This window comes from Streptomyces sp. NPDC091272, assembly GCF_044757485.1.
Taxonomy (GTDB): domain Bacteria; phylum Actinomycetota; class Actinomycetes; order Streptomycetales; family Streptomycetaceae; genus Streptomyces.
On record NZ_JBIVVC010000007.1, the window covers coordinates 34217 to 89735 of the forward strand.

General features: G+C 72.5%; 55 protein-coding genes and 1 riboswitch (1 of these 56 only partly in view). Of the genes, 28 read left to right on the top strand and 27 right to left on the bottom strand.

All coding sequences use genetic code 11. The annotated features are described in order from the left end of the window. Positions 1 to 315 precede the first annotated feature (315 nt). The 4 genes from ACIQM4_RS20380 (at position 316) to ACIQM4_RS20395 (ending at position 6173) form a co-directional block, all read left to right on the top strand. Positions 316 to 1656 (top strand): tannase/feruloyl esterase family alpha/beta hydrolase, encoded by a 1341-nt coding sequence (locus tag ACIQM4_RS20380; RefSeq protein WP_401594127.1) that lies wholly within the window; start codon positions 316 to 318, stop codon positions 1654 to 1656. 99 nt (positions 1657 to 1755) lie between these two features. Further along, a complete protein-coding gene (locus ACIQM4_RS20385; RefSeq protein ID WP_401593293.1) occupies positions 1756 to 2529 on the top strand; it encodes a 3-hydroxybutyrate dehydrogenase in 774 nt (257 codons plus the stop codon). 99 nt (positions 2530 to 2628) lie between these two features. Beyond that, positions 2629 to 4014: an MFS transporter gene (locus tag ACIQM4_RS20390; RefSeq protein ID WP_401593296.1), complete on the top strand. Its 1386-nt coding sequence runs from the start codon at positions 2629 to 2631 to the stop codon at positions 4012 to 4014. Between the two features lie 209 nt (positions 4015 to 4223). Next, positions 4224 to 6173, top strand: a complete 1950-nt coding sequence (locus ACIQM4_RS20395; RefSeq protein WP_401593299.1) for a helix-turn-helix domain-containing protein — start codon at positions 4224 to 4226, stop codon at positions 6171 to 6173. A 152-nt stretch (positions 6174 to 6325) separates the two neighbouring features. Here the strand turns inward: ACIQM4_RS20395 and fabI are convergent, their stop codons facing one another. Continuing rightward, entirely contained in the window at positions 6326 to 7087 is a 762-nt protein-coding gene (gene fabI / locus ACIQM4_RS20400) for an enoyl-ACP reductase FabI (RefSeq protein ID WP_401593302.1), read from the bottom strand. A gap of 5 nt (positions 7088 to 7092) precedes the next feature. Then, positions 7093 to 7809, bottom strand: a complete 717-nt coding sequence (gene fabG, locus ACIQM4_RS20405) for a 3-oxoacyl-[acyl-carrier-protein] reductase (protein WP_401593305.1) — start codon at positions 7807 to 7809, stop codon at positions 7093 to 7095. A 188-nt stretch (positions 7810 to 7997) separates the two neighbouring features. On the opposite strand from fabG, the gene ACIQM4_RS20410 reads away from it, so the two are divergent. The 3 genes from ACIQM4_RS20410 to tyrS are packed head-to-tail and all read left to right on the top strand — an operon-like array spanning position 7998 to position 12243. Next, positions 7998 to 9539, top strand: a complete 1542-nt coding sequence (locus tag ACIQM4_RS20410) for a TldD/PmbA family protein (protein WP_401593307.1) — start codon at positions 7998 to 8000, stop codon at positions 9537 to 9539. Further along, the gene (locus ACIQM4_RS20415; RefSeq protein ID WP_401593310.1) at positions 9536 to 10930 is read left to right on the top strand and encodes a metallopeptidase TldD-related protein; all 1395 of its coding nucleotides are present in this window, start codon (positions 9536 to 9538) and stop codon (positions 10928 to 10930) included. Before ACIQM4_RS20410 ends, ACIQM4_RS20415 begins: the two co-directional genes overlap by 4 nt. Before the next feature lie 44 nt (positions 10931 to 10974). After that, complete coding sequence (tyrS, locus tag ACIQM4_RS20420; RefSeq protein ID WP_401593313.1) at positions 10975 to 12243, top strand: tyrosine--tRNA ligase; 1269 nt, start codon at positions 10975 to 10977, stop codon at positions 12241 to 12243. A gap of 85 nt (positions 12244 to 12328) precedes the next feature. Here tyrS and ACIQM4_RS20425 read toward each other — a convergent pair whose 3' ends face one another. Beyond that, positions 12329 to 12604, bottom strand: coding sequence for a GlsB/YeaQ/YmgE family stress response membrane protein (locus ACIQM4_RS20425; RefSeq protein WP_401593316.1), 276 nt, complete (start codon positions 12602 to 12604; stop codon positions 12329 to 12331). A 213-nt stretch (positions 12605 to 12817) separates the two neighbouring features. Between ACIQM4_RS20425 and ACIQM4_RS20430 the strand changes: the two genes are divergently transcribed. Next, entirely contained in the window at positions 12818 to 13183 is a 366-nt protein-coding gene (locus tag ACIQM4_RS20430; protein WP_401593319.1) for a DUF3099 domain-containing protein, read from the top strand. Between the two features lie 218 nt (positions 13184 to 13401). Beyond that, a complete protein-coding gene (locus ACIQM4_RS20435; protein ID WP_401593322.1) occupies positions 13402 to 13674 on the top strand; it encodes a hypothetical protein in 273 nt (90 codons plus the stop codon). Here ACIQM4_RS20435 and moaA read toward each other — a convergent pair. From moaA to ACIQM4_RS20450, 3 genes are all read right to left on the bottom strand, one after another. After that, entirely contained in the window at positions 13657 to 14646 is a 990-nt protein-coding gene (gene moaA / locus ACIQM4_RS20440) for a GTP 3',8-cyclase MoaA (RefSeq protein WP_401593325.1), read from the bottom strand. The two genes, ACIQM4_RS20435 and moaA, sit on opposite strands and share 18 nt — an antisense overlap. Positions 14647 to 14812: 166 nt before the next feature. Next, positions 14813 to 16477 (bottom strand): cation acetate symporter, encoded by a 1665-nt coding sequence (locus ACIQM4_RS20445; RefSeq protein WP_401593327.1) that lies wholly within the window; start codon positions 16475 to 16477, stop codon positions 14813 to 14815. Then, the gene (locus tag ACIQM4_RS20450) at positions 16474 to 16839 is read right to left on the bottom strand and encodes a DUF485 domain-containing protein (RefSeq protein ID WP_401593329.1); all 366 of its coding nucleotides are present in this window, start codon (positions 16837 to 16839) and stop codon (positions 16474 to 16476) included. The genes ACIQM4_RS20445 and ACIQM4_RS20450 overlap by 4 nt, the downstream gene beginning before the upstream one ends. 256 nt (positions 16840 to 17095) lie before the next feature. Here ACIQM4_RS20450 and ACIQM4_RS20455 point away from each other — a divergent pair, with 256 nt between their 5' ends. Next, positions 17096 to 18628, top strand: a complete 1533-nt coding sequence (locus tag ACIQM4_RS20455; RefSeq protein ID WP_401593332.1) for a S8 family serine peptidase — start codon at positions 17096 to 17098, stop codon at positions 18626 to 18628. Positions 18629 to 18743: 115 nt separating this feature from the next. On the opposite strand, the gene ACIQM4_RS20460 is transcribed toward ACIQM4_RS20455, so the two are convergent. From ACIQM4_RS20460 to ACIQM4_RS20500, 9 genes are all read right to left on the bottom strand, one after another. Further along, positions 18744 to 19787: a zinc-dependent alcohol dehydrogenase family protein gene (locus ACIQM4_RS20460; RefSeq protein WP_401593335.1), complete on the bottom strand. Its 1044-nt coding sequence runs from the start codon at positions 19785 to 19787 to the stop codon at positions 18744 to 18746. Between the two features lie 18 nt (positions 19788 to 19805). Beyond that, on the bottom strand, positions 19806 to 20489 hold the full coding sequence (locus tag ACIQM4_RS20465; RefSeq protein WP_401593337.1) for a lysoplasmalogenase: 684 nt from the start codon (positions 20487 to 20489) through the stop codon (positions 19806 to 19808). Between the two features lie 61 nt (positions 20490 to 20550). Next, complete coding sequence (locus ACIQM4_RS20470) at positions 20551 to 21459, bottom strand: sterol desaturase family protein (protein WP_401593340.1); 909 nt, start codon at positions 21457 to 21459, stop codon at positions 20551 to 20553. Positions 21460 to 21529: 70 nt separating this feature from the next. Beyond that, complete coding sequence (locus ACIQM4_RS20475) at positions 21530 to 21658, bottom strand: hypothetical protein (RefSeq protein WP_401593342.1); 129 nt, start codon at positions 21656 to 21658, stop codon at positions 21530 to 21532. A 105-nt stretch (positions 21659 to 21763) separates the two neighbouring features. Next, positions 21764 to 22477, bottom strand: coding sequence for a VIT family protein (locus tag ACIQM4_RS20480; protein WP_401593345.1), 714 nt, complete (start codon positions 22475 to 22477; stop codon positions 21764 to 21766). 25 nt (positions 22478 to 22502) lie between these two features. Next, on the bottom strand, positions 22503 to 23708 hold the full coding sequence (locus ACIQM4_RS20485; RefSeq protein WP_401594130.1) for an amidohydrolase family protein: 1206 nt from the start codon (positions 23706 to 23708) through the stop codon (positions 22503 to 22505). A 149-nt stretch (positions 23709 to 23857) separates the two neighbouring features. Continuing rightward, positions 23858 to 25138 carry an amidohydrolase family protein gene (locus ACIQM4_RS20490; RefSeq protein ID WP_401593348.1) on the bottom strand — a complete coding sequence of 427 codons (1281 nt, stop codon included), beginning with the start codon at positions 25136 to 25138 and terminating at the stop codon, positions 23858 to 23860. A 5-nt stretch (positions 25139 to 25143) separates the two neighbouring features. Continuing rightward, a complete protein-coding gene (locus tag ACIQM4_RS20495) occupies positions 25144 to 26043 on the bottom strand; it encodes an SDR family NAD(P)-dependent oxidoreductase (protein ID WP_401593350.1) in 900 nt (299 codons plus the stop codon). Next, entirely contained in the window at positions 26043 to 26843 is an 801-nt protein-coding gene (locus tag ACIQM4_RS20500) for an acetoacetate decarboxylase family protein (RefSeq protein WP_401593353.1), read from the bottom strand. Before ACIQM4_RS20500 ends, ACIQM4_RS20495 begins: the two co-directional genes overlap by 1 nt. A 111-nt stretch (positions 26844 to 26954) precedes the next feature. Between ACIQM4_RS20500 and ACIQM4_RS20505 the strand changes: the two genes are divergently transcribed. The 6 genes from ACIQM4_RS20505 (at position 26955) to ACIQM4_RS20530 (ending at position 32688) form a co-directional block, all read left to right on the top strand. Then, positions 26955 to 27632: a TetR/AcrR family transcriptional regulator gene (locus ACIQM4_RS20505; protein WP_401593356.1), complete on the top strand. Its 678-nt coding sequence runs from the start codon at positions 26955 to 26957 to the stop codon at positions 27630 to 27632. Between the two features lie 29 nt (positions 27633 to 27661). Then, positions 27662 to 28654: a DEDDh family exonuclease gene (locus tag ACIQM4_RS20510; protein ID WP_401593359.1), complete on the top strand. Its 993-nt coding sequence runs from the start codon at positions 27662 to 27664 to the stop codon at positions 28652 to 28654. A gap of 106 nt (positions 28655 to 28760) precedes the next feature. Beyond that, positions 28761 to 28994 carry a hypothetical protein gene (locus tag ACIQM4_RS20515; RefSeq protein WP_401593361.1) on the top strand — a complete coding sequence of 78 codons (234 nt, stop codon included), beginning with the start codon at positions 28761 to 28763 and terminating at the stop codon, positions 28992 to 28994. Between the two features lie 187 nt (positions 28995 to 29181). Continuing rightward, positions 29182 to 29982 (top strand): SURF1 family protein, encoded by an 801-nt coding sequence (locus tag ACIQM4_RS20520; protein WP_401593364.1) that lies wholly within the window; start codon positions 29182 to 29184, stop codon positions 29980 to 29982. A gap of 71 nt (positions 29983 to 30053) precedes the next feature. Next, a complete protein-coding gene (locus ACIQM4_RS20525; RefSeq protein ID WP_401593367.1) occupies positions 30054 to 31928 on the top strand; it encodes a glycoside hydrolase family 15 protein in 1875 nt (624 codons plus the stop codon). Positions 31929 to 31932: 4 nt separating this feature from the next. Further along, positions 31933 to 32688 carry an SDR family oxidoreductase gene (locus ACIQM4_RS20530; protein ID WP_401593369.1) on the top strand — a complete coding sequence of 252 codons (756 nt, stop codon included), beginning with the start codon at positions 31933 to 31935 and terminating at the stop codon, positions 32686 to 32688. A 208-nt stretch (positions 32689 to 32896) separates the two neighbouring features. Here ACIQM4_RS20530 and amaP read toward each other — a convergent pair whose 3' ends face one another. The 5 genes from amaP to ACIQM4_RS20555 are packed head-to-tail and all read right to left on the bottom strand — an operon-like array spanning position 32897 to position 35227. Next, positions 32897 to 33478, bottom strand: a complete 582-nt coding sequence (gene amaP / locus ACIQM4_RS20535) for an alkaline shock response membrane anchor protein AmaP (protein WP_401593372.1) — start codon at positions 33476 to 33478, stop codon at positions 32897 to 32899. A gap of 7 nt (positions 33479 to 33485) precedes the next feature. Beyond that, positions 33486 to 34082, bottom strand: a complete 597-nt coding sequence (locus ACIQM4_RS20540; protein WP_401594133.1) for a DUF6286 domain-containing protein — start codon at positions 34080 to 34082, stop codon at positions 33486 to 33488. 23 nt (positions 34083 to 34105) lie between these two features. After that, on the bottom strand, positions 34106 to 34462 hold the full coding sequence (locus ACIQM4_RS20545; protein ID WP_401593375.1) for a hypothetical protein: 357 nt from the start codon (positions 34460 to 34462) through the stop codon (positions 34106 to 34108). Further along, the gene (locus ACIQM4_RS20550; protein ID WP_401593376.1) at positions 34459 to 34680 is read right to left on the bottom strand and encodes a hypothetical protein; all 222 of its coding nucleotides are present in this window, start codon (positions 34678 to 34680) and stop codon (positions 34459 to 34461) included. The genes ACIQM4_RS20545 and ACIQM4_RS20550 overlap by 4 nt, the downstream gene beginning before the upstream one ends. A 40-nt stretch (positions 34681 to 34720) precedes the next feature. Beyond that, on the bottom strand, positions 34721 to 35227 hold the full coding sequence (locus tag ACIQM4_RS20555) for an Asp23/Gls24 family envelope stress response protein (RefSeq protein WP_401593379.1): 507 nt from the start codon (positions 35225 to 35227) through the stop codon (positions 34721 to 34723). A gap of 101 nt (positions 35228 to 35328) precedes the next feature. Here ACIQM4_RS20555 and ACIQM4_RS20560 point away from each other — a divergent pair, with 101 nt between their 5' ends. Continuing rightward, positions 35329 to 36162, top strand: coding sequence for a nucleopolyhedrovirus P10 family protein (locus ACIQM4_RS20560; RefSeq protein WP_401593382.1), 834 nt, complete (start codon positions 35329 to 35331; stop codon positions 36160 to 36162). A 49-nt stretch (positions 36163 to 36211) separates the two neighbouring features. On the opposite strand, the gene ACIQM4_RS20565 is transcribed toward ACIQM4_RS20560, so the two are convergent. From ACIQM4_RS20565 to ACIQM4_RS20575, 3 genes are all read right to left on the bottom strand, one after another. After that, a complete protein-coding gene (locus tag ACIQM4_RS20565) occupies positions 36212 to 37003 on the bottom strand; it encodes an enoyl-CoA hydratase/isomerase family protein (RefSeq protein WP_401593385.1) in 792 nt (263 codons plus the stop codon). Positions 37004 to 37160: 157 nt separating this feature from the next. Then, entirely contained in the window at positions 37161 to 37379 is a 219-nt protein-coding gene (locus ACIQM4_RS20570) for a helix-turn-helix domain-containing protein (protein WP_401593387.1), read from the bottom strand. A gap of 422 nt (positions 37380 to 37801) precedes the next feature. Then, positions 37802 to 39400 (bottom strand): ABC-F family ATP-binding cassette domain-containing protein, encoded by a 1599-nt coding sequence (locus ACIQM4_RS20575; RefSeq protein WP_401593390.1) that lies wholly within the window; start codon positions 39398 to 39400, stop codon positions 37802 to 37804. Between the two features lie 352 nt (positions 39401 to 39752). On the opposite strand from ACIQM4_RS20575, the gene ACIQM4_RS20580 reads away from it, so the two are divergent. After that, on the top strand, positions 39753 to 40643 hold the full coding sequence (locus tag ACIQM4_RS20580) for a neutral zinc metallopeptidase (RefSeq protein ID WP_401593392.1): 891 nt from the start codon (positions 39753 to 39755) through the stop codon (positions 40641 to 40643). Positions 40644 to 40767: 124 nt separating this feature from the next. Then, positions 40768 to 41175, top strand: coding sequence for a VOC family protein (locus tag ACIQM4_RS20585; protein WP_401593394.1), 408 nt, complete (start codon positions 40768 to 40770; stop codon positions 41173 to 41175). 21 nt (positions 41176 to 41196) lie between these two features. Here ACIQM4_RS20585 and ACIQM4_RS20590 read toward each other — a convergent pair whose 3' ends face one another. From ACIQM4_RS20590 to ACIQM4_RS20600, 3 genes are all read right to left on the bottom strand, one after another. Beyond that, the gene (locus tag ACIQM4_RS20590; protein ID WP_401593396.1) at positions 41197 to 42600 is read right to left on the bottom strand and encodes a hypothetical protein; all 1404 of its coding nucleotides are present in this window, start codon (positions 42598 to 42600) and stop codon (positions 41197 to 41199) included. Between the two features lie 142 nt (positions 42601 to 42742). Then, positions 42743 to 43885 (bottom strand): alpha/beta hydrolase, encoded by a 1143-nt coding sequence (locus ACIQM4_RS20595; protein ID WP_401593397.1) that lies wholly within the window; start codon positions 43883 to 43885, stop codon positions 42743 to 42745. 118 nt (positions 43886 to 44003) lie between these two features. Continuing rightward, positions 44004 to 44792: a class II aldolase/adducin family protein gene (locus ACIQM4_RS20600; protein WP_401593400.1), complete on the bottom strand. Its 789-nt coding sequence runs from the start codon at positions 44790 to 44792 to the stop codon at positions 44004 to 44006. Between the two features lie 319 nt (positions 44793 to 45111). On the opposite strand from ACIQM4_RS20600, the gene ACIQM4_RS20605 reads away from it, so the two are divergent. From ACIQM4_RS20605 to ACIQM4_RS20635, 7 genes are all read left to right on the top strand, one after another. Beyond that, on the top strand, positions 45112 to 46365 hold the full coding sequence (locus tag ACIQM4_RS20605; RefSeq protein ID WP_401593402.1) for an anion permease: 1254 nt from the start codon (positions 45112 to 45114) through the stop codon (positions 46363 to 46365). A gap of 13 nt (positions 46366 to 46378) precedes the next feature. Continuing rightward, complete coding sequence (locus ACIQM4_RS20610) at positions 46379 to 46600, top strand: hypothetical protein (protein ID WP_401593405.1); 222 nt, start codon at positions 46379 to 46381, stop codon at positions 46598 to 46600. A 119-nt stretch (positions 46601 to 46719) separates the two neighbouring features. Then, a riboswitch (cobalamin riboswitch) is annotated at positions 46720 to 46858 on the top strand. A gap of 36 nt (positions 46859 to 46894) precedes the next feature. Then, positions 46895 to 47899: a cobalamin biosynthesis protein gene (locus tag ACIQM4_RS20615; RefSeq protein WP_401593407.1), complete on the top strand. Its 1005-nt coding sequence runs from the start codon at positions 46895 to 46897 to the stop codon at positions 47897 to 47899. Then, entirely contained in the window at positions 47896 to 49455 is a 1560-nt protein-coding gene (locus ACIQM4_RS20620; RefSeq protein WP_401593410.1) for a cobyric acid synthase, read from the top strand. Before ACIQM4_RS20615 ends, ACIQM4_RS20620 begins: the two co-directional genes overlap by 4 nt. Positions 49456 to 49522: 67 nt before the next feature. Continuing rightward, positions 49523 to 51595: a putative cobaltochelatase gene (locus ACIQM4_RS20625; protein ID WP_401593412.1), complete on the top strand. Its 2073-nt coding sequence runs from the start codon at positions 49523 to 49525 to the stop codon at positions 51593 to 51595. After that, a complete protein-coding gene (gene cobO, locus ACIQM4_RS20630; RefSeq protein WP_401593415.1) occupies positions 51595 to 52203 on the top strand; it encodes a cob(I)yrinic acid a,c-diamide adenosyltransferase in 609 nt (202 codons plus the stop codon). Before ACIQM4_RS20625 ends, cobO begins: the two co-directional genes overlap by 1 nt. Continuing rightward, the gene (locus ACIQM4_RS20635) at positions 52197 to 53546 is read left to right on the top strand and encodes a cobyrinate a,c-diamide synthase (RefSeq protein WP_401593417.1); all 1350 of its coding nucleotides are present in this window, start codon (positions 52197 to 52199) and stop codon (positions 53544 to 53546) included. The genes cobO and ACIQM4_RS20635 overlap by 7 nt, the downstream gene beginning before the upstream one ends. Positions 53547 to 53554: 8 nt before the next feature. Here the strand turns inward: ACIQM4_RS20635 and ACIQM4_RS20640 are convergent, their stop codons facing one another. Next, positions 53555 to 54283: a ZIP family metal transporter gene (locus tag ACIQM4_RS20640; protein ID WP_401593419.1), complete on the bottom strand. Its 729-nt coding sequence runs from the start codon at positions 54281 to 54283 to the stop codon at positions 53555 to 53557. A 74-nt stretch (positions 54284 to 54357) separates the two neighbouring features. Between ACIQM4_RS20640 and ACIQM4_RS20645 the strand changes: the two genes are divergently transcribed. Further along, positions 54358 to 54771: a cobalamin biosynthesis protein gene (locus ACIQM4_RS20645; RefSeq protein WP_401593422.1), complete on the top strand. Its 414-nt coding sequence runs from the start codon at positions 54358 to 54360 to the stop codon at positions 54769 to 54771. A 12-nt stretch (positions 54772 to 54783) separates the two neighbouring features. After that, positions 54784 to 55519, top strand: partial view of an Rv2231c family pyridoxal phosphate-dependent protein CobC gene (gene cobC, locus ACIQM4_RS20650; RefSeq protein ID WP_401593424.1) — the 5' portion only. Its footprint extends 314 nt past the window's final position; only the first 736 of its 1050 coding nucleotides appear in the window; its start codon is at positions 54784 to 54786; its stop codon lies beyond the right edge, outside the window.

Below are 55519 nucleotides of genomic sequence, written 5' to 3' on the forward strand. Positions count from 1 at the left end.
AGGCCGACAGGCCGACAGGCCGACAGGCCGACAGGCCGACAGGCCGACAGGCCGACAGGCCGACAGGCCGACAGGCCGACAGGCCGACAGGCCGACAGGCCGACAGCAGGACACACCTCCCCCGTCGCCACCTTCCGCCCCCTCGGCATGGTGCGCGCGCACATCCTCCTCGCGTACGCCGGTCGTCTAGCCTCCGCCCTGCCAACTCCTCCCTCCCCGAGCCCTCTTGGAGCCGTCGTGCATCCTCCGTCCCGCGCACGTACCCGGGTCCGTACCGTGACCGCCCTCTGCCTCGTACTCGCGGCGACCGTCGTCGTGCCCGCCTCCGTGGGGGTCGCCGACTCCCCCGGTCACTGTGATCGCGCCGCGCACCTGCGTACCCCCGGCGCCGAGCGGCAGACGACCGCCTGCCTCGGGGAGTTGACGACCGCGGGCACCGTCGGCTCCGGGCACACCGACCCCGCCGACTGGGCCGGGCTCACGCCCAAGGACCTCGTGGTGCCCTCCGGTGTGCCGGGCGTCCAGGTCGACGGCTACTTCCCCGACAGCTCCACCACCAACACCAACCACGGCTGGAACCACGACGCGCAGTTCGTGATCCGCCTGCCCGACCGCTGGAACGGCGGCCTCGTCGTGACGGGCACCCCGGCCAACCGGGAGCAGTACGCCAACGACCGTGCCATCGCCGACTGGGTGCTCGCCCGGGGTTACGCGTACGCCGCCACCGACAAGGGCAACACCGGCCTCACCTTCCACCGCGACGGCCGCCGCCCCGGTGACGCGATCGCCGAGTGGAACTCCCGCCTCACCCAGCTCACCCGCGCCGCCCGCACCGTCGTGACCCAGCGCTACCGCAGGCCCCCGGCCCGTACCCTCGTCACCGGCCTGTCCAACGGCGGCTATCTGGTCCGCTGGCAGTTGGAGAACCACCCCGAGCTGTACGACGGCGGCGTCGACTGGGAGGGCACCCTCTGGCGCCCCGAGGGCCCGAACCTCCTCACCTTCCTGCCGCCGGCCCTGCGCGAGTACCCGGTGTACGAGGCGGGCGGAGCGGACGCCCCGGCGGCGCGGGAGGCCATGCACCGCGCCGGCTACCCGGCCGGTTCGGAGTTCCTGTGGCCCTACCACCACAAGGTGTACTGGGACCTCACCCAGCGCATCTACCGCGAGGAACTCGATCCGGGCTTCGACGGAACCGCGACCGAGGCGGGCACGCCGTACTGCCTGCCGGGCAGCGGTCCTGGCTGCGACGCCGACTACGTGTACGAGGAACGGCCGCGCCAGGTGCGGGAGGCGGTGGGGCGGATCGGGCTCACCGGCAGGATCGGCAAGCCGCTGCTCACCCTGCACGGCGACCTGGACGTCCTGCTGCCCGCCAGCCGGAGCTCGGACGTGTACGCGCGGATGGTGCGCGCACAGGGCCGGGGTGCGTTGTTCCGCTACTACCGGATCGCGGACGGCACCCACGTCGACTCGCTGGTGGACACCTTCCCCGACCGGCTGCGACCGCTGCTGCCCTGCCACCGGTCGGCGTTCGGCGCACTGGAGAAGTGGCTGGCCTCGGGCGTGCGTCCGCCCGCGAGCGGGACGGTCGTCAGGCCCGCGGGACAGGACACCACCGCGTTGCGCGAGCACTGCGACCTGGGCCGGCGGTGAGCACATGGGCGCAGTGGGGCGAACGCCCATGGCGGGAGCGCTCATTGTGGTGTTCCGCCACATGGGAGCAGGCCGGACACCTCCCTACTGTTTCCGGCCATGACGAGTAACTCCGCAGCCCCGGCCCCGCCCTTCCTGCACGGCCGCGTCGCGATGGTGACCGGTGGCGGCAGCGGCATCGGCCGGGCCTGCGCCCTGGCCCTCGCCGGGGCCGGGGCCACCGTTCACGTGGTGGACCGGGACGCAGAGGGCGCCAAGTCCGTCGCGGGCGAGGCCGGCGGGCGGTCCCACGTGGCCGACCTGGCCGACCCGGACGCCGTCGCCTCCCTCCCCGCCGACGTGGACATCCTCATCAACAACGCCGGTCTCCAGCACATCGCCCCGCTCACCGAATTCCCGCCGGAGCGCTTCGAGTTGATTCAGCGGGTGATGGTGACTGCCCCGTTCCTGCTGCTGCGCCGCACTCTCCCGCACATGTACGCGCACCGGTGGGGCCGGGTGGTCAACGTCTCCAGCGTGCACGGGCTGCGCGCCAGCCCGTACAAGAGCGCCTACGTGGCGGCCAAGCACGCACTGGAGGGGCTGAGCAAGGTCGCCGCACTGGAGGGCGCCCCGCACGGAGTGACCAGCAACTGCGTCAGCCCCGGTTATGTGCGCACCCCCCTGGTGGAGGGCCAGGTCCGTGACCAGGCCGACGTACACGGCATCACCCCCGCACAGGTCCTCACCGACGTCCTGCTGGCCCGCTCGCCGGTGAAGCGGCTGCTGGAGCCGGAGGAGGTCGCGGCGGCGGTGCTCTGGCTGTGCGGTCCGCAGTCCGCGTCCGTCACCGGCATCTCCCTTCCTCTGGACGGCGGTTGGACCGCGGGCTGACACTCCCGCCACACGACACACCCTGTACGCCACACGCCGCACCCCGCACGCCAGACGCCAGTCCCTCCTCCCGCCCTCTCCCGGAACCGGTGACCCACCATGACCGACACCCCCACGCAGGCCGCGCCCCCACGCACCGGCATCGCCCGCGTCGTCGGCGCGAGCCTGATCGGCACGACCGTCGAGTGGTACGACTTCTTCCTCTACGGATCGGCCGCCGCACTCGTCTTCAACACGCTCTTCTTCCCGTCGAGCGACCCCCTGGTCGGCACCCTGCTCGCCTTCGTGACCTATGCGATCGGCTTCGCCGCCCGGCCGCTGGGCGGGGTGGTATTCGGGCACTTCGGCGACCGGGTCGGCCGCAAGAAGCTGCTGGTGCTGAGCCTGTTGATGATGGGCGGCGCGACGTTCGCCATGGGACTGCTGCCCACGTACGACTCGATCGGTGTGGGTGCGCCGATCCTGCTGACCCTGCTGCGGCTGATCCAGGGCTTCGCGCTGGGCGGCGAGTGGGGCGGGGCGGTGCTGATCGTCTCCGAGCACGGCGGCGACAGGCACCGCGGTTTCTGGGCCTCCTGGCCGCAGGCGGGCGCGCCCGGCGGAAACCTGCTGGCCACCGGTGTGCTGGCGCTGCTGGCCGCGGTCCAGTCGGAGGAGGCCTTCCTGTCCTGGGGCTGGCGGATCCCGTTCCTGCTGTCCGGCGTACTGGTGATCATCGGGCTGTGGATACGGGTCTCGGTCTCGGAGTCCCCGGTCTTCCTGGCCGCGCAGGCGAAGGCGCGGGCGGACGCGGAGCACGGGGTCAAGGAGCAGGCCCCGGTCGTCGAGGTGTTCCGGCGCAGTTGGCGCGAGGTCCTCACCGCCATCGGCACCCGCTTCGGCGAGAACGTCTCGTACTACCTGCTCACCTCCTTCCTCCTGGTGTACGTCACCGCCCACCTCGGCCTCCCCAAGAGCACCGCCCTGAACGCGGTCCTGATCGGCTCGGCCGTGCACTTCGTGACGATCCCGCTGTGGGGCGCGCTCTCGGACCGGATCGGGCGGCGGCCGGTGACACTGATCGGCTCGGCGGGCATGGCGGTGTGGGCGTTCGTCTTCTTCGCCCTGCTGGACGGGAAGTCGTTCGCGGTGATCACGCTGTCCGTGACGGCGGGGCTGCTGCTGCACGGGGCGATGTACGGGCCGCAGGCGGCGTTCATCTCGGAGATGTTCGACACGAAGGTGCGGTACTCGGGGGCGTCGATGGGCTCCCAGCTCGCGTCGATCGTTGCGGGAGCGCTGGCCCCGATCATCGCGGTGGAGCTCCTGAAGGACTTCGACACGACTCTGCCGCTGAGCCTGTACCTGGGCGGGGCGGCCCTGGTCACCACGGTGACGGTGTTCTTCGCCCGGGAGACGAGGGGCCGGGACCTGGCCCGCAACGAGTCGGCGCCGGCGCGCGCGGCCACGCCTGCCAAGGCCCGCACGACGGCCGACCGGATCTGATCCGCCTGCCCGGCCGGTCCGACCCCGGCCGGCCGCCCCCCGCCGGTCCGACCCCGGCCGGTCCGCCTGCTCACCGGTCCGCGCCCCGGTCTTCCGCGACCGGCCCGCCTGCCCACCGGTCCGCGCCCCGGTCTTCCGCGATCGCCCGGGGCGGGGCAGGCTGGGGCGCCTCACGATTCCCCTCCCGTACGGACGGACCGCCCGCCACCATGACCGACGTACCCGCCCCCGCCGCCGAGACGGCCACCGCGACCGCCTTGCGCGAGCTGCTCGACCTGCTCGCCGCCGGCGCCCCCGCCGAACAGCTCGCGGTCCCGGCCGCGCGGGCACGGGCGGTCGACCCCTCGGGCGCCGCCCGGCTGGCGGAGGCCACCGAGGCGGCCCTCGCGGTGCGGCGCACCCTGGACCAGCACCAGCGGCGCGAGGCCGAACTGGCGGCGCTTTTCGACACGGCGGGCGACCTGGCGGCGCTGCGCGGTCTGGACGCCGTGCTGCGCGCCATCGTCCGGCGGGCGCGCACCCTGCTGGGCGCCGACGTGGCGTACCTGACCCTCAACGACCCGGCGGAACAGGACACGTACATGCGGGTCACCGACGGTTCCGTGTCCGCGGCGTTCCAGCAGTTGCGGCTGCGGATGGGCGACGGGCTCGGCGGTCTGGTGGCGCAGACCGCGCGGCCCTACGCCAGCCGCGACTACCGCACCGACCACCGGTTCCGGCACACCGGCGCCATCGACAGCGGGGTGGGCGAGGAGGGGCTGCGGGGCATTCTGGGGGTGCCGCTGCGGCTCGGGGACCGGGTGATCGGGGTGCTGTACGCCGCCGACCGGGCGCCGCGCGACTTCACGCCGGATGCCATCGCGCTGCTCGGCTCGCTCGCCGACCACGCGGCGGTGGCCATCGACGGGGCCCGGCTGATGGAGGAGACCCGGGCCGCGCTCACCGGGCTTGAGGCGGCCAACGCCACCGCCCGCGCACACAGCGAGGCGTTGCGCCGCGCCTCGGACGCCCACGACCGGCTCACCGAACTCGTCCTGCGCGGGGGCGGGGTGGCCGACGTGGCGGCCGAGATCGCGGCGCTGCTCGCCGGTGGGCTGAGCGTGCACGACGCGGACGGCACCGAGCTGGCCCGGGTCGGCGAGGGTGAACCGGCGCCGCCCGCACGGGGGTTGGCCCTGTCACGGACGAGCGGCCGGGCGGTGTACGCGGAGCACCGGTGGACCTGCGCGGTGGTCGCAGGAACGGAACTCCTGGGCTGTCTGGTGCTCACGGGCCGGTCCGGCCCCGGGCCGGCGCAGCCGGGCAGGCCGGCGCTAGCCGACGCCGACCTGCGTCTCTTCGAGCGGGCCGCACTGGTCACCGCCCTGGTGCTGCTGCTGCGCCGGTCCGTGGCCGAGGCCGAGGACCGGGTACGGGGTGAACTGCTCGACGACCTGCTGAGCACGCCGGCCCGGCACCCTGGCGGCGGAAGTCTGGCGCTGCGGGCCGGACGGCTCGGCGTCGACCTGGCGAAACCGCACGCGGTGGCCGTGCTGGACTGCGCGCCGCGGCTGAGGGCCCGGCTGGCCACGGAGGCGGCCCGGAGGGCCAGGGCCCTGGGGGCGCTGGCCGGGACGCGGGACGGCCACGTCGTCCTGGTGGCTCCCGCGACCGCGGCCGGGGTGGCCCCGCTCGCCCACGACCTCGCCCACGACCTGGGCCGGGTCCTGAACGCCCCGGTCACCGTCGGCGCGGCGGGCCCCGCCGAGGGGCCCGCCGGACTCCCCCGCGCCCACGCCGAGTCGGTGCGCTGCCTGACCGCCCTGCACGCGCTCGGCCGCAGCGGGGAGGGGGCGGACGTCGTCGAGCTGGGATTCCTGGGCGTGCTGCTGGGCGACCGCGCGAACGTCGGCGGATACACGGCACGCGTACTGGGTCCCGTACTGGACTACGACGAGAAGCACGGCACCGAGCTGGTGCGGACCCTGGAGGCGTACTACGCGCACGGGGCCTCGCTGTCGCGGGCCAGAACCGAGCTCCACGTGCACGTGAACACGGTGACGCAACGCCTGGAGCGGGTGGCCCGGCTGCTCGGCCGCGACTGGAACGCCCCGGACCGCGCCCTGGAGATCCAACTGGCCCTGCGCCTGCACAGGCTGGGCGGCCCGGAGAGGCCCTAGGGGCGCGGGAACTGCGCGCGACACCGGCCACGACACCGGCCACGACGCACCCGCACGTCACTCACCGGACCTGGGCCACGCACGGCAAAAGGGCGGGCGGGGCGCCGGACCGCACCGCGGCCCCGCACCCCGCCCGCCCCGGAGGGCCCTGCTCAGGCGCCCATCATGTGCACGCCGCCGTCGACGTGGATGATCTCGCCCGTGGTCTTCGGGAAGAAGTCCGACAGCAGGGCGACGACTCCCTTGCCCGCCGGCTCCGGGTCGCCCATGTCCCAGTTCAGCGGGGAGCGGGTGTTCCAGATGTCCGCGAGCTCGGTGAAGCCCGGGATGGACTTGGCGGCCATCGAGCCGAGCGGACCCGCCGAGATCAGGTTGCAGCGGATGTCCTCCTTGCCCAGGTCGCGGGCGAGGTAGCGGCTGGTGGCTTCGAGCGCCGCCTTGGCCGGGCCCATCCAGTCGTACTTCGGCCAGGCGAACTGCGCGTCGAAGGTGAGGCCCACGACCGAGGCACCGTCGGTGAACAGCGGGCGGCAGGCCAGCGTGAGCGACTTCAGCGAGTACGCGGAGACGTGCATCGCCGTCGCCACGTCGTCGAAGGTGGCTTCGAGGAAGTTGAAGGCGCCGGGCGGGGCGAAGCCGATGGAGTGGACGACGCCGTCCAGGCTGCCGAGCTCCTCGCGGACGAGGCCTTCGAGGCGGTCCAGGTGCTCCTGGTTGGTCACGTCCAGCTCGATGACCTTCGCCGGCTTCGGCAGCTTCTTGGCGATGCGCTCGGTCAGCGTCGGGCGGGGCCAGGCGGTCAGGATGACGTTGGCACCCTGCTCCTGCGCCACCTTGGCCGCGTGAAAGGCGATGGAGGACTCCATCAGGACACCCGTGACGAGGATGTTCTTGCCTTCGAGGATTCCACTCATGGCGATCAGTGACCCATGCCCAATCCGCCGTCAACGGGGATGACGGCTCCAGTGATGTACGACGCGTCGTCGGAGGCGAGGAACTTCACCGTGGCGGCGATCTCCTCCGGCTGCGCGTATCGGCCGAGCGGCACCTGGGCGACGATGCCCTTGCGCTGTTCTTCGTTGAGCACCTGGGTCATGTCGGTGTCGACGAACCCGGGTGCCACGACGTTGAAGGTGATGTTCCGCGAACCCAGCTCGCGGGCGAGCGAGCGGGCGAAACCGACCAGACCGGCCTTCGAGGCGGCGTAGTTCGCCTGCCCGGCGGAGCCCAGCAGGCCGACCACCGAGGAGATCAGCACGACCCGGCCCTTCTTGGCGCGCAGCATGCCGCGGTTGGCACGCTTGACGACCCGGAAGGTGCCGGTCAGGTTGGTGTCGAGGACGGACGTGAAGTCCTCCTCGGACATCCGCATCAGGAGCTGGTCCTTGGTGACGCCGGCGTTGGCCACCAGCACCTCCACCGGACCGTGCTTCTCCTCGATCTCCTTGTAGGCCTGCTCCACCTGCTCGGTGTCGGTGATGTCGCACTTGACGGCGAGGAAGCCCGCCTTTTCGAGGTCCGACGGATCACCCGAGCGGTACGTGATCGCGACCCTGTCGCCGTGGTCGGCGAAGGCGCGGGCGATGGCGAGGCCGATGCCCCGGTTTCCTCCGGTGACGAGAACCGAGCGGCTCAACGGATCACCCTTTCGAATAGCGGTCTGGTCCTGATCGAAACTATCGGTATCAGGGCCCGTACGGAGAATCGGGGCCTGACAGCGCCACCTACCGGCCACTGTCGGGTCCCTACAGAAAAGGGACTGGGCACGAGGACCCCGGACACGACATGATCGGGGCGACCTCGTCTCGACGACAGGAGACATCCGTGCCGCAGTCCCCCCGTCCCCCTCATCCGGTCGACCCGTCCTTCACCGCGCTCCCGCTGCGCGCCCTCGCCGACGCCGCTCTCGCCCGCGCCCGTGCGCTGGGCGCCGATCACGCAGACTTCCGGTTCGAGCGGGTGCGCAGCGCCTCCTGGCGGCTGCGGGACGCCAGACCGTCCGGGTCGTCGGACTCCACCGACCTCGGCTACGCGGTACGGGTGGTGCACGGCGGGGCCTGGGGGTTCGCGTCCGGGGTGGATCTCTCCATGGACGCCGCCGCCCGCGTCGCCGGGCAGGCCGTCGCGATGGCCAAGCTGTCGGCCAAGGTGATCAAGGCCGCCGGGTCCGACGAGCGGGTGGAGCTCGCGGACGAGCCCGTGCACGAGGACCGCACCTGGGTCTCCTCGTACGAGATCAACCCCTTCGACGTGCCGGGCCAGGAGAAGTCGGAGCTGCTCGCGGAGTGGAGCGCGCGGCTGCTGCGCGCGGACGGTGTGACGCACGTCGACGCCTCGCTGCTGACCGTGCAGGAGAACAAGTTCTACGCCGACACGGCGGGGACGGTGACCACGCAGCAGCGGGTGCGGCTGCACCCGCAGCTGACCGCGGTCGCCGTCGACGGGGACTCCGGCGAGTTCGACTCGATGCGCACGATCGCGCCGCCGGCCGGCCGTGGCTGGGAGTACCTGACGGGCACGGGCTGGGACTGGGACTCCGAGCTGGCGGAGATTCCGGGGTTGCTGGCCGAGAAGATGCGGGCCCCGAGCGTCACGGCGGGGAGCTACGACCTGGTCGTCGACCCGTCGAACCTGTGGCTGACGATTCATGAGTCGATCGGGCACGCCACCGAGCTGGACCGGGCGCTGGGCTACGAGGCCGCGTACGCGGGCACCTCCTTCGCGACCTTCGACCAGCTGGGCAAGCTGGCGTACGGCTCGCAGGTGATGAACGTGACCGGTGACCGCACCGTCGAGCACGGCCTCGCGACGATCGGTTACGACGACGAGGGCGTGGCCGGGCAGTCCTGGGACCTGGTGAAGGACGGCACCCTGGTCGGGTACCAGACCGACCGCAGGATCGCCAGGCTGACCGGCCTCGGCCGCTCCAACGGGTGCGCGTACGCCGACTCCCCCGGGCACGTGCCGGTGCAGCGGATGGCGAACGTGTCGTTGCAGCCGGATCCGGGCGGGCTGTCCACGGAGGACCTGATCGGGGGTGTGGAGCGCGGGATCTACGTGGTCGGCGACCGGTCGTGGTCGATCGACATGCAGCGCTTCAACTTCCAGTTCACCGGGCAGCGCTTCTTCCGCATCGAGAACGGGCGGCTGGCCGGTCAGCTGCGGGACGTCGCGTACCAGGCGACCACCACCGACTTCTGGGGGTCGATGGAGAAGGTCGGCGGCCCGCAGACGTATGTGCTCGGGGGCGCCTTCAACTGTGGGAAGGCGCAGCCCGGACAGGTCGCGGCCGTCTCGCACGGCTGCCCTTCCGCCCTCTTCCGGGGCGTCAACATCTTGAACACCACGCAGGAGGCCGGGCGATGAGCCGCGCGAGCAGCAAGCCGTACGAGATCGTCGAGCGGGCGCTGGAGCTGTCCACCGCCGACGGGTGCGTCGTGATCGCCGACGAGCAGTCGTCCGCGAACCTGCGGTGGGCGGGGAACGCGCTGACGACCAACGGGGTCACCCGGGGGCGCACCCTCACCGTGATCGCGACCGTTGACGGGGCCGAGGGCACCGCCACCGGCGTCGTGTCCCGCTCGGCCGTCACCGCCGACGAGCTGGAGCCGCTGGTACGGGCCGCCGAGGCGGCGGCGCGGGCGGCGGGCCCGGCCGAGGACACGCAACCGCTGGTCACGGGCGTCCCGCAGGCGCCGGAGTTCCGCGAAGCGCCGGCCGAGACCTCGTCGGCGGTCTTCGACGCGTTCGCCCCCTCGCTCGGGGAGGCCTTCGCCCGCGCGCGGGCCGGCGGACGGGAGCTGTACGGCTTCGCCAACCACGAGATGACCTCCAGCTACCTCGGTACGTCCACCGGACTGCGGCTGCGGCACGACCAGCCGAACGGCACCCTGGAGCTCAACGCCAAGTCCCCCGACCGTGCGAGATCGGCCTGGGCCGGGCGCTCCACCCGCGACTTCAAGGACGTCGACCCGGCGGCCATGGACGAGGAGCTGGCGAAGCGGCTGGGCTGGGCCGAGCGGCGCGTCGACCTGCCGGCGGGGCGCTACGAGACGCTGCTGCCGCCGAGCGCGGTCGCCGATCTGCTGGTGTACCAGCTGTGGTCGTCGGGGGCGCGGGACGCGGTGGAGGGCCGCACGGTGTTCTCCCGGCCCGGTGGCTCGACCCGGCTCGGGGACACGCTGTCCGCGCTTCCGCTGACGCTGCGCAGCGACCCGGCGGAGCCCGGTCTTGAGTCCGCGCCCTTCGTGCTGGCGCACGCCTCGGGAGGGGACACCTCGGTCTTCGACAACGGGCTGCCGCTGGCCCCGACGGACTGGATCAGGGAAGGGAGGCTGGAGCGGCTGATCACCACCCGTCACACCGCCGCCCTGACCGGGCTGCCGGTGGCCCCTGACATCGACAACCTGGTCCTGGACGCGGGCGGCACGAAGACGCTCGACGAGATGGTGGCGGACACCGGGCGCGGGCTGCTGCTGACCTGTCTCTGGTACATCCGCGAGGTCGATCCGGCGACCCTACTGCTGACCGGTCTGACGCGGGACGGGGTGTACCTGGTCGAGGACGGCGAGGTGGTGGGCGAGGTGAACAACTTCCGGTTCAACGAGTCCCCGGTGGACCTGCTGTCGCGGGCCACCGAGGCGGGTGTGACGGAGAAGACGCTGCCCCGGGAGTGGGGCGACTGGTTCACCCGGGCCGCGATGCCCGCGCTGCGGGTGCCGGATTTCAATATGAGTTCTGTCAGCCGGGGCGTATAACCTCGGTCAGCACACCCCCGTACACCTGAGGAGATACGAGAATCGTGACGGACATCGTCGACGAGCTGAAGTGGCGCGGGCTGTTCGCCCAGTCCACCGACGAAGACGCACTGCGCAAGGCGCTCGCGGACGGCCCCGTCACGTTCTATTGCGGCTTCGACCCGACCGCGGCCAGCCTGCACGTCGGGCACCTGGTGCAGGTGCTCACGATGCGCCGGCTCCAGCAGGCGGGGCTGCGCCCGCTGGCCCTGGTGGGCGGGGCGACCGGGCAGATCGGTGACCCGCGGCCGACCGCGGAGCGCACGCTGAACGACGTCGCGACCATCGAGCTGTGGGTGGCGCGGCTGCGGGCGCAGATCGAGCCGTTCCTCGACTTCGACGGTGACAACCCGGCGACCATGGTGAACAACCTGGACTGGACGGGCGGCCTGTCGGCGATCGAGTTCCTGCGGGACATCGGCAAGCACTTCCGGGTCAACAAGATGCTCACCAAGGACTCGGTCGCCCGCCGGCTGGAGTCCGAGCAGGGCATCAGCTACACGGAGTTCAGCTACCAGCTGCTCCAGGGCATGGACTTCCTGGAGCTCTACCGCAGGTACGGCTGTGTCCTCCAGCAGGGCGGCAGCGACCAGTGGGGCAACCTCACCGCCGGTCTCGACCTGATCCACCGGGTCGAGCCGGACGCGGTCGTGCACGCGCTGGCGACGCCGTTGATGACGAAGGCGGACGGCACCAAGTTCGGCAAGACCGAGGGCGGCGCGGTCTGGCTGGACCCGGAGATGACCACTCCGTACGCGTTCTACCAGTTCTGGCTGAACGTGGACGACCGGGACGTCTCGACCTACCTGCGGATTCTCAGTTTCCGGTCGCGGTCGGAGCTGGAGGAGCTGGCGCAGCAGACGGCGGAGCGTCCGCAGGCCCGTGCCGCACAGCGTGCGCTGGCCGAGGAGCTGACGACACTGGTGCACGGCGCGGACCAGTGCGCCGCGGTCATCGCCGCCTCGAAGGCCCTCTTCGGCCAGGGTGAGCTCGCCGAGCTCGACGGGCCGACGCTGCAGGCGGCCCTCTCCGAGCTGCCGCACGCCCGGGTGGAGAGCCTCGGCCAGGTGGTGGACCTGCTGATCGCGGCGGGCCTGGCCCCCAGCAAGGGTGGCGCACGGCGCACCATCAAGGAGGGCGGTGCGTACGTGAACAACGCCAAGGTCACCGCCGAGGACGCCGAGGTCACCGCCGACCAGCTGCTGCACGGCCGCTGGCTGGTGCTGCGCAAGGGCAAGAAGAACCTGGCGGCGGTCGAGGTCGCCGCGGGCTGACCCGGGCCCGTGACCGTACGGGAACGACCGTGGCCGGGGGCCCGCGACGAGCGCGGGCCCCCGGCCACAGCCGTGCCGGACAGGGTCAGGCGCGTCGTCTGTTGCCCCGTACCGCCGTGTAGAGCGCGTCGCCCACTCCGACGATCACCACCGCGGCGATCAGCTGGAGGATGTGCCGGCCCCAGTCGATGCCCTTGGTCTCGTTGATGCCGAACAGCGTCGCCAGCCAGTTGCCCAGCACGGCTCCGATGATGCCAAGGATCACCGTCAGCCAGAGCGGGACCTGCTGCTTGCCCGGGATGATCGCCTTGGCGATCAAGCCGAGCACCAGCCCGACGATGATTGCCCACAACCAACTCATGTCGCCTCCTCGTACCGGCGCGGATGTGCGCTGTGATCAAGTCTCGGGGGATCGCCCGTACGGCGCATGTCGGACACCGCCATACGCGGTAGGCCGGTCCGGATGCGCCCGGACGCCGCCGCCCCCGCATCGACTCCTGTCGGATGGCGGGCGTACGGTGGACGGGTCCGGACCGGGGAGCGTCCGGCAGGGAAATCGGGTGGTGGAATCGTGATGCGGAAGCTGCGCGGGGCCGAGGTCGTCCGGATCACCGGGGCACGGCAGTCACTCGCGGACGACGTGCGGGGCAGACAGCGCCGGTACATCATCTCCATGTCGATCAGGACGGTGGCGGTCATCCTCGCCGCGCTGCTGTGGAACGTGGAGCGTCCCGTGGCCATCGTGGCCCTGGCGCTCGGCGTGCTGCTGCCGTACGTCTCGGTGGTGATCGCGAACGGCGGCCGGGAGGGCGCCAAGCCGCTGCCGACGGCCTTCGTGCCCGCGCCGGTGCGCCCCGCGATCGGCCCGCCGCTGGAGGGCACCGTGATGGACCCGGAGCCCGCCGAGCCGGTGAACGACCCCCGGGGGCGGACCTCTTAGGCTCCGCCGAAGCTCAGGAAAAGCTCAGATCAATCATGAGGTTCCGGTGCACCGCACCCCGTACCCCGTGACATACTTCGTAGGCGCTCCGCATCCCCCGTCGGAGCGACGGACCGACGCCGGGCAGCTCCCCCCGTGGCTGCTCGGCGTCGCCTTTTTCCGCGGGCATCCGGCCCGGGTTCGGGGTGACCGCACAGCCGCTTGAGGATGTACGACTCGTGAGTGACGAAGCACCTATCTGTTCCGCCAAGGGCTGCCGCGCGGACGCCGTCCGGGTGCTCGCCTGGAACAACCCGAAGCTGCACACGCCGGAGCGCCGCAAGACGTGGCTGGCGTGCGAAGAGCACCGTGAGCACCTGTCGCACTTCCTCGGCCTTCGCGGGTTCCTGAAGGAGGACGTGGCGCTCGCCGAGTGGGACGCGCGCCAGGAGCCGCAGGACCCGTCAGCCGCCCGTCAGGAGCCGCAGGGCCCGTCAGCCGCCGATCGCTGACATCGGGCGGTCCGGCTGGAGGAACGTCGGGTCGTCGAGGCCCGAGCCCGCCTTCTTGCCCCACATGGCGACCTTCCAGAGCTCCGCGATGTCCTGGTCGGACGCGTCGGAGCGCAGGGCGGCCCGCAGGTCGGACTCCTCGCGGGCGAACAGACAGGTGCGGACCTGACCGTCGGCGGTGAGCCGGGTCCGGTCGCAGGCGCCGCAGAACGGACGGGTGACCGAGGCGATCACACCGACCCGGTGCGGACCGCCGTCCACCACCCAGCGCTCGGCGGGCGCGGAGCCGCGCTCGCGCTCGCCCTCCTCGGTGAGGGTGAAGCGGGTCCGCAGCGACTCCAGGATGTCACCGGCGGTGATCATGCCGTCGCGCTTCCAGCCGTGCTGGGCGTCGAGCGGCATCTGCTCGATGAAACGGAGCTCGTAGTCGTTGGCCACGGCCCAGGCGAGCAGGTCGGGGGCCTCGTCGTCGTTGAGCCCCGGCATCAGCACGGCGTTGACCTTGACCGGGGTGAGTCCCGCTTCCCGGGCCGCGGCCATGCCGTCCAGGACGTCCTGGTGCCGGTCGCGGCGGGTGAGGGTCTTGAAGACGTCGGGGCGCAGCGTGTCCAGCGAGACGTTGACCCGGTCGAGGCCGGCCGTCTTGAGGGCGGCGGCGGTGCGCTTGAGGCCGATGCCGTTGGTGGTGAGGGACATCCTGGGGCGGGGCTCCAGGGCGGCGCAGCGCTCGACGATCCCGACCAGGCCTGGGCGGAGCAGCGGTTCGCCGCCGGTGAAGCGGACCTCGGTGATGCCCAGGTCGGTGACGGCGATGCGGATCAGGCGGACGATCTCGTCGTCGGAGAGGAGTTCCTGCTTGCCGAGCCACTGGAGGCCCTCCTCGGGCATGCAGTAGGTGCAGCGCAGATTGCACTTGTCCGTGAGCGAGACGCGCAGGTCGGTGGCGACCCGACCGTAGGTGTCGATGAGCACTTTGGGCCCCCTCCCCGATGGATGGCTGTTGCTTTCGACACTACGCGACGGGACTGACAACAGCCGGGGCCGATTGCCACGAGTCACGGCAGGGCCGCGTCGTAGGACTCTACGACGCGGCCCTGCCGGCTCGCACGGGCGGGAAAACCGCTGGTGTGCGCCGGTGTCAGTGTGCGCCGGTGCCGGTGAGGGACTTGACCTCCAGCTCGGCGTACTTGCCCTTGTCCGGCTCCTCCTTGGAGAGGATCGAGCCGAGCCAGCCGAGCAGGAAGCCCAGCGGGATGGAGATGAGGCCCGGGTTCTCCAGCGGGAACCAGGCGAAGTCGACGCCCTTGAACATGGAGGTCGGCTTGGAGGAGACGACCGGGGAGAAGATCACCAGGAACACCGCGGTGAAGAGGCCGCCGTAGATCGACCACAGCGCGCCCTGGGTGGTGAAGCGCTTCCAGAAGAGGCTGTAGAGGATCGTCGGCAGGTTGGCGGACGCGGCGACCGCGAACGCCAGGGCGACCAGCCCCGCGACGTTGAGGTCGCGGGCGAGGGCGCCCAGCGCGATGGAGACGATGCCGATGAGGACGGTGGCCCAGCGGGCCGCCCGCATCTCCTCCTTCTCGGTCGCCTTGCCGCGCCGGATGACGTTCGCGTAGATGTCGTGCGCGAACGAGGACGACGAGGCGAGGGTCAGGCCCGCGACGACCGCGAGGATCGTGGCGAAGGCGACCGCCGAGATGACGGCGAGGAGGATCGCGCCGCCGGTGGAGCCCGCGCCGCCGCCGATTTCGAGCGCGGCGAGCGGGGCCGCGGTGTTGCCCGCCTTGTTGGAGGCGGTGATGTCGCCCGGCTTGAGGAGCGCGGCGGCGCCGAAGCCCAGCACGATCGTCATCAGGTAGAAGGCGCCGATGATGCCGATCGCCCAGTTCACGGACTTACGGGCGGCCTGTGCGGTGGGCACGGTGTAGAAGCGGATCAGGATGTGCGGCAGTCCCGCGGTGCCCAGGACGAGCGCGATGCCGAGCGAGAGGAAGTCCAGCTTGGACATCGCGCTGACGCCGTACTTCAGGCCCGGTTCCAGGAAGCCTTCCTTGCCGCTGTTGGTGGCGGCGGCGCCGAGCAGGTCGGAGACGTTGAAGTTGAACTTCAGCAGGATCAGGAAGGTGATGAGCAGGGTGCCCGCGATCAGCAGGACCGCCTTGACCATCTGCACCCAGGTGGTGCCCTTCATGCCGCCGATGGTGACGTACACGATCATCAGGACGCCGACCAGGGCGACGATGGCGACCTTGCCGCCGTCGCTGGTGATGCCGAGCAGCAGCGACACCAGGACGCCCGCCCCGGCCATCTGCGCGAGCAGGTAGAAGATCGACACCACGATGGTGGAGGTGCCCGCCGCGGTACGCACCGGGCGTTGTCTCATGCGGTACGCGAGGACGTCGCCCATGGTGTAGCGGCCGGAGTTGCGCAGCGGTTCCGCGACGAGCAGCAGGGCGACCAGCCACGCCACCAGGAAGCCGATGGAGTAGAGGAAGCCGTCGTAGCCGAAGAGGGCGATGGAACCCGCGATGCCGAGGAAGGACGCGGCGGACATGTAGTCGCCGGAGATCGCCAGACCGTTCTGGAAACCGGTGAACTGGCGGCCGCCCGCGTAGAAGTCGGAGGCGCTCTTGGTCTGCTTGCCGGCCCAGACGGTGATGACGAGGGTCGCGACGACGAACACCCCGAAGAGGGTGATGATCAGACCGCGGTGCTCGCTCGCGCCTTCACCTGCGGCGAGCTGCCAGGCGGGGTCCGACAGCAGTCCGGCGCCCGGCCGGCTCAGGTCGAGGGTGCTCATTCTCCGGCCTCCAGGCGGGACTTGATCGCTGCGGCCTTGGGGTCGAGCTTGGTCGCCGCGTGCCGCGAGTAGAACCAGGCGATGAGGAAGGTCGTCAGGAACTGGCCGAGGCCGAAGACGAGTGCGACGTTGATGTTGCCGAACAGCTTCGTCCCCATGAAGCCGCCCGCGTAGTTCGACATCAGTACGTACAGCAGGTACCAGGCGATGAAGGCGATGGTCAGGGGGAAGGCGAAGGAGCGGTGGGCACGGCGCAGGTCGCCGAATTCCGCGCTCTGCTGCACCTCGACGAACTGCTCCGTCGTGGGCCCGGCGGGGCCGGTGTCCGGGCCGCCCTTGGGCGGCGGTGCATCGGTAGCCACGGATTCTCCTCGGGACGCGGGTGCGATGGGGTGGGTCAAGGGGTCCTCACTGGGACGGGGGCGGATGGTGCTTGCGTCCCCCTGACAACGGCACGGCCCGCGTGGCGACTCGGTTCAACGGCCGGGTTTTCTTTTCCGGACACATTGTCCGAAGTCATTGATACGACCGCTTGATCAGCGATAGCTTCGCTGGTCATGTACCCGCCCAACCGCGTCCCGGCGGTGGGGCGTTCGGCACGGATGATGTGGAGAACCCATGGCTCATCTGGGAAACAGACGGTCGCGCGCGCTGGCGATCCCCGTCGGTCTGGCACTGACGGCCTCGCTCGGCTTCCTGCCGATGACCTCGGCGACCGCGGCACCTCTTGAGGACGCTCCGGTGGCGGCACCCGCCGCCGACGGTCCGAAGCTGTCGTACGTGGTGAACGTCGACGGCGGCGGCTCGACCGCCAACGCGGTCAAGAAGGCGATAGCCAAGGCCGGCGGCACCATCGTCATCTCGTACGACAAGATTGGCGTCATCGTCGTCACCTCCCAGAACCCGGAGTTCGGGACGCAGATACGCAAGGTGCGCGGCGTGGCCTCGGCCGGCGCCACCCGCACCGCACCGATCCAGGCGGCGGCGACCACCGAGGAGGGCGCCACCCAGCGGCTCTCCGCGAGCGAGGCGCAGGCCGCGGCGAAGCAGGCGTCGGCCGCCGAGGACCCGCTGGAGCCGCTGCTCTGGGCGCTCCCGGCGATCCGTGCCGACAAGGCGCACCAGAAGACGCTGGGCAGCAAGAAGGTCAACGTCACGGTCATCGACACGGGCGTCGACGACACCCACCCCGACCTGGCGCCGAACTTCGACGCCGCGGGTTCGGCGAGCTGCATGGGCGGCAAGCCGGACAGCTCCGCGGGTGTGTGGCGGCCGAAGACCGGCGAGTCCGACCACGGCACGCACGTGGCGGGCACCATAGCCGCGGCGAAGAACGGCGTCGGCGTCACCGGCGTCGCGCCGAACGTCCGCGTCTCGGGCATCAAGGTCGCGGACGCGACGGGCTTCTTCTACACCGAGGCCGTCGTCTGCGCGTTCGTGTACGCGGCCGAGCACGGCGCCGACGTCACGAACAACAGCTATTACACCGACCCGTGGATGTTCAACTGCAAGGACGACCCGGATCAGAACGCCCTGATCGAGGCCACCGACCGGGCCCACAGGTACGCCTGGAAGAAGGGCACGATCTCGGTCGCGTCGGCGGGCAACTCGAACTACGACCTCGACGCCAAGGAGATCGTCGACACGACGAGCCCCAACGACTCCACCCCGGGCACCCGCACCGTGGACCCGAAGAAGTGCCTCGACATCCCGATGCAGCTGGACGACGTGGTGACGGTCTCGGCGACCGGCGCCAAGAACCTCAAGTCGTCGTACTCCAGCTACGGCAAGGGAGTTGTCGACGTGGCGGCGCCCGGCGGCGACAGCACCGCCTACCAGGAGCCCGAGGGCCCCGCCGTCAACGGCGCGATCCTCTCCACCCTCCCGGGCGGCGGCTACGGCTACAAGAACGGCACCTCGATGGCGTCCCCGCACGTGTCGGGTGTCCTCGCGCTGCTGAAGTCGACGCATCCGAACGCCACTCCGGCCCAGCTTGAGCGGATGCTGACGTCGCAGGCGGAGAGCACCGCGTGCGGCGCGCCGTACGACATCAACAAGGACGGCAAGATCGACGCGGTCTGCAAGGGCGGCGTGAACGACAACGGCTTCTACGGGGCCGGGATCATCGACGCGCTCCGCGCCGTGCGATAGGCCTCCCCACAGGGCGCGGGGAACCGCGCGGGTGTCGGCCGGCCGCGGGCGCTTCCGCGGCCGGCCGCGTGCTTCCCCGCGCCCCGGCCGGCGAGGGCCCCGTACGCCCGGGGCGTCACGGCTTGACGAGGACCTTCAGGGCGGTGCGGTCGTCCATGGCCCGGTACCCGTCGGCGACCTCGTCGAGGCCGACGGTGAGGTCGAACACCGGGGACGGGTCGATGGTGCCGTCCAGGACGTCGGTGAGGAGTTCCGGGAGGTAGGTGCGGACCGGGGCCACTCCCCCGCGCAGCGCGATGTTCCTGCCGAACATGGCGCCCAGGTCGAGCCCGGTGGCGCTGCCGTGCGGCACTCCGACATAGCCGACGGCGCCGCCGTCGCGGGTCACGGCGACGGCGGTGCGCATGGACTGCTCGGTGCCCACCGCCTCGATCACGCAGTGCGCGCCCTGGCCCGCGGTCAGTTCCCGCACGGCGGCCACCGCTTCGTCGCCCCGGGAGGCGACCACGTCCGTGGCGCCGAAGGTACGGGCGATGTCGGTACGGGAGCGGTGCCGGCCCAGGGCGATGATCCGGTCGGCGCCGAGCCTCTTGGCGGCCAGTACGCCGCACAGTCCCACCGCCCCGTCACCGACGACCGCGACGGTCAGGCCGGGCCGTACCCCGGCCCCCACGGCCGCGTGGTGGCCGGTGCCCATGACGTCCGAGAGGGAGAGCAGCGCGGTCAGCAGCCGTTCGTCGGACGCCGCGTCGGCGGGCAGCGGCACCAGGGTGGCATCGGCGAAGGGGACGCGCACCGCTTCGCCCTGGCCGCCGTCCGAGCCGACCGAGCCCCAGAAGCCGCCCTGCGGGCAGGAGGTCGTCAGCCCCTCGGCGCAGTAGTCGCACGTCCCGTCGGACCAGACGAACGGGGCGACGACGAGGTCTCCCGCCCTGAACGCCCGTACCTCCGCACCGGCTTCCTCGACCACACCCAGGAACTCGTGTCCGATGCGCTGGCCCGGGGTGCGGGCCGACTCCCCGCGGTACGCCCACAGGTCGCTGCCGCAGATGCAGGCACGGAGCACCCGTACGACCACGTCGGTGGGCTGCTGGAGGACGGGGTCGGCTACTTCTTCGACCCGGATGTCGTGCGGGGCACGGATGACGGTGGCGCGCATGGAGGCCGTCCTTGCTGGTCAGAGGGGCGTTCGCCGCTCACCGTACGCCGGGGGGACGGACGCTGCCCGGCGGGCCCCGGCGGCGGGCCCCGCCGCGCCGAGCACTCCGAGGGCCAGCAGGCACTGCGCCGCCGCGTAGGTGGCCATCACCCAGAAGTCCGCCGCCGGCGGCTGCGGCCAGTGGGCGACGCCGGTCGCGATGAGGGTGTCGGACAGCAGGAACAGGGCGCCTCCGACGCCCGCCCGCACCCCGAGGCCGCCGGCCCGAAACGCCATAACGGTGAGCAGCAGGCTGTACCCGGCGACCGGGACGCGCAGGTCCGCGGGCAGGTCGGGCCAGAGCAGGGCGAGCACGGCGGTCAGTACGAGGGCGTACGCGGCCCCGAGCGGGCGGCGCAACGGCGCGCCCCTGAAGAGGATGAGGTAGCAGAGGTGGCCGACGGCGAAGGAGCCCATGCCCAGCAGGAACGCGGGCTCCGCGTCGAAGAGGAGGGCGACGTCGCCGCCCCAGCCGAGGAGCAGCGCCGCGATCAGCAGGCGCGGCCCGCCGCGTACGGCGACGTACCCGGCGAGCAGCGGCATCAGCAGTGGTTTGGCGGCCCGGTGCACGCCCGGGAGGCCGGCGAGGAGCCCGGCGAGGTCGACGGCGCAGGCGAGGAGAAAGGCGGCGAGCAGCACCGCGGCGAGCTTCCTACGGCTCACGCGGCGGGCTCCGGCGGCTGCACGGCTCCGGGCAGCACCTGCCTCCCGCGGCTCACGCGGCTCACGCGGCGGGCTCCGGCTGCTGCGCGGCTGCGGGGGCGGCCGCCGGTCCCGGGGTCGCGGCTTCTGTTTGTGGGGGTGTGCCCGGCTGCCAGCCAGGTCCGCCGAAGACGCGGCCCGCCCGCTCCCGCCAGGTCCGCGCGGCCCGTACGTCGCGGGCGATGGCGGCGTACTCGTGGGTGGCGACGCGCAGCGGGTTGAAGGTCTCGATGTTCTTGGTCAGCCCGTAGACGGGGCGGTCGTCCTCGCCAACGAAGGAGCCGAAGATCCGGTCCCAGACGATCAGGATGCCGCCGAAGTTGCGGTCCAGGTAGCCGCCCTGCGAGGCGTGGTGGACCCGGTGATGCGAGGGCGTGTTGAGCACGTACTCGAAGGGCCGGGGCAGCTTGCCGACCCGCTCGGTGTGCACCCAGAACTGGTAGACCAGGTTCGCCGACGAGCAGAAGGCGAGCGCCGCCGGATGCACCCCGCAGGCGATCAGCGGCAGGTAGAACGGCCAGACGGTGAGCGTCGTCCAGGGCTGGCGCAGGGCGGTCGTGAAGTTGAACTTCCGGCTGGAGTGGTGGACCACGTGGCAGGCCCACAGGATGCGTACGACGTGGTGGCCGCGGTGCGACCAGTAGTAGAAGAAGTCCTGCGCGAGCAGCATCAGCGGGATCGTCCACCACAGGACGGGGATGCGTGCGGGCGTCAGTTCGTACACCGCGGTGTAGACCGCGAGGATGGGTATCTTCCAGAGGAAGTCGAAACCGATGCTGCCGAGCCCCATGGTGATGCTGGTGGCGGCGTCCTTGGTCTCGTATCCCTCGGCGTCGTCGTCGGGATGCAGGCGGTAGCTGACGAGTTCGACCACGGTGAGCAGGACGAAGGCGGGTATCGACCACAGCACGACATCGGGCAGGTTCGGCATGTCCGCACGATAGAGCGACCAACGGGGTCCCGGCCAGGGGTTGTTACCCACAAGTATGTAAGAAGTTCCGTCAGGAGTGCGGACGGTCCGTGCGCCGGTTCTCGTGCTGGGCCGGTGAGGTGACCAGGGCCGGCAGCCGCTTGTCGATGTCGCCCGGGCCTACGAGCTCGGCGAGTGTCTGCCACGGTGACCGGTTCACGCCCGCCACGGAATCGTGCGAACCGCACTCGTGCGCCCCCGGCCAACCGTGCGAACCGCACTCGCGCACCCCCGGCACGGAACCGCACTCGTGCGCCCCCGGCCGCTACCCGCCCGCCGTGCCCAGCAAGTGGCCCACGAGGTAGGTCACCCCCATTGCGAGGGCGCCGCCCGCCATGGTCCGCAGCACCGCGGGCCCGGCCGGCGCCGCTCCCAGCCGGGCGCTCCCCCAGCCGGTGCAGGCCAGCGCCACCAGGACGGAGACCACCGTCACCGGCAGCCGCCAGGACTGCGGCGGCAGGGTGATCGCGAGCAGCGGCAGCAGGGCCCCCACGGTGAAGGCGACGAAACTGGCCCGGGCGGCGTGCCAGGGGTTGGCGAGCCGGTCCGGGTCGATGCCCAGTTCCACACTGGCGTGCGCGCGCAGGGCGTCGCGCTCGGTCAGCTGCCGTGCGGCCTCCCCCGCCACGTCCGGGGTGAGGCCGCTGCGCACCAGGAGCTGGGTGAGCTCGGTGAGTTCCGCCGCGGGCTGTTCGCGCAGCTCCCACTTCTCCAGCTCCACGGCCGCCTTCTCCGAGTCGCGCTGCGTCGACACCGAGACGTACTCACCGGCCGCCATCGACAGGGAGCCCGCGAGGAGTCCGGCGAGGCCCGCGGTGACGAGCGCGGTACGGGACCCGGTGGCCCCGGCCACGCCGACGACCAGGCCGGCCGTGGAGACGATGCCGTCGTTCGCGCCGAGGACCCCGGCCCGCAGCCAGTTCAGGCGGGAGCCGAGGTCCTTGTGGTGCGGTTCGAAGACATCCGTTTCGTCTGTCATGCCGCGGACGATGCCACCCGGTGGCTCACCAGACGCGTACCGACCCGCCCGGCGCGAAGGCGGGACTCGTCGCGTCCGCCGGTACCTCCTGCAGCGGTCGCGCGATCTCCTCGACGGTGGGCCCCGCCTTCGCGGCGACCGCGCCGAGTGCCTCCAGGTCGAACCCGTACACCCGGGCGGCGTTGCCTCCGACCATCGCGGCGACCTCGTCCCGGGGCAGCCCCGCGTAGGCGATGCGCAGGCCCTCCCGCGAGTACGGGGCGGTGCCCTCGTCGTGCGGGTAGTCGCTGCCCCACATGATCTTGTCGAGGCCGATCCGGTGGCGCAGCGGCACCTCGTGGGGACGCATGAAGCTGGCCCCGACGTAGCAGTTGTCCCGCCACACCTGGCTGGGGGCGGCTCCCATCGAGGCCGCGAGCCCGGCACCGAACTTCGATTCCGCGGTGGCCGCCCTCGTCGCCGCCGCGACGAGCCGCGAGTGGTAGTAGTCCAGCATCTCGACGATGCCGGGGATCCATCCGGAGCCCTGCTCGGTGAGGACCAGCTTCAGCCCGGGGTGCCGCTTGAAGGCGCCCCCGAAGATGAGGTGCCACAGTGCCCGGTGCGAGAACCACGTCGTCTCGACCATGAAGACGGCGCGGGCGGCCGGTTCGTCGCCGAGCGGCGGGGAGGCGGACCCGCCGTGGTGGTTGACCGGGACCTCCAGTTCCTCGCAGACGGCCCAGATCGGGTCGTAGCAGGCGGAGTGGAGCTCGGGAATGCCGGATCCCGGCGGGGCGCCGGGCAGCAGCACCCCGCCGGTCAGGCCCGCATCCTTGCTGCGGCGTATCTCCCGCACCGCCTCGCCGACGTCGTTGAGGAGGATCTGCGCGACTCCCGCCCGGCGGCCCGGCGCGTCGGCGCAGAAGTCGGCGAGCCACCTGTTGTGCGCCCGCAGACCGGCCCAGCGCCGGTCGTACTCCGCGGCGGTGGGCGCGGGCGCCATCAGGGAGGCGGTGGGGAAGAAGGGCGGGATGGTGTTGGGGAAGACGACCTCGGCGACGATGCCGTCCGCCTCCAGCTCGGCGAGGCGGCGGGCGGAGTTCCAGTTGCGGTCGGCGGTGTCGGCGAGCAGGTCCTCGTAGGGGTTGGTGTAGGTGGCCGCCCAGGCGTCGAAGTCGGCGTGGTGCTTCTTCTCCAGGTACGGCCGGTAGTCGAGGAGGTCGGCGCCGGCGTGGCAGTCGGCGGAGATGACGGTGTACCGCTCGTCGGAGTTGTCGTTGTCCGCGGGAGCGCCGGCGGAGTTCCGGTCGGGGGGAGCGTCGGCGGAGTTCCGGTCGGCGTGAGCGTCGGCGGAGTTCCGGTCGGTGTGAGCGCCGGCGGAGTTCCGGTCGGGGGCGTTCACTCGGCGCCCACCTGCGGGAAGTCGTGCCCGGTGAGCCAGTGGCGTCCCACCTCGCGGGAGCGTGCCCAGGACTGCTCGACAGCGGTCTGCTCCCGGGGCTGTCCCAGGTCGTCCGGCGTCGGCCCGATCCTCCGTGCCAGTGGCGCGAGCTTCGCGGTGTCGAAGCCGAAGACGTCCGCCGCGGCCAGGCCGAGCATGCGACGGGTCTCGGTCACCGGGATGTCGTGGAAGGTGTTCCGCAGCCATTCGCGGGTCTTGGGCCAGGTGCCCTCGGGGTGCGGGAAGTCGCTGCCCCACAGGATGTTGTCGACGCCGATCTCGTAGCGCTGGGCGAGTTCACGGCGCTTGGTGTTGGTGGCGCAGATGAACACCTGCCGGTCCAGGTATTCGCTCGGCGGTCGCTTCAGCTCCTCGAACGGGGAGAGCTTCTTCCCGCCGTGCGCCCCCAGGTACAGCCGGTCCATGAACCACAGCTGGTTGGGCAGCCACCAGCAACCGGACTCCGCCACCCCGAACTTGAGACCCGGGTGCCGCTCGAAGACCCCCGACCAGAGCAGGAACCACAGCGGACGGGCCGGCCACCAGGTCACCTCGCTCACGTAGATGCCGAGGTGGTCGCCGTACTCGTGGCGGGGGGCCGCGCCCGAGTGGGTGACGATCGGCATGCCCGTCTCGGCGGCCGCCGCCCACACCGGGTCGTAACGCCGGTCGTGGTAGGGGGCCTTGTCCACCCACATCGAGGGGATCATCAGGGCGCCGAGGCCTGATTCCTTGGCCCGGTGCACCTCGGCGACGACCTTGCCGACCTCCGCGGTGACGGGCAGGAGGGCGACGCCGCAGTGCCGCTCGGGGTTCTCGCCGACGAACTCGGCGAGCCACCGGTTGTGCGCCTGCGCGCCCGCCATGCCGAGCGCCGGGTCCTGGTCGCCGGAGAGCCCGAGGCCGACGCCGAAGGGCGCGGCCGTCTGGCTGTCGACGGCGTCGGCGTCCGGGAAGACCACCTCGGCCGCCACCCCGTCGCCGTCCAGTTCCTTGAGCCGCTGCGCGCTGTCCCAGCCGCCGCGCAGCCCCTCCTCGTTGTCCTGGAACCACTTGGTGGCGAACGCCTCGTTACGGACGCCGAGCCGGGTCATCTCCTCGCGGCGGGCGTCGCGCTGCCCGAGGAAGTCGTCGAAGGCACCGTGGAAGGCGCTCTCCAGGTAGGGCCGGTACTGCTCGGTGGGCAGACCGGCGTGACAGTCGGAGGAAATGATCAGATACGGATCCTGTTCGGTCACTTCGCTCACTCCGCCCGGTCCCGGTCGAGGATGAAATGTTCGAGGTACGAGGGGTTGGCACGGTCCAGCATCGACCGGGAGCGCGCCCGGATCTGCCGGTCGCTGTGCTCGCTGTCGGGGAGCATCCAGAAGCGGTCTGCCCTGATCCCGGCCACGACGGTCTCCGCGACCTCCTCGACCGGTGTGAACTCGATCTCCTGCCCCGCCGCCGCCATCGCCGCCTCCCACTGGTCGAGGCTGCGGTAGGGCGATTTGCGCGGCCGTTCCTTGGCGTACCGCTCGGGCCTGTTGCGGTGCGACTCCCACAGCCCGGTGCGCAGCATGTGCGGGCCGGGGAACAGCACCGAGGCGCCGACGCTCGCCCGCTCCGCCCTGAGGTGCGCGTACAGCGACTCCGTGAGGGTCACGACGGCTGCCTTGGTCACGGCGTACACGGAGGCGGTCGGCAGGGGCGCGATACCGCCGTCCCCCGACGACGTGTTGACGACGTGGCCGGCCTCGCCGCCCGCCAGCATGCGCGGCACGAAGGCCTGCACGCCGTGGAAGACGCCCCAGACGTTGACGGCGAACGCCCACTTCCAGTCGTTGGGCTCGTGCTCCCACATCCGGCCCTCGGCGCCCGACCCGACCCCGGCGTTGTTGCACAGCACGTGCACCGCGCCGAAGGTGTCGTACGCCGCCCGCGCCAGTTCCTGCACGGAGTCCCGCTCGCTGACGTCCACCACGCGCGCCAGGACCTCGGCGCCGCCCTCGCGCAGTGCGGCGGCGGCCTTGTCGAGCGCTCCTTCCTCCACGTCCGCGAGGACGACCTTGAGCCCCTCGTCGGCGAACCGCCGCGCCATCGCGAGGCCGATGCCGCTCGCGGCCCCGGTGACGACGGCGACCTGCCCGGCCCGCAGTTCCATCAGACGCTCCCTTCCGGCGGGCCGTCGAGGATCTGCTGCGGGTCGTCGTAGCGCTGGTGGATGTACGGCAACAGGGCCTGTGCGCTGACCCGTTCGACGACCTTCCCACGCTGGTCGCTGGTCTTCTCGCCCAGCGTGATCTCCACGAGGCGGCGCACCGGCAGGTCGGCGACGGGGTCGTACATCGACTCGCGCAGGACGACGTCGCCGCTCACCTTCTCCAGCTTGCGCACCTTCTCGTGCCGGGTGCACTGCACGAGGACCGGGTCGGCGTCGAAGCCCTCCCCGTCCACGGCGGGCAGGAACTTGAAGTAGAAGTCCAGCTTCTCGGTCGGCTCCGCCGGCACCGGGAGCGCGCCGTCCACCGCGCCCCGCACCTCCACGAAGGCGATCCCGTGCCTCGCCAGGGACGCCCGTACGACCAGCCCCTCGCGCTCCACGCTCACCTCGCCGAGCTTCTTCGGCTCGCCGAACACCTCGCGCCCGCCGATCAGCGCCCGCTCGTGGGTCATCGGCATGACCAGCGGGTACCAGCCCTCGCGTCCGCCGTACTCGGCGGCGACCGCCACGGAGCCCGCGCCGAGCGGATAGCCGGGCAGGTCGACCTTGCTGATGTTGGCGCGCACCAGCGGTCGGCCGGTGGGTTTCAGGGGCGGTGGCAGCACGGCCGCCACCGCGTCGGGGTCGCTCTCCCAGAGCGCCACCACACCGGTGGACCAGATGTCGGGGAGCTGGGAGCTCCTGGTGCGCGCCGCCGCGATCTCGGCCTCGGTGCGCGGTCCGTACCGTACGCGTGCCATCGCCGTACCACCTTGTCGTCGGTCGTGCCTTTCCCCGGTCGGTTCTGTAACACAGTTACAGCAGCGGCGATGAAGGGTAAATAGCCGTGCAGCAAGAGGAGTTGAAAACTGATGCCCAGACCGTCGCTCACCCGTGAGGAAGTCCTCGACACCGCGGCCCGGTACGTCAAGCAGCACGGGCCGCAGGCCCTCACGATGCGCAAGCTGGCCGCCGAGCTGGGCACCGCGGTCACCTCGATCTACTGGCACGTCGGCAACCGCGAGTCCCTGCTGGACGCCCTCGTCGAGCGCACCGTCCGCGAGCTCGGCGAAATCAGGCCGCGCGGCCGCACCCCCGCGCAGCGTGTCGTCTCCGTCGCCCGCGCGCTGCGCCGGGACCTGCGCGCGCACCCGCACCTGGTCGCGATGGTGCACGAACGCGGCCTGACCGAGCGGATGTTCCTGCCCGCCCAGCAGGCCCTGGTGCACGAGGTGCACGCGGCGGGCCTGCGCGGGGCACGCGCCGCGCAGGCGGTACGGGCGGTCCAGTTCCAGGTCGTCGGATTCGTGCTGGTCGAGCGCAACCGGGAGCGCTCACCCGTGCAGCACCCCGGCGAGGAGGAACTCTGGGACGAGGCGACGGCGGAGCAGGACCCGCGGCTGGCACGGGCGCTGACGCGGCCGGTGGACACCGAGAAGCTGTTCGTGGCGTCGGTACGGGCACTGGTCGACGGGCTGCTGTGGCAGGCGCCACACTCCCGGAAGGGGGCGGGCACGAACCGGGAACTCCGCTCGGAACTGGGCGAATAGGGGACTGTCAGTCCCGGCCCGTATTCTCTGTGACCATGCTCGATGACCGACAAGAAGCGGCAGCACTCTGGCCGACCGCCTACCCGCAGGGGTACGCGGTCGTCGACGTGGAGACCACCGGCCTCTCCCGCGACGACCGCATAATCTCCGCTGCCGTCTACCGGCTGGACACGCACGGCGACGTCGTCGACCACTGGTACACCCTGGTCAACCCCGAGCGGGACCCCGGCCCCACCTGGATCCACGGCCTGACCACCGACCTGCTGGAGGGTGCGCCGCTGTTCCCCGAGATCGTGGCGGAGCTGTCCGCGCGGCTCGACGGCCGGGTCCTCGTCGCGCACAACGCGATGTTCGACTGGTCGATGCTCGCCCGGGAGTACGCACGGGCCGGGCACACCGCCCCGGTGCAGCAGCGGCTGTGCACCATCGCGCTCGCCAAGGAGCTGGCGCTGCCGCTGCCCAACCACAAGCTGGCCTCGCTGGCCGCCCACTTCGGCGTCGTCCAGCAGCGCGCGCACCACGCACTGGACGACGCCCGGGTGCTCGCCGAGGCGTTCCGCCCGAGTCTGCACGCGGCGGCGCGGGGCGGGGTGCGGCTGCCGCTCCTGGAGTGCCGGCCGCTCACCGAGTGGTCGGACGCGCCGGCCAGGCCGAGGATCGGCTACCAGGCTCCGTACGGCGGTGCCGGCCGCGGCAGTTGGCGCCCGTCCCGCAAGCGGCCTGCCTGCCCGTACCCCAACCCCGGCCGCTACCAGCCGGACAAGCCGCTGACGCAGGGGATGCGGGTGGCGTTCTCCGGCGACACCTCGATCGACCGCGACCTGCTGGAGGACCGTACGGCCGAGGCGGGACTGCACGTCGCGTCGAGCGTGTCCCGGCTGACGAGCCTGCTGGTCACCAACGACCCGGACTCGGCGACGTCCAAGACCCTCAAGGCCAAGTCCTTCGGCACGCCGGTCGTCGACGAGGCCGCGTACACCCACCTCCTGCGCGACGTGGCGCCGGCGCCCTCGGCCGGCTGAGGGCGCCCGCGCCGCCGCGCCGGTACGAGGCCCCGCACCGGCGTCCGGGTGACCGCCGGGCGTGCCCTGCGGGCTGGGCCCGCCCCCGCACTGCACCCTGTGGCGCATGGCACGATGCGAGGTTTGCGGAAACGACTACGGCATGTCCTTCGAGGTGCACGCGCAGGGCGCGATGCACGTCTTCGACTGCTTCTCCTGCGCCATCCACCGGATGGCCCCGATCTGCGAGCACTGCCGGTGCCGGATCATCGGCCAGGGCGTCGAGGTCGAGGGCCAGTGGTTCTGCGGTGCGCACTGCTCCCGCGCGGAGGGGAAGGTGGGCATCGTCGACAAGGTGTGAGACCGGGACCCGAGGTGCCCCCGGGCGACCCACCCGGGGCCGAGGTGTGCGTCCCCCGCCTCGCGCACCCCACCCGGGCCGAGGTACGTGTCCCCCGCTCGGGCACCCCACCCGGGCCCAGCTGTGTGACCCCCGGCTCGGGCAACCCGCCCACCGGGGGACTTCTCCCGCCAGGTACCGTCAAAGCGTGTACCGCTTCCTGTTGTCCCGGCAGTGGGTGATCCTCACCCTCCTGGCGCTCGTCCTCATTCCCTCGATGGTCGAGCTCGGCTTCTGGCAGCTCCACCGCCACGAGCACAAGGTCGCGCAGAACCAGCTGATCGCCGGGAACCTCAGGGCGAAGCCGAAGCCGGTGAACCAGCTCACCTCACCCGGCCACACCGTCCCCACCGCGGACTTCTGGCGTGCGGCGACCGCCACCGGCACCTTCGACACCGCGCACGAGGTCGTCGTGCGGCGCCGCACCTCCACCGACGACCAGGTCGGCTTCCACGTCCTGACGCCGTTCGACCTCAAGGGCGGCGGCACCGTCCTCGTCAACCGCGGCTGGGTCGCCTTCGGTGCCGACCAGCAGGCGTTCCCGCACGTTCCCGCGCCGCCCACGGGCGAAGTCACCGTCACCGGCCGCCTCAAGGCCGACGAGACGACCTCGGGCAGCGGCATCAAGGACCTCGCGGGGCTGCCGCCCCGTCACGTCATGCTGATCAACAGCGCCCAGCAGGCCAAGCTGCTCGGCCGCCCGGTGCTCGGCGGCTACCTCGAACTGACCTCGCCCGCCCCGGCCGACGGCAGCCCGGAGATGATCGCCGAGCCGGAGTCCGACTCGATCGGCCCGCACATGGCGTACGCCGTGCAGTGGTGGCTGTTCGCCGCCGCCGTCCCGGTCGGCTGGGTCGTTCTGGTACGCCGGGAGAAGCGCGAGCGGGACACGGCGGCGCGCGCCCTGGCGGACGCCGAGGCCGAGGAGCCCGCCACCGCGTCGGCGTAGGGTCCCCCGCGACCGGACGCGTGACCGATACGACTGCTTAGTTCGGCTCCCAGCAGGGAAGACGCCTGAGCGTGACCCAACGCATCGAGGACTACGCGCTCATCGGGGACCTCCAGACCGCGGCCCTGGTCGGCCGCGACGGTTCCGTGGACTGGCTCTGCCTGCCCCGCTTCGACTCCGCCGCCTGTTTCGCGGCCCTGCTCGGCGAGCCGGAGAACGGTCACTGGCGGCTGGCTCCCGAGGGGGCGGGCAACTGCACCTCCCGCTCGTACGTGGGCGATTCCCTCGTCCTGGAGTCGGTCTGGGAGACCCGGTCGGGCAGCGTCAAGATCACCGACTTCATGCCGCAGCGCGACCAGGCCCCCGATGTGGTGCGCATCGTGGAGGGGCTCTCCGGCGAGGTCACCGTGCACTCCACGCTCCGGCTGCGCTTCGACTACGGCAACATCGTGCCGTGGGTGCGCCACACCGACGGCCACCGGGTCGCGGTCGCGGGCCCCGACGCCGTCTGGCTGCGCGACGTGCCCAAGGACGCGAACGGTTCGGAGTCCGGCGGCCCCGAGGTCAGGACCTGGGGCCAGCAGTACAGCACCCGCTCCGCCTTCACCGTCCGCGAGGGCGAGCAGGTCGCCTTCGTCCTCACCTGGCACCCCTCGCACGAGCCGCGTCCCCCGCTCGTCGACCCGTACGAGTCCTTGGCGCACAGCTTGGAGGACTGGGCCGAGTGGGCCGCCAAGTGCACCTACGAAGGCCCTTACCGGGAAGCCGTACTGCGCTCGCTCATCACCCTCAAGGCCCTCACCTACGCCCCCACCGGCGGTATCGTCGCCGCCCCCACGACCTCGCTCCCCGAGGAGATCGGAGGCGTCCGGAACTGGGACTACCGCTACTGCTGGCTGCGCGACTCCACGCTCACGCTCGGCTCGCTCCTCTCCGCCGGGTACCTCGAAGAGGCCGCGCAGTGGCGCGACTGGCTGCTGCGCGCGGTCGCGGGTGACCCGGCCGACCTGAAGATCATGTACGGGATCTCGGGCGAGCGGCGGCTGCCCGAGCTGGAACTGCCGTGGCTCGCCGGGTACGAGGCGTCGACCCCCGTCCGGATCGGGAACGTCGCCGCCGACCAGCTCCAGCTGGACGTGTACGGGGAGGTCGTCGACTCCCTGTACGTGGCCAGGAAGTCGGGGCTCGTCGCCAAGCCGCACGCCTGGAACCTCCAGCTCAGCCTGCTCGGCTTCCTGGAGTCGATGTGGCGCGAGCCGGACGACGGGCTGTGGGAGGTGCGCGGCCCGCGCCGCCACTTCGTGCACTCCAAGGTCATGGCCTGGGTGGCCGCGGACCGCGCGGTCCGCACCCTGGAGGAGGACCCGACCCTGCCGGGTGACGCGGCGCGCTGGCGGGCCATGCGCGACGAGGTGCACCGGGAGGTGTGCGAGAAGGGTTACGACCCGGCGCGCAACACCTTCACCCAGTCGTACGGCTCGGCCGAACTCGACGCGGCGACCCTGCTCATCCCCCAGGTGGGGTTCCTGCCGCCGGACGACCCACGGGTGGTGGGCACGGTGGAGGCGGTACGGGCGGAACTGGGCCGCAACGGCGGCTTCATCCAGCGCTACAGCTCCGACGAGACGCTGGAGGGCCATCGGGTCGACGGACTGCCGGGCGGCGAGGGGGCGTTCCTGGTCTGCTCGTTCTGGCTGGCGGACGCGCTGCTGCTGACCGGACGGGTGAAGGAGGCCCGCGAACTCTTCGACCGGCTGCTCGCCCTGCGCAACGACGTGGGGCTGCTGGCCGAGGAGTACGACCCGGTGGCGGGCCGCCAGCTGGGCAACTTCCCGCAGGCGTTCAGCCACATCGGTCTGGTCGGCACGGCCCAGGCGCTGGCCAGGGAGGAAGCCAGGGAAGGGGCGGCCCGGAGTGGGGCCGCGGGCCGCGAGGGTGCAGGATAGCGCCATGGATCTTGGACTGAAGGACCGTGTGTACGTCGTCACCGGAGCGAGCCGTGGCCTCGGCCTCGCCGCCGCGCGCGAACTGGTGGCGGACGGAGCGAAGGTGATTCTCACCGCCCGGGACGAGAAGGCCCTCACCGCCGCGGCGGGCGAACTCGGCCCGAACGCGGTGCCGCTGGCCGCCGACAACGCCGACCCGGCGGCTGCCGCCCGGCTCGTCGAGGAGGCCCGCGCCCGCTTCGGCCGCTTCGACGGCATCCTCATCAGCGTCGGCGGGCCGGCGGCCGGGGGGTCCGCCGACAACACGGACGAGCAGTGGCGGGACGCGTTCGAGTCGGTGTTCCTCGGGGCGGTACGGCTCGCCCGGACGGCGGCGGACTCGCTCGCCGACGGCGGCGTGATCGGCTTCGTCCTCTCGGCTTCAGTGCACGAGCCGATCCCGGGTCTGACCATCTCCAACGGGCTGCGCCCGGGGCTCGCGGGGTACGCGAAGTCCCTCGCGGAGGAGGTCGGGCCGCGCGGGATCCGGGTGATCGGTCTGCTGCCGTCCCGCATCGACACGGACCGGGTGCGCTACCTGGACTCGCTCGCGGACGATCCGGCGGCGGCGAGGACTGCCCAGGAGGGCCGGATTCCGCTTCGGCGGTACGGGACGCCGGAGGAGTTCGGCCGGACGGCGGCCTTCCTGCTCTCGCCGGCGGCGTCGTACATCACGGGCGTGATGCTCCCCGTGGACGGCGGCGCCCGCCACGGCTTCTGACGGCACCGGGGCGGGGGCGCGCCGCGTAGGAGGGGCGCTCCGCGTGGGGCCGCCCCCTTGCCCACCCGTCCCGCCCCCGGGGGGCGGCCCCGCTGCCCAAGGAGGCTGGGGGCAGTTAGGGGCGCGGGGAACTGCGCGACCAGCCACGTCGGACCCGCACAGGACGGACCCGCACAGGGTGGATCCGCACAGGACGGATCCGTCGAGATCAGTCCACCCTCCGCGCCCCCCTCCGCGCCCCCCTCACCCGTACCACCGTCGGCAGCCGCCTCGCGCGGACCGACTCGCGGGCCGTGGCGACACCGGAACCCGCCAGTTGCGCGACCGCTCTGGCCGGCGAGCCCGAAGGGCCGAGCAGCAGGCTGATCCGTGCCCGGGGCTCGCTCTCGCGGCCCTTCAGGGTGACGTCCGCACGCGAGACCCCCTCCGTCGCCTCCGCCTCCTGGCGCAGCACCCGCTCCAGCGCCCGTCCCCGCAGCAGCACCTGTTCCGAGCCGCCCTCGCCGGGGACCCGGATCGTTCCCAGCCGCTTCCTGTGCAGCTGCGCCAGCAGCCACCAGAGCGACAGCAGCACGCAGAGCGACAGCACCGCGATGACCACCGGCCACCACCAGCCCTCGTCCCGCCACCGGGTCCGGTCCGCCGTGCTCAGCAGCACGTCGTCGCGGCCCGCGAAGGGCCACCAGGAAGGGACCGAGACACCGAGTCCCGCCAGCAGCGCCGCGCCGCCGAGCGCCACCAGGACCAGTCCCAGCAACCCCAGCAGCACCCTGTTCACCGGATTTCGCATGGGCCGTTCACCCCTTTCCGCCCTCCGCGCGTTCCACCCGGACCGAGAGTCCAGGTTCCCGGGCCAGACCCAGGTCGTCGATGCCGACACGCATCGCCTCGCCCAGGTCCTCCCGTACATCGTCCAGTTCACGGAAGTGCGAGACGGCCCGTACGGTGACCCGGCCGCGGCCGACCCGCACCCGCGCGCCCTGCACGCCCGGCACCTCCATCGCCCGGTCCCGGAGCACCAGCGCCGCCGCGTTCCGTTCGAGCCCGGCCCGCACCTCGCCGTCCGCCGCCGCGCCGCCCTGCCCACTCATCGGCAGCAGCGACCTCAGTCCCGGCGTCACCGCGAGCACCACGAGCCACAGACCGAGCCCGACCGCGAGGCCCGAGCCGACCTGCACCCACACCTGGTCCAGCGGACGCCCGGACAGCGCCGTCGCCAGTTCGCGGCGCCAGCTCATCGCGGACCGGCCGGCCCTTACCGCCACCACGTCGTACAGCAGCAGCCCGCAAGCGCCGAGGAGCACCGCTGCCGCCACCCCGGCCGGGATCCGCCGCGCCGACCAGAACCGCCTGCGCGGCGCGGAGCCGCGCTGCTCGCCCCGGCCCCGTTCCATCTCCAGCGTGGGCACCTGCTCGCTCACCGCGTCCTCCCGTTCTCGGGGCCCGCCCGGTGCAGCCGCTCGACCAGCACCGTCACCTCAGGAACCGTCATGCCGGCCAACTCGCCCAGCCGATCGGTGACCTGGCGGCTCACCGACGCGCACTGCCCCCCGATGTCGCACGGGTAGCCGAGCTCGACTCCGATCCGCACGCGCGCCGAAGCGCCACGCACGCTCACCTGAGCGTGCGGGGCGCCTGCGCCGTCGGGCGGCGCGTCGAGCGCCTCGCGCGCCGCCCGTTCGGCGATCTTCTCCACGACCCGGTCCGCGATCCGGGTGGCACCCCGCTCGGCGGCGGGAACTGCCACCCGGTCCACCGGGGCCTGCTCGGTCACCGCGGCCTGGGCCGGGACCGGAACCGGTCCTCGCGGTCGTCGTCACGGTCCCGACGGCCGAAGAACTCGCCGGGGTCGAGGTCACCCTCCAGGTACTTGCCGAGCAGCAGGCCGATCAGCCCGAGAGCTGCGACGACCACGAACGCACCGAACCCGCCGAAGTACCCGGCGAACCCGAGCGCGATGCCGACCGCCAGGCCGACCACTGAAAGACTCATCGAACCGCCCTCACTCTCGTGCTCCGTCGCTCCACCGGACTCACTGGAGCTTCTGCTCCGGCTCGTCCTCTTCCTCGTCGGGCAGCTTCACGTCGCCGACCGCGATGTTGACCTCCACGACTTCGAGGCCGGTCATCCGCTCGACGGCCGAGATCACGTTCTCCCGTACCGCCTTGGCGACATCGGAGATCGACACGCCGTACTCGACCACGATGTCGAGGTCGAGCGCGGTCTGCACCTCGCCGACCTCGGCCTTGACGCCACGGCTCACGGACTTCGTGTTACCGCCCGGTACCCGGTCGCGCACCGCGCCGAAGGTACGGGACAAACCTCCCCCCATCGCGTGAACGCCGTCCACGTCGCGTGCGGCCATTCCAGCGATCTTCTCGACCACGCCGTCGGCGATCGTGGTGCGTCCGCGGGTCGCCGGATTGCCGCCGCCGCGCTGCGGGGTGCTCGCGCCGGACGCCTCGCTCGATCCCGTGCGTGACAGGTCCTTATCCAGGCCACCGGGCCGGATGCTGCGCTCTCGTTCGGTGTCTGCCATCGCCGTTCGTCCCTTTCCGGGGGTTACGCGGGTACTGGACTCCGTTGCCACATTAGGGCCGGTTGTCCGATGTCGCACCGGGGATGCGGCAGGCTGACCCCATGGCACCCACAGCACCGGACAACAGTTGGACCCAGGCGGTACGTCAGCGGCTGGGCCTGGGCAGACTGCTGCCCCTCGGCCCGGCGGCGGACGGTTGCTGGCTCGCGGAACGGGCGGCGACAGGCGTGCTGCGACGCGCCGGCGAGGAGGTCGCGGGGGTACGCCTGCGCACGCTCCGGGTGGGCCCGGCCGGCCCTGACGAGGAGCGGGACTCCCCTGCCGTACCGCCTCCCCCGGGGGCGCTGCCGCCCGGACCGCTGCGCATCGAGGCGGAGTTCGAGGCCTCGTACGAGGAGCCGCTCACCTCGACGGCGGACCTGCTGCGCGCGGCGCTGTTCACGGCCGCCGAGACCCGGCTGGGCCTGGAGGTGACCGAGGTGGACCTGCGCGTCGGCGGTCTGCTGGACGACTCGGGACAGGACGCATCGGCGGGAGAGCACGCGGAGGCGCATACGCACGCGGCGGACGACGCCCCGGCCGACCCGGCGCACAGGTCGGGAACCGTACCGCCAAACGCGCCGGAAAGGCCGCGCCCCACTGGGCCGTCCGGGCGGCGTGCGGGCGGCGACACGCCCGGCCGCGACGCCGGATCCGGGTCGGCGGCCGCCCGCGCGGCCGCCGCCGTCCCCGGCGTGGCCCACCCGACCTCCGTGCTGGGCACCCCGGCGCGCCACGACAACGCGCACCCCGGTCGCCACGTCCTCATGGAGGTGGCGGTGACCGGGCAGCGCCCCGCGCGGGAGGTCGCCCTGGCGGTCCGCGCCGCGGTCGCGGAGGCACTGCCGGAACACCCGTCGGTGGCCGTGCTCGTCACCGAGGTGACGGACGGCTGACCGCGCCGGGCCGGGGGCGCCCGGTCGCTCGGACAGGCAGGGGGGTCGCTCAGTCGGACAGTCCCGCGAGGTCGCGCAGCCTGCGCCCCTGCGCGGCACGCTCGGCGACGCGCTGCTGCTCGTAGTCACGGTCCGACGCGCCCTGCAGGAGAGCCTTGGTCTCGATGACGGCGTCACGCGGGGCGGCCAGCAGGGCCGCGGTCAAGTCACGCACCGCGCCGTCGAGTTCGTCGTTCGGCACGACGAGATTGGCGAGGCCGGTGCGCTCCGCCTCCGCCGCGTGGACGAACCGCCCGGTGGCACAGATCTCCAGCGCACGGGCGTACCCGACGAGGCCCACCAGGGGGTGCGTGCCCGTCAGGTCCGGCACGAGGCCCAGGCTCGTCTCGCGCATGGCGAACTGCACGTCCTCGGCGACGACCCGCAGGTCGCAGGCGAGGGCGAGCTGGAATCCGGCGCCGATCGCATGGCCCTGCACCGCGGCGATGCTGATCAGGTCGGCGCGCCGCCACCAGGTGAACGCCTCCTGGTACGCGGCGATCTCCGCGTCGAGGTCCGCCTGCGGACCACGCGCGAGGTCGAGGAAGGACGGCTCACCGTCGAAGCCCTCCGGGGTGAACGCCTGCCGGTCGAGGCCCGCGGAGAAGGATTTGCCCTCTCCGCGCAGCACGACCACCCGGACGGATCCGGGCAACGCCCTCCCGGCCTCCGTCAACGCCCGCCACAGAGCGGGGGATTGGGCGTTGCGCTTGGCCGGGTTGGCCAGGGTCACCGTGGCTACGGCGTCCTCGACGGTGAGTTGCACGCCGTCTTTGTCGAGTACGGGGTCGAGCGAAGCCATGGGGTGCCTCCGGTAGGGATACGGTGCCGTCACCACTTAAGTGACTGCACAGTAACCACCCGGCGAACCGTGTCCACGACCGGCCCCGCACCGACCACGTACGCGCGCCGTTCGGTGCGCGTACGGGTACAGCCAGGTACAGCTGGAAGCGTGACTGTCAGGCCGAGGCCTTCTTGCCGCGCGTCGCTCCGCCGCGTCCCCGCAGGGTCACTCCGGACTCACTCAGCATCCGGTGGACGAATCCGTAGGAGCGGCCGGTCGATTCGGCCAACGCCCGGATACTCGCACCGGAGTCATACTGCTTCTTCAGGTCTGCCGCGAGCTTTTCACGCGCGGCGCCGGTAACCCGGCTGCCCTTCTTAAGAGTCTCGGCCACCCGTGCCTCCTCAAGGAAGTGCGCTCTGGACTTCTCATGATCACCCCTTCCCACGTTCCTGGCCACCCATTCGGCAAGGTCCGTACAACAAGGTTCGCCGTGGAGGAAGTGACCGCCCGGCCCGGAATTCTAAATTCCGCGTGTCTTTCGCCATACCGGATTCCGGGCACAACCGGGAATCACCAGGTCAGCGAGGTAAAACGATCAGTGCACGGCGAAAGGCCCGTCCCATGACAGGACGGGCCTTGCCGGGCGGTGCGACGCGCCGGGGTACGAGAGGCACTCACTCAGATGAAGGATCACGCGTAGGCCGAATGATCCAGCCCGAGTGGATCAGCGCAGGGCCGCCGGCAGGGCGACGGCCTGGGACCTTGCCCTTGGAATATGCCAGGGCCACGGCGGGCGGGTGACCGCGCGACGGGCTACGCCAGGGCCACGAGGTCCGCGTAGTCCGGGCCCCACAGGTCCTCGACGCCGTCGGGGAGCAGGATGATCCGCTCGGGCTCCAGGGCGAGGACGGCGCCCTCGTCGTGCGTGACGAGGATGACGGCGCCCTTGTACGTACGCAGGGCGCCGAGGATCTCCTCGCGGCTCGCCGGGTCGAGGTTGTTGGTGGGCTCGTCGAGGAGCAGCACGTTGGCGGACGAGACGACCAGGGTGGCCAGCGCCAGCCGGGTCTTCTCACCGCCGGACAGGACACCGGCCGGCTTGTCGACGTCGTCACCGGAGAAGAGGAACGAACCGAGCGTCTTGCGGACATCGACCAGGTCCAGGTCCGGGGCGGAGGAGCGCATGTTCTCCAGCACCGTGCGGTTCGGGTCGAGGGTCTCGTGCTCCTGGGCGTAGTAGCCCATCTTGAGGCCGTGGCCCTCGATGACCTGGCCGGTGTCCGGCTTCTCGGCGCCCGCCAGCAGCCGCAGCAGGGTCGTCTTGCCGGCGCCGTTGAGGCCCAGGATGACGACGCGCGAGCCCTTGTCGACTGCGAGGTCGACGTCGGTGAAGATCTCCAGCGAGCCGTACGACTTGGACAGGCCCTCCGCCATCAGCGGGGTCTTGCCGCAGGGCGCGGGGTCGGGGAAGCGCAGCTTGGCGACCTTGTCGGAGACGCGTACCGCGTCCAGGCCGGCGAGCAGGCGGTCGGCGCGCTTGGCCATGTTCTGGGCGGCGACGGTCTTGGTCGCCTTGGCGCGCATCTTGTCGGCCTGCGAATGGAGGGCGGAGGCCTTCTTCTCGGCGTTCTGCCGCTCGCGCTTGCGGCGCTTCTCGTCGGCCTCGCGCTGCTGCTGGTAGAGCTTCCAGCCCATGTTGTAGACGTCGATCTGGGCGCGGTTGGCGTCCAGGTAGAACACCTTGTTGACGACCGTCTCGACCAGCTCCACGTCGTGGGAGATGACGATGAAGCCGCCGCGGTAGGACTTCAGGTAGTCACGCAGCCAGACGATGGAGTCGGCGTCCAGGTGGTTGGTGGGCTCGTCCAGGAGCAGGGTGTCGGCGTCCGAGAAGAGGATGCGGGCCAGCTCGACGCGGCGGCGCTGACCGCCGGAGAGGGTGTGCAGGGGCTGGCCGAGCACGCGGTCGGGCAGGCCGAGCGCGGCGGCGATGGTGGCGGCCTCGGCCTCGGCCGCGTAGCCGCCCTTGGTGAGGAACTCCGTCTCCAGGCGCTCGTACTTCTTCATCGCCTTCTCCCGGGTGGCACCCTGCCCGGTGGACATCTTCTGCTCGTTCTCACGCATCTTGCGCAGCACGGAGTCCAGCTCGCGGGCGGAGAGGATGCGGTCCTTGGCGAGGACGTCCAGGTCGCCGGTGCGGGGGTCCTGCGGCAGGTAGCCGACCTCGCCGGAGCGGGTGATGGTGCCCCCGGCCGGGGTGCCCTCGCCCGCGAGGCACTTGGTGAGGGTGGTCTTGCCCGCGCCGTTGCGGCCGACGAGGCCGATACGGTCGCCCTTGGCGATACGGAAGGACGCGTTCTCGATGAGGATGCGGGCGCCGGCGCGCAGCTCGATGCCGGAGGCGGTGATCACGGAAAAACTCCTGTGCGGGGTTGGACGGCGGAAGTTTTGACGGGCGGAGGTTTACTTCTTCGACGCCGCTTAATGCGCAAGGAGAGGTGCCATACGGCCCAGTCTAACGGGCGTTCGCAACCTCTTTTCTGGGCACGGCGCTGACGAGGCGGCCGACACGCCCTCCCCTGCCGCCGGCCCGGCCGGTCCCCCGTACGGCGGCGCCCCCGTTCGGATACCCCTGTTCGCCGGTACCCCCGTAGCACCAGAAAGAGGGGCACTTGACGGTAAATGGGCTGATACTCGGCGCAGGGGTGACGGACCGCGTCGCCCTGCCGGTCATGAAGGCCCAAGCAGAGGGTGGTGCGGCCCCGTGCAGTTCGACGACGACGCCAATCTGGACAGCTCGGAGGTCCGGGACGTGCGCGGCAGCCGCATTCCCGGCGGAAAGGCCACGATCGGCGGAGGCATCGTCGGCCTCATCGCGCTGGTGATGGGGGTGCTGTTCGGCGTGGGCCCTGACCAGCTGGGGCTGTCCTCCGGCGACCAGGAACCCGACACGTCGGCGTCCTCCCAGGCACAGGTGCAGCAGACCTGCCGGACGGGACGGGACGCCAACACCAAGGACGACTGCCGCACCCTCGGCGTGGTCAACAGCGTGCAGGACTTCTGGCGCCAGGAACTCGCCCGGCGGGGTGCGTCGTACTCGAACGCGCCGACGGTGTTCTTCACCGACCGGGTCTCCACCGCCTGCGGCGCCGCCACCTCGGCGGTCGGCCCCTTCTACTGCCCGCGTGACCGGCAGGTCTATCTGGACCTGGGCTTCTTCAACGAGCTGCGGACCAAGTTCGGCTCCAGCGGCGGCCCGTTCGCCCAGGCGTACGTCGTGGCGCACGAGTACGGGCACCACATCCAGAACGCGATGGGCACGCTGTCCCGCTCGCAGGACGGCCGGCAGGGCGCGAACAGCAACGCGGTCCGGGTGGAGCTCCAGGCCGACTGCTACGCCGGGGTGTGGGCGCGGCACGCGACGCGCACCCCGGACGAGAAGTCGGGCAGGCCGCTGATCACCCAGCTGACCGACGCCGACATCAGGGACGGGCTCGACGCGGCGGCCGCGGTCGGTGACGACCGGATCCAGGAGAAGTTCCAGGGCCGGGTGACGCCGGAGAGCTGGACGCACGGGTCGGCGGCGCAGCGCCAGCAGTGGTTCTACAACGGCTTCGAGTCGGGCGACATGGCGCAGTGCAACACCTTCCGCTGAGCCCTCCGCCCGGCCGCCGGCCCGTCCTGCGCGAAGGGTCGGGGGCGGTTGTCGTACCCACCTGGAAGACTGTGTTGCAGGTCACACTCCGTGGCCTTCCTCGTCAGGAGAAGGAGTGAGGGGAATGACTGACGCACCGACGCTGTACCCGACCCTGTTGTACCGGGACGCCAAGGCCGCGATCACGCTGCTCACGGAGGCGTTCGGCTTCATGAGAGGCGCGGTGTACGAGAGCGAGGGCGGCGTCGTCGAGCACGCCGAACTGAGCTACGGCAACGGCACGGTGATGCTGGGCAGCAAGGGCCGCGGCGGCCTGTTCGACAGCACGATGTCGGATGCGGGCGCCGGCCCGGCCGGTGTGTACGTGGTGGTGGAGGACGTCGACGCGCACCACAGACACGCGGCGGAGCACGGGGTGGAGATCGTGATGCCGCCCACGGACCAGGACTACGGCTCCCGCGACTACATGGCCAAGGACACCGAGGGCAACGTCTGGTCCTTCGGGACGTACGTGCCGGGGGCCCACGGCTGAGCCCCCGGGCGGCGCCGGGCGCTACGCCCCGCCGGTGTGCACCTGGAAGGCGGCGCGGCGCACGGCCTTCGCGAGGGCCGGGTCGGGGTGTGCGGCGGCGAGCGCGACCAGTACCTGCACGGTGCGCGGATGTCCTGCCGCGCGCACCTCGTCGAGCAGCGCGGGGACGGTGCCCTGGACTGCCGATTCGAGGTGGCGGACCAGCAGTTCGCTCTCGCCGTGGTCGGCGACGGCCGCCGCGGTGTCCACCCAGAGCCAGGTGGACTCCTCACGGGTGAGCAGGTCGTGGGCGTCCTCGGGGTCGGTGCCCTCGTGCTCGGCGAGCCAGAGCAGCGCGTACGGGCGCAGCGCCTGCTCGTCGGTGGCGGCGCGTACCTCGGCCTCTGCGGGGGCGCCGACCACCCGGAGCGCCTCGAAGGCGAGGCCGCGCAGGAGGGCGTCCTCGCCGCGGGCCACCTCAAGGAGTTCGAGGACGGCGGTGCCCACCGTGCGGGCGGCCAGCCAGGCGCGGTACTCGGCGCGGGCCGGGCCGGGGGTGAGGCGGGCGCAGCCGCTGAGCATGGCGTCCGCGGACTGCTCGATGTTCCCGGCGGGGCTCTGTGCGGCGACGCAGATCTGTTCCAGCTTGACCCAGACCGCCCAGCTGCCGAGGGGGGTCAGGGTGGCCTGGCCCTCGCCGAGGGTCAGCGCGCCGACGGAGGCCAGACCGGCGAGGGCCCAGTCGAGGAGGGAGGGCAGGGGCACCGGGACGGGGTGCGAGTGCGGCGGGGACTGCGCCGGGATGCCGTGCAGGTTGGGCGGCACCTCGCAGCGTTCCTCGTGCAGTTCCGCGACGCGCTGTTCCAGCAGGTCGAGCAGGGCCGGTACGAGGACGGGGCCGGCCGAGAGCTGGAGGAGGGAGAGCACCTGGGGGACGGACTCCACGACCTCCGCCACGGTGACCGGGGCGATGCCGGCGGGCGCGGGGTGGACGAGCGACCAGGCGTCGAAGAGGGCGACCCAGCCGCGCAGCACCGCGGCGTCGTCGCGGTCCCAGGCGCGCAGCCGCCAGCCGGGGCGGGCGTTGGCGCCGTGGATCTCGACGAGACCGGCGAGGCGGGCCCGGTCCCAGCCCGCGCGGACCTGCGACTCGGTCAGACGCAGTGCCTCGGCGGCGCGTTCGGCGGACGCGTCGGAGAGGGTGCCCGCCTGGCCGGGGCGGGGTGCGGCGCCGCGGGCGCGCTCGGTGTCGGCCCAGCGGGCGATCCGGGCGGCGTCGGCGAGCACCTCCCTGGCGTGACGGGCCAGTTCCGCCTGGGCGGGGGTCCCCTCGGGAGGACGGGTTGCCGGGCGGGTACGCCGGTTCGTCACGGCCCTGCGGGCGGTGGCGAGGGGTCGCGGGCGGACAAGTCGGAGCCTGGAGTCGCGCGGTGTACGGGACGTCACGAGGAGCAGTGTCTCCGCTGACTGCCCGAAAGCCCAAACGGAATGCCGCGCACCGCCCCCGTGGAGCCCTCGTTTCTGCTACGTGGGCCTCCGCGGGACCCTCCTCGGCCCCTTCCGCCGGCGGGCGCATGGCCGGCGGCCGCTACATCAAAGGGGTGAGGAAGCGGCGGAGGACCTCTTCGTAGGCGGCCGGGTCCGCGTTCCACATCGCCGCGTGGGGCGCGTCCGGCACGGTGTGCAGGGTGACCAGGTCGGGGCGGGCGGCGGCCAGCGCACGGGAGGGCCCCCACGGGGCGACGGTGTCGTCGGGCCCGTGGACGATCAGCGCCGGTACGCGCAGCCCGTTCGGGGCAGCCGCGTCGCGGAGCGGGTCGCCGTACGGCCCGGTGGCGCCCTGCACGGCCCGTACCGCGAGCGGGAGCAGGGCGGCCGGGGTGCGGCGGGCGACGGCCAGCGCGCGGACGGTCGCCTCCCGGTCGAGCACCGGTGAGTCGAGGACGATTCCCCGGACCAGGTGGCGGAGCGCGGAGGAGGTCGCGACGTGCAACGCCATCGTGGCCCCGGTGGACCAGCCGTACAGGACGATCCGTTCGGCGCCGTGCCGCACGGCGTGCCGGATCGCGGCGTCCAGGTCGCGCCACTCCGAGTCGCCGAGGTGGCCGAGGCCGTCCGGGGAGCGGGGCGCGCCGGGGTCGCCGCGGTAGCCGAGGCCGAGGACCGGGAGGCGGTAGCGGTGCAGGAGTTCCAGGACGTTCAGCGGGTGTTCGCGGGTGCCGCCCAGGCCGTGCACCGCGATCACCCAGGTGGTGCGGGTGCCGGGCACGTACCACGCGGGGAGCGCTCCGAGTTCACCCGTCACCTCGACGTTCTCGTACGCGATGCCGAGCGCGCCGCGGGGGTCGCCGGTGTGGACCTGCGGGGTCAGCCACACCTTCGCGCCCGGTTCGAGGGAGCCGTGGGAGATCCGCTCCAGGCGGCGTACGACCGTGTCCGCCTCGTGGGGCACGGCGTCCAGCACCGGCCCCACGACCGCGTGCACGGCCCCGCCGCCGGGGCCCGTGCCCTCCAGCCCGTACGTGCCGGGTCTGAGCGTGGCGAGGTCCCGGGTGAGGGTGACCTGGCCGGGCGACGCGGAGTGCACGGTGACCCATGGGTCCCCAGGCAACGGCCGGCCGGGCGACGTCCTGAGTGCGGCGTCGCCGGCGTACCGGGCCGCCGCGACCGTGGCGGCGCCGATACCGATCAGTGTGGTGACGGCCGCTGCCGTCGCTTTAGCCGGATGCACGGCTTCAGTCTCCTCAGCGGTGGCCGCTCCTGCCAGTGGGCGGGGGCCGCCGGTGGCCGGCCGGGCTGAGCGGTGCTCGCCGGCGAGTGCGGCTGCCGTCGAGCGCCCGGCCGCCTGATCACCCCTGCTGGCCGTAGCCGCGCAGCTGCTGTGCGGCGGCTTCGAGCTGGGCGTCGGACAGCAGGGCCGGGGCGCGGCCGGGCACGGCGGACGCGGTGAGCCACAGGCGGCACATCCACTCCAGTTGCGCCGTGCGGTCGTAGGCCTGGTCGAGGGTGTCGCCGTAGGTGAGGGTGCCGTGGTTCTGCAGGAGACAGCCGGTGCGGTCGCGGAGCGCGCGTCGTACGTTCTCGGCCAGCTCCTGGCTCCCGTACGTCGCGTACGGCGCCGTGCGTATCCGGCCTCCCATGGCCGCCGCCATGTAGTGCACCAAGGGCAGCCGGTCCACGAGGGTGGAGACGGCGGTGGCGTGCACGGCGTGGGTGTGCACGACCGCTCCGGCGTCGGTGTCCCGGTACACGGCGAGGTGCATGGGGAGTTCGCTGGTGGGGGTGAGGCCGCCAAGGACCTGGCGGCCGTCGAGGTCGACGCCGGTCGTCTCGGCCGGACCGAGCCGGTCGTAGGGGACACCGCTCGGGGTGACCAGGACGAGATCGCCCACCCGCACGGAGACGTTGCCCGAGGTGCCGACGACCAGCCCGTCCGCCACCGAGCGGCGCGCGGCGGCCACCAGGTCCCGCCAGGCCCGCGCGACCGGGTCCCCTTCGTCCCCTGCGCCCTCCCGCCAGGCCCGCGCGACCGGGTCCCCTTCGTCCCCTGCGCCCTCCCGCCGGCCCCGCGCGACCGGGTCCCCTTCTTCGTCCCGCGGTCCCGCCGACCCTGCCCGTTGCGTCTGCTCCGTCGCCATGCGCCGCATCCTGCCAGCACCCGGCGGCGCGCACCGGTTCCGAGGCCCCGTAAACGCACCGCGGACCGAGGCTGCGGGGCCCGCTCTCTTCCGGGTGACCGGAATCTCTTCCACGGCTCACACGGTCGGTGGAACACCTCCGCGCGGCGTTGGCTCCCAAGCCCCGCCCGGCGAGTGACCGCCGCGCGACCGTTGCGGTGAAATCCGGAACGGCGGTGCGGCGTTTCGAGTCACCGGGGCGCCCTGCCCAGTTCATCTTCCGTTCACTCAGGTTGCCTACGTTCCAACTGCCACTGACCTCAAACGATTGCCTGGGTAAATGGAACACATCACGCTCCTTCTCGGAATCGTGATCGTGACCGCTCTCGTGTTCGACTTCACGAACGGTTTCCACGACACTGCCAACGCGATGGCCACGACCATCTCGACCGGCGCACTCAAGCCCAAGACGGCGGTGGCCATGTCCGCCGTGCTCAACCTCGTTGGTGCTTTCCTCTCCGTCGAGGTCGCCAAGACGATCTCCGGCGGGCTCATCAACGAGAGCGGCATCACGACGGAAGTGATCTTCGCGGCGCTGGTCGGCGCCATCCTCTGGAACCTGTTGACCTGGCTGATCGGTCTGCCGTCCAGTTCCTCCCACGCACTCTTCGGCGGCCTCATCGGCGCCACCTTGATGTCGGTGGGTACCTCGGGGGTCAACGGCAGCGTCGTCATCACCAAGGTGCTGCTGCCCGCGATCGCCGCGCCGCTGGTGGCCGGCGTCGCCGCGTACCTCGCCACGAAGCTCACCTTCAAGCTGGCGTCCAGGACCGACGAGAAGGCCACCGCCAAGGGTTACCGCGCGGGCCAGATCGCCTCCGCCGGCCTCGTCTCCCTCGCGCACGGCACCAACGACGCCCAGAAGACGATGGGTGTCATCACCCTGGCCCTGGTCACCGGAAACGTGCTGGCCCCCGGCTCCAACCCGCCCCTGTGGGTCATCGTCTCGGCCGGTGTGGCCATCGCCGCCGGTACGTACCTGGGCGGCTGGCGCATCATCCGCACCATGGGCAAGGGCCTCACCGACCTCCGTCCGCCGCAGGGCTTCGCCGCCCAGACCGGCGCCGCGACGGTCATCCTGGCCTCCTCGCACCTCGGCTTCTCCCTCTCCACCACCCAGGTCTGCTCCGGCTCCGTGATGGGCGCGGGCCTCGGCCGCAAGGGCGGCGTGGTCCGCTGGTCGACCGCGACCCGGATGTTCGTCGCCTGGGGCCTGACGCTGCCCGCCGCGGGTCTGGTCGCCGCCGCCGCGGAGTTCCTGACGGGTCAGGGCGCCTGGGGCGTCACCGCCGTGGCCGTCCTGCTGGTCGCGGGCTCGGGTGTGATCTGGGCCCTGTCGCGCCGCAAGCCGGTCGACCACACCAACGTCACCGCCGACGACCTGGAGACGTCCGGCGAGCCCGCGGGCGTCGTCACCGCCGCCGTCGCCGCGGTCACCCCGCCCCCGGCCGGTGTCCTGCTGCACGACACGGACGACATAAAGGCCACCCTCCACTCCCCCGCCGAGGCGGCCCGCCCGGCCGCATCGGTCTAAGGACGCACACGACATGAACATCGACTGGGCAGCTCTCGGCACCGTCTTCGGCGTCAGCCTCGTGGCCACCGTGGGCCTGGTGGGCCTGTTCACCCTCGGCATCGTGGGGCTCTCCAAGCAGGAGGGCGCCACCGCCTCGGGCGGCTCCGCGACCGTGGCACGTACCGGCGCCTACGCCTGCTTCGCGCTCTGCGCGGCGGCCGTGGCATACGGAATCTTCCTGATCGTCGCCTGATCCTCGCTCCGCCCCCGCCGCCCCGTGCCTCGTGCGCGGGGCGGTTCTGCGTGCGCCCCCGGGCGGGCCGGTGCACGCGGGGAGCGCCGCAGGTCAACCCCAGGTTGACGGCTGTTCGCGGAGCGTGGTGGACTGCCGGAGCCAATACGGCGGCATGGAGAGGAAGCCGGTGCGAATCCGGCGCGGTCCCGCCACTGTCACGTACGTCCCGCGAGGGCCGTACGGAAGCCAGGAACTCCCAGCCGCTCGTCACGTCGAACCAGGGCGCGGACCCTGAGTTAAGGACACATCGCCATGCCCGGCTGCGGAACCCGCGGTCCAGCCGCCCCCTGCCCGAGTCCCGCCCGCGTCTTCGCGTACGGCGCCGCCGCCGGACTCCTCGGCGACCTGCTGCTCGGCGACCCCCGCAGGGGCCATCCCGTCGCCGCCTTCGGGCGGGCCGCAGCCGCGGTCGAGCGGGCGCTGTGGCGCGACCACCGCGGCCGGGGCGCCCTGCACACCCTGCTCTGCGTGGGCGGGGCCACGGGCGCCGCCGCGCTCGCCGCGCGCGCCGTGCGCCGCTCGCCCGCCGCGTCCGTCGCCCTGACCGCCGCCGTCACCTGGTCGGTCGTCGGTGGTACGTCGCTGGGGCGGGAGGCCCGCGCGGTCGGCGGGGCCCTGGCCGCGGGGGACCTCGACGTCGCCCGCGAGCGGCTGCCGCACCTGTGCGGGCGCGACCCGCAGGCCCTGGACGGACAGCAGATGGCGCGCGCCGTCGTGGAGTCGGTCGCCGAGAACACCTCGGACGCGGTGGTGGGCGCGCTGGTGTGGGGCGCGGTCGCCGGCGTGCCGGGGCTGGTGGCCTTCCGGGCGGTGAACACCCTGGACGCGATGGTCGGCCACAGGTCGCCGCACCATCTGCGGTACGGGTGGGCATCGGCGCGCCTCGACGACCTCGCGGGCTGGCCCGGCGCCCGGCTGACGGCCGCGCTGGCCGTGCTCGCGGGGGGTGACCCCCGGGGCGCTTTGCGGGCATGGCGCGCGGACGCCGCACACCACCCGAGCCCCAACGCGGGCCCGGTGGAGGCCTCGTTCGCGGGCGCCCTGGGCGTCACCCTCGGCGGCACGCTCTCCTACGCGGGCCGGGTGGAGCACCGTGCGGTGCTGAACGGGAAGAGCGGGCGTCCCGTGGACGTACCGGACATCGAGCGTGCGGTGCGGCTGTCGCGCCGGGTGAATCTGCTGGCGTTGGCCGTGTGCGCGGCGGGCCGGCTGGCCGCTTCGTACGGGCACGCGTACGTGAAGGGACGTAACTCATGAGCGGTGGCGGGCTGCTGGTCGCGGGGACCACGTCGGACGCGGGCAAGAGCGTGGTCACGGCGGGGATCTGCCGGTGGCTGGTGCGCCAAGGGGTGAAGGTCGCCCCGTTCAAGGCGCAGAACATGTCGCTGAACTCCTTCGTGACCCGTGAGGGCGCGGAGATCGGGCGCGCCCAGGCGATGCAGGCACAGGCCGCGCGGGTCGAGCCGAGCGCCCTGATGAACCCGGTGCTGCTCAAACCGGGCAGCGACAGGTCGAGTCAGGTGGTGCTGCTCGGCAAGCCGGTCGGCGAGATGAGCGCCCGCGGCTTCTTCGGCACGGCGGGCGGCAGGACGTACGGCAAGGGCGTGCAGGGCGGGCACCGCGAGGCGCTGCTCGGGACGGTCACCGAGTGCCTGGCCGAACTGCGCGACCAGTACGACGCGGTGATCTGCGAGGGCGCCGGAAGCCCGGCGGAGATCAATCTGCGCCGTACCGACATCGTGAACATGGGGATCGCACGGGCCGCGGACTTCCCGGTGGTGGTGGTCGGGGACATCGACCGCGGGGGCGTCTTCGCGTCGTTCTTCGGCACCACCGCGCTGCTCGCGCGGGAGGACCAGCGGCTGGTGGCGGGCTACCTGGTGAACAAGTTCCGGGGTGATGTCTCGCTCCTGGAGCCTGGCCTGGAGATGCTGGAGGACCTGACCGGGCGCAGGACGTACGGCGTGCTGCCGTTCGCGCACGGGCTCGGCATCGACGAGGAGGACGGCCTGCGGGTGTCGCTGCGCGGTGCGGTGCGCGAGTCCGTGGTGGCGCCGCCGGTCGGCGAGGACGTGCTGCGGGTCGCGGTGTGCGCGGTGCCGCTGATGTCCAACTTCACCGACGTGGACGCGCTGGCCGCCGAACCGGGTGTGGTCGTGCGGTTCGTGGACCGCGCGGAGGAGCTGGCCGACGCGGACCTGGTGGTCGTGCCCGGCACCCGCGGCACGGTGGGGGCGCTGCGGTGGCTGCGGGAGCGCGGCCTCGCGGACGCGCTGCTGCGGCGGGCCGCCGAGGGGCTGCCGGTGCTGGGGATCTGCGGCGGGTACCAGCTGCTCGGCACCCGCATCGAGGACGAGGTCGAGTCGCGCGCCGGGGTGGTCGAGGGGCTGGGCCTGCTGCCGGTACGGGTGCGCTTCGCCCGCGAGAAGACGCTCACCCGGCCGGTGGGCGAGGCGCTCGGCGAGGCCGTCGAGGCGTACGAGATCCATCACGGGGTGGCCGAGGTCCTCGGTGGGGAAGCCTTCCTGGACGGGTGCCGGGTGGGCGCCGTGTGGGGGACGCACTGGCACGGGTCGCTGGAGAGCGACGGGTTCCGGCGGGCCTTCCTGCGGGAGGTCGCGACGGCTGCGGGCCGGCGTTTCGTACCGGCACCGGACACGAGCTTCGAGGCCCTGCGCGAGGAGCAGCTGGACAGGCTCGGCGATCTGATCGAGGAACACGCGGACACGGACGGGTTGTGGCGGCTCATCGAGTCGGGCGCCCCGGCCGGCCTGCCGTTCGTGCCGCCGGGGGCGCCCGAGGGGCGCGGATGAGAAGTGCCGTACGCGCCACGCGAGTTGTGGCTGTGACAGCTGTGCCAGGAACCACTATGGAGGTCGCATGAGTACGCCCTACCCCTTCACCGCCCTCGTCGGACAGGACGACCTGCGGCTCGGGCTGCTGCTCAACGCCGTGTCTCCCGCCGTGGGCGGTGTGCTCGTGCGCGGCGAGAAGGGCACCGCCAAGTCCACCGCCGTGCGCGCGCTGGCGGCGCTGATGCCGCGGGTGAGCGTGGTCGACGGGTGCCGGTTCTCCTGCGACCCCGGGGCGCCGGACCCGGCCTGCCCCGACGGACCGCACCAGGAGGCCGGCGGCGTGTCGCGTGACGCGCGGATGGTGGAGCTGCCCGTCGGCGCGTCCGAGGACCGGCTGGTGGGCGCACTCGACATCGAACGGGCGCTGGCCGACGGCGTGAAGGCGTTCGAGCCGGGGCTGCTGGCCGACGCGCACCGCGGGATCCTGTACGTGGACGAGGTCAACCTCCTGCACGACCACCTCGTCGACCTGCTGCTCGACGCCGCCGCCATGGGCGCGTCGTACGTGGAGCGCGAGGGCGTGTCCGTGCGGCACGCGGCGAGGTTCCTGCTGGTCGGCACGATGAACCCGGAGGAGGGCGAGCTGCGGCCGCAGCTGCTCGACCGGTTCGGGCTGACCGTGGAGGTGGCCGCCTCCCGCGACACCGACCAGCGGGTGGAGGTCGTCAGGCGCCGCCTGGCGTACGACGACGACCCGGCCGCCTTCGCCGCCAAGTGGGCCGGCGAGGAGGGCGTCCTGCGGGAGCGGATCGTGGCCGCCCGCGCGCTGCTGCCGCACGTGCGGCTGGGCGACGACGCGCTCCGGCAGATCGCGGCGACCTGCGCGGCCTTCGAGGTCGACGGGATGCGGGCCGACATCGTGATGGCGCGCACTGCGACCGCGCTGGCCGCGTGGGCCGGGCGTGAGGACGTGCAGGAGGAGGACGTACGGCAGGCGGCGCTGCTGGCGCTGCCGCACCGGCGGCGGCGCAACCCGTTCGACGCGCCGGGACTCGACGAGGACAAGCTCGACGAGACGCTGGAGCAGAACGCCCCGCAGGACGAGGGCGACGGCGACGGCGGTGGGGACGACGACCCCGATCCCGGTCCTGACGGCCCCGGCGGTGGCATCCCGCCGCAGCAGGACGGCGGTGGCCCCGACGCGCCGGGGCGCGACGAGTCGCAGCAGGGCGACACGCCCGAACCGCCCCTGGACCGGCCGGAGCAGCCCGAGCAGCAGCCCGCGCCCTCCGGGCAGGCCGCCGCGGAACAGCCCGCCGCCAGGGCGGCCGAGCCGTTCCGTACGAAGATGCTGAGCGTGCCTGGCCTCGGCGAGGGGGCGGCGGGCCGCCGTTCCCGCGCACGCACCGAGCACGGACGTACGACAGGGGCGGTACGCCCCCGGGGCGCGCTCACCAAGCTGCACCTGGCCGCCACCGTGCAGGCCGCCGCCCCGCACCAGCACGCGCGCGGACGCACCGGGCGCGGCCTGGTCGTCCGCAGGGACGACCTGCGGCAGGCGACGCGCGAGGGGCGGGAGGGGAACCTGGTGCTCTTCGTGGTGGACGCCTCCGGGTCGATGGCGGCCCGGCAGCGGATGGGAGCCGTCAAGGGTGCGGTGCTGTCGCTGCTGCTCGACGCCTACCAACGGCGGGACAAGGTGGGCCTGGTGACCTTCCGCGGTAAGGAGGCGGAGGTGGCGCTGCCGCCGACGTCCTCGGTGGACGCGGCGGCGGCACGCCTGGAGCTGCTGCCGACGGGCGGGCGCACGCCGCTGGCCGCCGGGCTGCTCAAGGCGCACGACGTGCTGCGGGTGGAGAAGCTGCGCGACCCGTCGCGCCGGCCGCTGCTGGTCGTGGTGACGGACGGGCGCGCCACCGGTGGCCCCGAGCCCGTCGCGCTGGCGGGCCGGGCGGCGCGGCTGCACGAGGCCGAGGGTGTCGCCTCGGTGGTGGTGGACTGCGAGTTCGGCCTGGTCCGGCTCGGTCTCGCGGCAGAGCTGGCACGGGAGTTGGGCGGCAGCGCCGTCACGCTGGACGAGCTGCGCGCGGACTCCATCGCCGGACTGGTCAAGGACGTACAGGGCGCCGGTCGTGGCGCGTCGAGGAAGGTCGCGTAATGCCGCAGGGACAGCCGGAGACCGTACCGGACGACGGGCTCACCACCCGCCAGCGCCGCAACCGGCCGCTGCTCATGGTGCACACGGGCATCGGCAAGGGGAAGTCGACGGCCGCGTTCGGCATGGCGCTGCGGGCCTGGAACCAGGGCTGGCCGGTCGGGGTGTTCCAGTTCGTGAAGTCGGCGAAGTGGAAGGTCGGCGAGGAGAACGCGCTCAAGGTGCTCGGCGCCACCGGTGAGGGCGGGAGCGTCACCTGGCACAAGATGGGCGAGGGCTGGTCGTGGGTGCAGCGCGGTCTGCACGGCGACAACACCGACAACGAGGAGAAGGCCCGGGAGGGCTGGGAGCAGGTCAAGCGGGACCTGGCGGCCGAGACGTACAAGTTCTACGTGCTGGACGAGTTCGCGTACCCGATGCACTGGGGGTGGATCGACGTCGAGGAGGTCGTGCGGGTGCTGCGCGAGCGGCCGGGCACGCAGCACGTGGTGATCACGGGTCGGAACGCCCCGCAGGCACTGCTGGACGCCGCCGACCTGGTCACCGACATGTCAAAGGTGAAGCACCCGATGGACGCGGGTCAGAAGGGCCAGCGGGGCATCGAGTGGTAGCACGGATCGTGGTGGCCGCGCCGTCGTCGGGCAGTGGGAAGACCACCGTCGCGACGGGGCTGATGGCCGCCTTCACGGAGCGCGGACTGGCCGTTTCGCCGCACAAGGTGGGGCCGGACTACATCGACCCCGGTTACCACGCGCTGGCGACGGGCCGGCCCGGCCGGAACCTGGACGCGTACATGTGCGGGCCGCAACTGGTCGCCCCGCTGTTCGCGCACGGGGCAACCGGGTGTGACCTGGCGATCGTCGAGGGCGTGATGGGCCTGTACGACGGGGCGGCGGGACAGGGCGAGCTGGCGTCGACGGCACAGATCGCGAAGCTGCTGCGGGCGCCGGTGGTGCTGGTGGTGGACGGTTCGTCGCAGTCGCGGTCGGTGGCGGCGCTGGTGCACGGCTTCGCGTCCTGGGACCCGGAGGTGCGGATCGGCGGCGTGATCCTGAACAAGGTGGGTTCCGACCGGCACGAGGAACTGCTGCGGGAGGCCCTGGAGGGGTCGGGGGTGCCGGTGCTCGGCGCGTTGCGTCGGGCCCGGCAGGTGCGGACGCCTTCGCGGCACCTCGGGCTCGTGCCGGTGGCCGAGCGGCAGGCGGAGGCGGTGGAGTCGGTGGCGGCGCTGGCGGAGCAGGTGCGGGCGGGGGTGGACCTGGAGGCGGTGCTGGGGCTGGCGCGGGGGGCGGGGACGCTGGATGCGGAGGCTTGGGACCCGGGGGCGCGCGGGGCCCGAGAGGGTGGCGCTGACCCTGTGGTGGCGGTGGCTGCCGGGTCGGCTTTTACGTTCTCGTACGCGGAGCACGCGGAGCTGCTTGCTGCGGCCGGGGCAACGGTCGTGCCCTTCGATCCCCTGCACGACGAGCAACTGCCCGACGGAACCGGCGGGCTGGTGATCGGGGGCGGGTTCCCCGAGGTGTACGCCCCCGAGCTTTCGGCGAACGAGCCGCTGCGCGAGGCCGTCGCCGCACTCGCCGCCTCCGGTGCGCCGGTGGCCGCCGAGTGTGCGGGACTGCTGTATCTGTCCCGGTCGTTGGACGGGCAGCCGATGTGCGGGGTGCTCGACGCGCAGGCGCAGATGTCGCAGAAGCTGACGCTCGGCTACCGGGAGGCCGTCGCCGTCGGGGACAGCGCGCTGGCGGCTGCCGGGACCCGGCTGCGGGGGCACGAGTTCCACCGTACGGCCGTCGAGCCCGGGGCCGGCGCCGCGCCCGCGTGGGGCTTCACGCATCCGCAGCGGCGCGTCGAGGGCTTCGTCCAGGGCAATGTGCACGCCAGTTATCTGCACACGCACTGGGCGGCGGCCCCGGAGATGGCGTACCGGTTCGTGGAACGGTGCCACCGGCCGTGACCGAGCACTCATTCCGCCGCGATGCCCACCACCAGCCACACGAAGCCGGCGCCCGCCACCGTGCACAGCAGGGTGGAGCGGGCCGGGTGGTCGTGGTGGGCCTCCGGCAGGATCTCGGCGGCCGCCAGATAGAGGAGCACACCGCCGAAGAAGCCCAGATAGCAGCCGAGGAGTTCGGCCGGGAGGGTGAACAGGAGCGTCGACGCGGCGCCCACCACCGGGGCCGCCGCGTCCGCGAACAGCATCGCGACGGCCTTGCGGCGCTCGTTGCCGTACAGGCTGGTCAGCGTGTACGTGTTGAAGCCGTCCGCGAAGTCGTGGGCGATCACCGCGAGCGCGACGGCCAGGCCCATGCCGCCGCCGACCTGGAAGGCCGCGCCGAGGGCGATGCCGTCCATCAGGCTGTGTCCGACCATGGCGGAGGCGGCGGTGAGGCCCACCTCCGGGATGCGCTCGCCCTCCTCGCCCCCGTGCGCGGCGTGCCGACCGGCCAGCAGGTGCTCCCCCACGTGCGCGCCGAGGAAGCCCCCGACGAACAGCAGCAGCGCGGCGGGCACCCCGAACACCTCGTTGTCGGCGGCCTCCAGGGCCTCCGGCAGCAGATCGAGACCGACCACGCCGAGCATCAGCCCGCCGGCCAGGCCCAGCACGAGGTGGCGCCGGTCGGTGACGCGCTGGGCGACCCAGCCACCGAACAGCGTCATCAGGAACGCGCCGAGCGCGACGAAGACCGCCATGTGCCCTTGCTAGCCGATGGCCGGGGCACCGCGCACCTCGGGCTGGGCCGAACCGCCGCCGACGGGGTGGCCGGGTGAGCGGGGCCGAACGGGTGAGTGTCGGCGTCGGGGCCTGCCAGGACGCGCCCGCCGACGAGCTGTACGCACTCGTGGTGGGCGTGCTCGCCGAGGCCGGACTGCCGTTGACGGCCGTGACGGCGCTCGCCACCGTCGACGTCAAGGCGCACGAGCGGGCCGTCGTCGACTGCGCGCGGCGGCTCGGCGTGCCGGTCCTGTCGTACGGGGCGCGGCGCCTGGCATCGGTGACGGTGCCGAACCCGTCCGGGCGGGCTATGGGGGCGGTCGGCACGCCGTCCGTGGCGGAGGCGGCGGCTCTCGTCGCCGGGGGCTATGGGGCCGAGCTCCTGGTGCCCAAACGGAAGTCGAACCCCCCGGGGCGGCCGGCCACGGCGACGTGCGCGGTGGCCCTCATCCCACAGCGACCCTGACGCGAGGCGATCATGCACTTTCCCCATGACCTGCGCCACCACGGCGACGCCGAGGTGCGCGGCGCGGCCCGGCTGACCGACCTCGCGGTCAACGTACGCTCCGACACCCCGCCGAAATGGCTCAGGGAACGGCTCGCCGCCTCCCTGGCCACTCTCGCCGCCTACCCCGACGGCCGGGCCGCGCGGGCGGCGGTGGCGGCGCGGCACGGGCTGCCGGCGGAGCGGGTGCTGCTGACGGCGGGCGCGGCGGAGGCCTTCGTGCTGATCGCACGGGCGCTGCCGGCCCGGCACCCCGTGGTGGTCCATCCGCAGTTCACCGAGCCGGAGGCGGCGCTGCGTGACGCGGGGCACGACGTCGGGCGGGTGCTGCTGCGGGAGGCCGACGGCTTCCGGCTGGACGTGGCCGCCGTGCCGGACGAGGCGGATCTGGTGGTGATCGGCAATCCGACGAACCCGACGTCGGTGCTGCACCCGGCCGGTCTCGTCGCCCGGCTGGCGCGGCCCGGGCGGACGCTGGTGGTCGACGAGGCGTTCATGGACGCGGTGCCGGGCGAGCCGGAGGCACTGGTGGGCCGGGGCGACGTGCCGGGCCTGGTGGTGCTGCGCAGCCTGACCAAGACCTGGGGCCTCGCGGGGCTGCGGGTGGGGTACGTGACGGCCTCCGACCCGGCTACCATCGCCGCCCTGGAGCGCGCCCAGCCGCTGTGGCCGGTGTCCACGCCCGCACTGGTGGCCGCGCAGGCGACCG

Coding starts and splice junctions, on each gene's coding strand:
- ACIQM4_RS20385 (WP_401593293.1), top strand. CDS start 1,756: ATGACGAGTAACTCCGCAGCCCCGGCCCCGCCCTTCCTGCACGGCCGC.
- ACIQM4_RS20390 (WP_401593296.1), top strand. CDS start 2,629: ATGACCGACACCCCCACGCAGGCCGCGCCCCCACGCACCGGCATCGCC.
- ACIQM4_RS20395 (WP_401593299.1), top strand. CDS start 4,224: ATGACCGACGTACCCGCCCCCGCCGCCGAGACGGCCACCGCGACCGCC.
- fabI (WP_401593302.1), bottom strand. CDS start 7,087: ATGAGTGGAATCCTCGAAGGCAAGAACATCCTCGTCACGGGTGTCCTG.
- ACIQM4_RS20415 (WP_401593310.1), top strand. CDS start 9,536: ATGAGCCGCGCGAGCAGCAAGCCGTACGAGATCGTCGAGCGGGCGCTG.
- ACIQM4_RS20425 (WP_401593316.1), bottom strand. CDS start 12,604: ATGAGTTGGTTGTGGGCAATCATCGTCGGGCTGGTGCTCGGCTTGATC.
- ACIQM4_RS20430 (WP_401593319.1), top strand. CDS start 12,818: ATGCGGAAGCTGCGCGGGGCCGAGGTCGTCCGGATCACCGGGGCACGG.
- ACIQM4_RS20445 (WP_401593327.1), bottom strand. CDS start 16,477: ATGAGCACCCTCGACCTGAGCCGGCCGGGCGCCGGACTGCTGTCGGAC.
- ACIQM4_RS20455 (WP_401593332.1), top strand. CDS start 17,096: ATGGCTCATCTGGGAAACAGACGGTCGCGCGCGCTGGCGATCCCCGTC.
- ACIQM4_RS20460 (WP_401593335.1), bottom strand. CDS start 19,787: ATGCGCGCCACCGTCATCCGTGCCCCGCACGACATCCGGGTCGAAGAA.
- ACIQM4_RS20470 (WP_401593340.1), bottom strand. CDS start 21,459: ATGCCGAACCTGCCCGATGTCGTGCTGTGGTCGATACCCGCCTTCGTC.
- ACIQM4_RS20480 (WP_401593345.1), bottom strand. CDS start 22,477: ATGACAGACGAAACGGATGTCTTCGAACCGCACCACAAGGACCTCGGC.
- ACIQM4_RS20495 (WP_401593350.1), bottom strand. CDS start 26,043: ATGGAACTGCGGGCCGGGCAGGTCGCCGTCGTCACCGGGGCCGCGAGC.
- ACIQM4_RS20500 (WP_401593353.1), bottom strand. CDS start 26,843: ATGGCACGCGTACGGTACGGACCGCGCACCGAGGCCGAGATCGCGGCG.
- ACIQM4_RS20505 (WP_401593356.1), top strand. CDS start 26,955: ATGCCCAGACCGTCGCTCACCCGTGAGGAAGTCCTCGACACCGCGGCC.
- ACIQM4_RS20515 (WP_401593361.1), top strand. CDS start 28,761: ATGGCACGATGCGAGGTTTGCGGAAACGACTACGGCATGTCCTTCGAG.
- ACIQM4_RS20530 (WP_401593369.1), top strand. CDS start 31,933: ATGGATCTTGGACTGAAGGACCGTGTGTACGTCGTCACCGGAGCGAGC.
- amaP (WP_401593372.1), bottom strand. CDS start 33,478: ATGCGAAATCCGGTGAACAGGGTGCTGCTGGGGTTGCTGGGACTGGTC.
- ACIQM4_RS20540 (WP_401594133.1), bottom strand. CDS start 34,082: ATGGAACGGGGCCGGGGCGAGCAGCGCGGCTCCGCGCCGCGCAGGCGG.
- ACIQM4_RS20550 (WP_401593376.1), bottom strand. CDS start 34,680: ATGAGTCTTTCAGTGGTCGGCCTGGCGGTCGGCATCGCGCTCGGGTTC.
- ACIQM4_RS20555 (WP_401593379.1), bottom strand. CDS start 35,227: ATGGCAGACACCGAACGAGAGCGCAGCATCCGGCCCGGTGGCCTGGAT.
- ACIQM4_RS20560 (WP_401593382.1), top strand. CDS start 35,329: ATGGCACCCACAGCACCGGACAACAGTTGGACCCAGGCGGTACGTCAG.
- ACIQM4_RS20565 (WP_401593385.1), bottom strand. CDS start 37,003: ATGGCTTCGCTCGACCCCGTACTCGACAAAGACGGCGTGCAACTCACC.
- ACIQM4_RS20585 (WP_401593394.1), top strand. CDS start 40,768: ATGACTGACGCACCGACGCTGTACCCGACCCTGTTGTACCGGGACGCC.
- ACIQM4_RS20600 (WP_401593400.1), bottom strand. CDS start 44,792: ATGGCGACGGAGCAGACGCAACGGGCAGGGTCGGCGGGACCGCGGGAC.
- ACIQM4_RS20605 (WP_401593402.1), top strand. CDS start 45,112: ATGGAACACATCACGCTCCTTCTCGGAATCGTGATCGTGACCGCTCTC.
- ACIQM4_RS20610 (WP_401593405.1), top strand. CDS start 46,379: ATGAACATCGACTGGGCAGCTCTCGGCACCGTCTTCGGCGTCAGCCTC.
- ACIQM4_RS20615 (WP_401593407.1), top strand. CDS start 46,895: ATGCCCGGCTGCGGAACCCGCGGTCCAGCCGCCCCCTGCCCGAGTCCC.
- ACIQM4_RS20620 (WP_401593410.1), top strand. CDS start 47,896: ATGAGCGGTGGCGGGCTGCTGGTCGCGGGGACCACGTCGGACGCGGGC.
- ACIQM4_RS20625 (WP_401593412.1), top strand. CDS start 49,523: ATGAGTACGCCCTACCCCTTCACCGCCCTCGTCGGACAGGACGACCTG.
- cobO (WP_401593415.1), top strand. CDS start 51,595: ATGCCGCAGGGACAGCCGGAGACCGTACCGGACGACGGGCTCACCACC.
- ACIQM4_RS20640 (WP_401593419.1), bottom strand. CDS start 54,283: ATGGCGGTCTTCGTCGCGCTCGGCGCGTTCCTGATGACGCTGTTCGGT.